Origin of the sequence: Rhodococcus sp. NPDC059968, assembly GCF_042738615.1 — a bacterium.
In the GTDB taxonomy this organism is placed as follows: domain Bacteria; phylum Actinomycetota; class Actinomycetes; order Mycobacteriales; family Mycobacteriaceae; genus Rhodococcus_F.
The window spans coordinates 57,672-105,627 of sequence record NZ_JBHWUE010000030.1; the positions used below are offsets into that span (position 1 = coordinate 57,672).

Sequence of the window (47,956 nt, forward strand, 5' to 3'; positions counted from 1 at the left end):
CTGTACGCGGAGTTCGCCGAGCCGCACTACGCTCCCCCGACGCTGCTCAAGCGCAAGGTGGACGCCGGACACCTCGGCAAGAAGAGCGGCAAGGGCTTCTACGACTACAGCTAGCCACGCCCCTCCGGAAGCCCGTCGCGTTGTCGCGGCGGGCTTTCACCATTCTTGACCGCAAATCCCATGTAGGAGATGGCCGTGCTCCTGATCTGCCCGAAGTCGAGCCGGCGGCTCAACTCCCCGTAACTGAGCCGTGTTCCGCCTGCCCGGGCGAGGTCGAGCAGCCGGAGAGGATTCTTCGACCGCGGCCCGAGCCCGACGAACTCGCCGAGCCGCAGACCGTGCCGCTCCATGATCGGCGCCAGCTCCGCGGGACGGATACACATCGACCAGTCGTGGATGGGAGTGTCGAACATCCGGGTCATCCGCCACTCCTGCATGATCTTGATCGCGACGAGCTTGCTGGCGAACGTGCGGTTGATGGTGTCGAACAGGTACAGACCGCCGGGTTTCAGCGCACGGGACGTCTCGGCGATCACCCCGTCCAGATCCGACACGTGCTCGAGGACGTCGCAGCAGTAGACGACGTCGAACGCGGCATCCGGCACCGGCAGGTGCTCGCCCGACCCGATGCGGTACTCGATGTCGAGTGCCGAGCCGGCTGCGTGCCGACGCGCGGTATCGACCGACACCGGGGACGGATCGATGCCCGTCACCCGGAAACCGATGCGGGTGAACTCCTCCGCGAGGAACCCGCCGCCCGAACCGACGTCGAGGGCGCGGAGTCCGCGGTGGTCACGACCGACCGTCTCGCCGAGCACCTTGCGGAAGTAGGCGAATCGTCCCGGCGTCAGGCTTCCGTGCAGCAGGTTGAGTGGGTTGTCTTCCTCCCACCACGACTCCCCCACACGGTTGTAGACATCGTTGTCGATGACCAAGCGGACCACCCCTTCTCTGCCGACGGCACAGCGACGACTCCAGCCTTCTCCTGCGCGTCGGTCACTTCAAGGCCGGTGCCCTTACGCGAGCGCCGCCTCCCGTACGCGCCGCTCGTCGAATCCGAGAGCACGCTGCGGCCGGACTCGTGGGCGTGGACATCGACGGGACTGTCCGTGGTGGCCGTGGTCGCGTGCGGTCTCACCGCTGTCCACCTCGGAAAACGCTCCTCCTGAGCTTATTGCACGATACATATCTTGTGCACCATGCATATGCTGTGTATGGTGCACAAATTGTGTTTCGCAGAGTTGAGGAGATTCGTGTGGACAGTCCGACGCCCGCCGTCCGCCCGGGCGGCCTCGTCGCCGTGCTGGCATTCACCGGCATCGTCGCCGCGCTCATGCAGACCCTCGTGGTGCCGCTGATCGGCGACCTCCCCCGATTGCTCGACACGACCGCCTCCAACGCGTCCTGGGTGATCACCGCGACGCTGCTCGCCGGCGCAGTGGCGACACCGGTCACCGGACGTCTCGGCGACCTGTACGGCAAGCGGCGAATGATGCTGATCTGCACCGTGCCGCTCGTCCTCGGCTCGGTGGTCTGTGCGCTCGCCACATCCCTGGCCCCGATGGTGATCGGCCGAGGGCTGCAGGGCATCGGTGTGGGCATGATTCCGCTGGGCATCAGCGCACTGCGGGACCTCTTGCCGCCCGAGCGCCTGCACTCCTCCATCGCCTTGATGAGCTCGTCCATGGGCATCGGCGGCGCCCTCGGTCTGCCACTCGCGGCAACGGTCGCCGAGAATTCGAGCTGGCGCGTGCTGTTCTGGGGCGCCGCCGGGCTCAGCGCGCTGATCGCCGTGCTGCTCTGGTTCTTCGTGCCTGCCACGCCTGTCCACGGACCCAAGGCCCGCTTCGATCCCATTGGGGCAGTCGGACTGGGTGTCGGACTGGTGTCCCTGCTGCTGGCTGTGTCCAAGGGCGCCGACTGGGGCTGGGCGAGCAGCACCACCCTCGGTCTGTTCGCGACCACGGTCATCGCGTTGACGGCCTGGGGTTGGTGGGAACTCCGCACTCCCGAACCATTGGTCGACCTGCGGGTGATCGCCGGCCGTCAGGTGCTGCTGACCAACGCCGCGTCCGTCGTGGTCGGCTTCGCCATGTACGCCCAGTCCCTGATCGTTCCGCAGCTGCTGCAGCTACCGGCGTCCACGGGATACGGCCTGGGACAGTCGATGCTGGCCATGGGCCTGTGGATGGCTCCCTCGGGCCTGATGATGATGGCGGTCTCCCCCTTCGGCGCCAAGCTGTCGTCCACTCGCGGACCGAAGGTCACCCTGCTCGTCGGAAGCCTCGTCATCGCGCTCGGCTACGGATCGTCGATGTTCCTGATGGGGTCGACGTGGGGCTTGGTCGTCGTGACCTGCATCTGCGGCTCGGGCGTCGGCCTGGCCTACGGCGCGATGCCCGCCCTGGTGATGAGCGCCGTGCCGCAGTCCGCGACCGCCTCCGCCAACAGCGTCAACTCCCTGATGCGCTCGGTCGGTACCGCGGTGTCCGCGGCCGTCGTCGGTGTGGTCCTGGCCCAGATGAGCGTGCAGGTCGCCGGTCACACCCTGCCCACCGAGGGCGGCTTCCGAACCGGTCTGTTGATCGGTTGCGGTGTCGCACTCGTCGCCGCGGCCATCACGCTGGCCATTCCCACCCGCCGCGCCACCCCCGCGGCGCCGAATTCGATTCCCACCGAACCGCTCGCGCCGTCGAAGGTGTAGACCTTTGCCGGTTGCCTACCTGTGGAGGGCGTATCCGGCAACGGGGTTGCCGTTGATGTACACCGTTCCCTCGTAGGTCCCGTCGGGCCTCGGGGTGATCCGGTCGGTCAGGAAGGGAAGCCCGGAGGGGCTGTAGTCGGTGACGATGGATCCGCTCGCTTCCGGGGTGGTCATGCCGAAGATGTACGGGAAGAACACACCGAAGTTGTCCATGACCCACCCCGGTCCGAACGTCTTGCCCTTCCAGATCAGGTCGCCACCGAGAACGTTGGTGGTGCCGAGGTACGTGCCGGCAGGCAACGGGACCGGCATGGGCACGGGTAGCGGCGGTGGCATGGGCGCCGGCACCGGGTCTGCAGCGGCTGTCCCCGCGGCGAAGAATGACAGGCCGGCCACCGCGACGGCCCCGACTGCGACCTTGCGCATGATGTCCATGAGTTCTCCGTATATCGAGGTGCGTGGCGGAAAGTGTCGCACGTGCACAGCCGTCACAGGGCGAGTGTGAAGAAGATGCTGTTCGGATCGTTGCCGTAGTCCCCGAACGGGGGACATTCGGTGAAGCCGTGCTCGGTGTACAGGCGCCGGGCCGGGGCGAAGAAATCCTCGGTGCCGGTCTCGAGGCTGAGCCGGACGTACCCGCGTGCCCGCGCCTCGTCGACCAGGTGCGCGAGGAGCCGGGTGGCCACGCCCCGCCCGCGCGCCTCCGTGGCCGTCCGCATCGACTTGATCTCGCCTTCGGCCGGCGAGAGCTCACGCAGAGCCACGGTTCCCAGCACGGCCTCCTCGTCCCACAGCGTCCACACGGTGACCGAGGGGTCCCGCAGACCGGACAGATCGAGGGCGTGAACACTTTCGGGCGGCGACGTGGCACGCATGTCCGCCAGGTGCTCGGCCAGCAGTCCGTGCACGTCCTCGCGGGACAGGTCGTCGACTTCGATGTACACGTGCGGGCTCTCGACTTTCCGTTTCGACCGGGCAACGATGTCGAGTATGCCGAAGCCGGCGCGAGAAATCGCAACGAGTACCGCACTGTCTGGACCGCAGCGCACCATGGGGAGATGACCGACACGGTTCTGCGCCTGAGCAGCCGTCAGGGGCGGTGGGTGGTCACCGCCACCGTTCTCGGCTCGAGCCTCGCGCTACTGGACGGCACGGTGGTGAACATTGCCCTGCCGCACATCGGCGAGGACCTCGGGTCGGATGTCGCGGGAATGCAGTGGGTACTGAGCGGCTACACCCTCGCGCTGGCGTCGTTGATCCTGCTGGGCGGGGCGCTCGGGGATCGCTGGGGCAGGCGCCGCGTCTTCGTCTGGGGGACGGTCTGGTTCGCGGTGGCGTCACTCCTGTGCGGCATCGCACCCGACATCACGATGCTCGTGATTGCCCGGATTCTGCAGGGTGTCGGCGCTGCGATGCTGACCCCCGGCAGCCTCGCTCTGATCTCGGCGTCGATCCACGAGGACGACCGGGGTGCCGCGATCGGACTGTGGTCGGGGCTCGGCGGGGTGGCCGGGGCGATCGGACCTCTATTGGGCGGCTGGCTGGTGGAGGTGGCCGGCTGGCGGTCGGTGTTCCTGCTCAATCTTCCGCTCGCCGTCGTCGTCGTGTGGGCGTCGATGCGGCACGTCCCCGAGAGCCGGGACCCGCATCCGTCCGATCACCTCGACGTGCTGGGGTCGATGTGCGCGGTGGTCGGTCTCGGCGCGCTCACCTACGGTCTGATCGAGATGAACCTGATCGCCGGGGTGGTCGGAGCCGTCACGCTGGTCGCGTTCGTCGTGGTGGAACGGCGCTCACCGAACGCGCTGGTACCGCCGAGCCTGTTCGCGTCGCGCATGTTCGTGGCGGCGAACCTGGTGACGCTCGCCGTGTACGCCGCACTCGGCGGCGTCTTCTTCCTGCTGGTCCTGCAGTTGCAGTTGGTGGCCGGATACTCGCCGATCGAAGCCGGGGTCGCCACCATCCCGATCACGCTGGCGATGCTGGCCTTCTCCTCGCGCGCCGGCGGCTACGCCCAGACCCACGGCCCCCGGCTGCCGATGACCGTCGGGCCCGCACTCGCAGCGGTCGGCCTGCTGTTGATGACACGGATCGGTCCGGGTGCGAACTATTGGACGGTCGTGCTCCCCGGCGTCGTCGTCTTCGGCCTCGGATTGTCCACCATGGTCGCGCCGCTGACCGCCGCCGTGCTCGGGTCGGTCCCGGTGGAACAGTCCGGCATCGCGTCCGGAGTGAACAACGCCGTCGCGCGCACAAGTCAGCTGCTGGCGGTGGCCGCACTCCCCGGTATCGCCGGGATCGACGCCGAAAGCATGATCGACCCCACCAGCTTCTCGCACGGCTTCCGCATCGCGATGTTCATCTGCATCGCACTGCTGCTGATTGGTGCGACCATCGCCGCAGCCCTGATCCGCGCGCCCGCCCCACCGGCTCCCACCGCGGATTCGGTTGCATGCAAACCACATTGCGACGTCACCGGCCCGGCAGTGCAACCGACCCTCGCCCGGCCTGGCCCTACTCCCCCGAAGGGATGACGCGCAGCGCTGCCCCGTGTTCGCGCACCTCGTCGTGGAGGGCCTCCATCTTGACGTCGAGATTGCGGGCCACGTCGGCAGCATCCTTCAACTCGTCCAGCAGCGCGGCCGGGACCGCCTTGTCGTACTTGTAGTAGATCTTGTGCTCGAGGCTTGCCCAGAAATCCATGGCCACCGTACGGATCTGGATCTCCACCCGCACCGATTCGACGCGGTCGGACATGAACACCGGAACCTCCACGATCAGATGCAGACTCCGGTATCCGTTGGGTTTGGGTTCGGCGATGTAATCCTTGACCTCGACGAGGGTGATGTCCTGCTGGCCCGTCAACAGGTCGCTGATCCGGTACGCGTCCTGAATGAAGCTGCAGGTGATCCGGATTCCGGCGATGTCGTGGATGTTGCCGCGGATGGAGTCGAGAGTGAGCGGAATACCCTTGCGGGCGGCCTTGCCCAGGACGCTGTCGGCCGACTTCAGCCTCGACTTCACGTGCTCGATCGGGGTGTACTCGTGAATGTAGGTGAACTCGTCCTTCAAGATGTTGATCTTGGTCATCATCTCGTCGATGCCGAATTTGTACGACATCAGGAATCGGGTGAAATCCCGTCCCTCGTCGGAGTTTCGGAGACTCAGCAGTCCGGTCACGTCATCGGCCGTTCGCTGCTCCACACGTCACCCCCACCATGGATTCGTACATCGCCGACGGAGTGGGAGCGGGGGGGGCAGCGGCGCGGCACCGTCGGCCGCGAACGCCTGGAGCATGTAGCCCACGAGACGACGCCACGCATCAGGGGCCGCGGCGCCCGTCGCCTCGATGACCCCCGCGTTCGCCATCAGAAGCAACACCAGGTCCTGCGAGGAGAAATCCGCGCGCAGCCGACCGGTGCCCTTGGCGCGTTCGATCAGCCGATCGAAGCCGCGGTAAGCCTCGGCCCTCTTCGCCTCGAATTCGCTCGCGGTGGGAAACGTCATCGTGAGCACGTGAGTGAAGCCGCGATCCTCCGCCTGCATGGCGCACACCCGCTCGACGTAGGCGCAGAAACCGTTCCACGGATCGGGGTCGGCCGCGGCCTCGTCGATGGCGTCGACGTAGGCGCTCATCTTGTCGGCGAAGACGTCGGTGATCAGATCCTCCCTGGTGGGGAAACGGCGATACAACGTCGCGATGCCGACCCCGGCCCGCCGGGCGACCTCGGCCATGGAGGCCGTCAGCCCTTGCTCGGCGAACACCTCCTGCGCCGCGTCGACGACGCGCGAGCGGTTGCGCTCGGCGTCGGTGCGCAACGCGTGCCTGCACGCATCCCGTGCCTCCTTCGGTCCCGACTTCACCATGAACCCGATGCTACCCGAAGTGGAATACGCACTCCGTTTATCGTGCGGAAGGCGGCACCCGCGATCAGCAATTGAGTCGCGCGCTTTCGTATCCTGGTCGGGTGGCGATTTCCGGTACCGACCCCGCGAGCGTCCGGGTCGACAGTTGGACCTGGGCGGTCCGGCTGTTCAAGACGCGCTCCGCGGCGGCGGCCGCCTGCAGGTCGGGGCACGTGCGGGTCAACGGCACCACCGCCAAACCCGCGCAGCCGGTCAAGGTCGGGGACGAGGTCCGCATTCGCGCGGCGGGTGTCGAACGCATCGTCGAGGTCGTCCGGCCCATCACCAAACGGGTCGGCGCGGTGGTGGCGGTCGAGTGCTACGCCGACAACACCCCACCGCCCCCACCGCGCGAAGTCCTCGCGTCGATACCGCAGCGCGACCGCGGCGCCGGCAGGCCCACCAAGCGCGAACGCCGTGAGATGGACCGGTTGCGCGGGTTGTGACCGCTCAGGCCGGGGTGTGGCTGAGGATGCGCAGGGCGGCCGGCACCGCCTCGATGGTGACCGGCAGCGGACCGACCCGGTCGCCGTCCGCGTAGGCCGTGATGCCGTCGCACTGCAGTCGCACCGTCCGCGAACGGTAGGTCTGCACGTCGGGGAGATCCACGTGTGTGCCCTTGTAGACCCGGGGAAACAACCGGACCAGCCTCGACCGGCGACCGTAGTCGACGACCGTCACGTCGAGCAGGCCGTCGGTCTTGTCGGCGCCCGGGCAGATCTGCATGCCGCCGCCGTAGGAGCGTCCGTTGCCCACCGCAACGAGGGTGGCGTCCACCTGGAACGTCTCCTCGTCCAGTTCGATGGTGTAGTGCAGTGGGCGGAGCCGCGTCAGTTCGGCGAGCATCGCGAGGTTGTACCGCATCGGGCCTTTCGGCCAGGACATCCGGTTGGCGCGGTCCGTGACGAGCGAGTCGAATCCGCTCGCGACGATGGTGCCCGCCCACACCACCGCGCCGTCCGTGAGCGTGATCCTGGCTAGGTCGGACTCCTGCACCTCCCCGTCGGCGATCACGTCGGCCGCGGCGACGGGATCGCCGACGGGGATACCGAATTCGCGCGCGTGGTCGTTGCCGGTGCCGGCCGGGATCAGCCCGACCGGGGTTCCGGATTGCGCGGCCGCCTGCAACCCGATGCTGATGGCGCCGTCCCCGCCGACGACGACGAGCGCGTCGGTGCCGTCGTCGATCGCCCGGCGGGCCAGCATGCGCGCGTGATCGGCGTCCGTCCCGATGATCTCGGTGACGGCTACCCCGCGCTCACGCAGGCGGGCCACCCCCTTGCGGCCGGCGACGGGGGCGTGACCGTGTCCGGCGAGCGGGTTGACGAGGACGGTGACCTTCTCGATCACCTGCTGCGTGCTCACGGAATCAGCTTGCCGGGGTTGAGGATTCCCGCCGGATCGACCGTGTCCTTCACTGCCCGCAGAATCGCGACACCCAGGTCGCCGATCTCGTCCCGCATCCACGGGCGGTGGTCGACTCCGACCGCGTGGTGGTGCGTGATGGTTCCGCCGGCGGCGACGATCGCATCACCGGCGGCGGTCTTGGCCTTACGCCACTGTTCGATCGGGTCTTCCGCCTGCGCGGACACGACGGTGAAATACAGCGAGGCGCCGGTCGGGTACGTGTGTGAAATGTGACAGAGAACGAGCGGCGGGGTGCCCTGCCCGGACAGCGACTCCGTCAGCGCGGTGGTCACGGCCGCGCGGAGCGCAGCGAGGTTGCCCCAGGTGGTCGCGGTTTCCAGCGTCTCGCACAGCGCTCCCGCGTCGAGCAGCGCGTCGCGCAGGTACGGCGCATCGAAACGTCCGTGCTCCCAGCCGTTTCCGGGCCCCTCGCCCAGGGACGTGCCGCCGTGCGCCACCAGCACGGCGCGAGCCTCCGCCGTCCGCTCCGCGGTGTGCTCGGCGGTGCCCTCGAACGTCGTGATCGCCAGGCAGCCGCCGGTGACGGTCTCCTCACCGATCTTGTCGGTGGTCGTGAGGTTCACCCCCGTCTCCGCCTCGTCGGACAGTCGCAGCACGGTCGGGACCGCACCTTCCTGCCGCAACGCACGCAGAGCCGCCGCGCCCGTCTCGAAGTCGGGGAAACTCCACCCTTCCCGGACGGTGGCGTCGGGGACCGCGTGCACCCGTACCCGCACCCGGGTGATGACGCCGAGCGTTCCCTCCGACCCGACGAACAGTTCGCCGAGGTCCGGACCCGCCGCGGAGGCCGGGGCGCGCCCCGTGTCGAGAGTCCCGGTGGGGGTCACCACCCGCAGTCCCTGCACCATGTCCTCGAACCGCCCGTACCCCGCGGACGCCTGCCCCGACGACCGGGTGGCCGCGAAGCCGCCGATGGTCGCGAACATGAAGCTCTGCGGGAAGTGCCCGAGCGAGAAGCCGTGGGCGCCGAGCAGTTCCTCGGCGAGCGGACCCGTCACGCCCGCTCCCAGCGTCGCGATGCCGGAGTCGGTGTCGAGGTCGATGAGCGCGTCGAACCGGCGCAGGTCCAGCGAGACGACGGCGTCGAATCGGTCGCGCACGGGGTCGAGCCCGCCGACCACGCTCGTTCCGCCGCCGAACGGCACCACGGCGATGTCGTGGTCTGCGCAGTATCGGAGCACGTCGGCGACCTCGGCGTCCGTGCCGGGAGTGATCACGGCGTCGGGCGCGTTCTGCGGTTCGGTGCTGCGGCGACGCAGCAGGTCGAGCGTGCTCTTGCCGCCGGAACGCAGCAGCCGGTCGGAGTGCGCGGTGCTGCAGAACTGTTCTCCGACGATGCCCGCGAGCGCGGCGACCTGCTGGCCGGACAGTGCGCTCGGAACCAGGACGACGTCGCCGGCCGCACGGTCGGACGGCTCCCTGATCGTGACGCCGAGGGCCTGCTGCAGCAGTCCCTTGATGCCGTCCGAGAGGACCTTGTGCTTCTCCGGCGCGCCCCAGGCGTCCCACTGCATCGGGGGTGCCGTCAGGACGGCATGATCTTCCGATCGCTCATTACTCATGCGTTATAGTGTTACACATCATGTAAGAGTGTAACTAGCCCTTTCAGCGACCGCCCCGCTCCCGCCACACCTGACGGATGGGCCGCAGCACCAACCCCATCTGCTTCCGTGTCTTCCCACGCGTCACCAGAACACCCGTGATCGCCACGACCCAGACCGGGTACTGCACGAGCCAGGCCACCCGGAACGCCTCGAACGAGTACCCGCCCATCGCGTCGAGGATGAGACCCATCGCCTGGATGACCAGCAACGACGCCAGGAAGCCGCCGATGTTGACCATTCCCTGCGCCGTTCCCATGCTGGTGCTGGGGTTGAACATCCGGGCGTAGTCGAAGCCGATCATCGAACCGGGGCCACCCACCGAGATCACCATCACGAGCACGATCAGCAACCAGATCGGCGCCGGACCCGGCAGCGACAGGACGACGGTCCAGATCGCCGCGTTGCTGATCATGATCGCCAGCACCAGATAGGAGCGGCGCATCGGGAAGCGGCCGCTGAGGATGCCGATGATCGGACCGGCCACGATCGCCGAGATCACCGACAGGGTCAGCAGCGAACCGGCCTCCGCCGGCGACAACCCCTGCGCCGACCTCAGGTACGGCACACCCCACAGCAGGGCGAACGTGGTCATCGAGAACTGCGTGCCCATGTGGGTGAAGAACCCGAGTCGGGTGCCGTGACGACCCCACACGGCGCGGATCTGCTTGCCCACCTCCCGCAGTCCGGCGGGCGCGGCCACCACCTCCAGACCGGGAGGGGCATTGCGGATGCAGGAGACGGCCAGCACGAAGGACAGCAAACCGAGCGACGCCGCGCTGCCGTAGGCGAAACTCCAGCCCGGCCCGTTCAGCAACAGCATCAACGGCAGCGCCGACAGGATCTGACCGATCTGACCGAAGATGCCGGTCAGCTGCGACACGAGCGGGACCCGCCTCGGCGCGAACCACTGCGGCACCAGACGCAGCACGGAGATGAACGTCATCGCGTCGCCGACGCCGACGAAAACGCGCGCGGCGACCGCCAGGGGCAGCGATTCGGTGAGCGCGAGGAGCATCTGCGCCGACGCCATGATGAGGGCGCCCGCGGAAATCATGATCCGCGACCCGTACCGGTCGAGGAGCACACCGGCCGGGATCTGCATCCCCGCGTACACCACGATCTGGAGTACGACGAAACCCGACAACACACTCGGACTGATCGAAAATCGTTCCGTCGCCGCGAGGCCCGACACACCGAACGAGGTTCGATGCAGGACGGCGACGATATATGCGACAACCCCGACGCCCCACACCAACCACACTCTGCTCATCGCAGATCAAACTACCCCCCAGCAGGTATTACCCGCTGGCTGAAGTCACTCGCGGCCCAGTGACACCCAGGTCGGATCGGCCGTGCGCTCGCCGACGGTGAGGTCCGCCAGCAGGTCCAGGCGGGCGATCTGCCCCTCGGTCAGCGTGAGTGCGACCGCGCCTGCGTTCTCCGTCACACGGGCCGCGAACCGGGTGCCGGGAATCGACACGGACGGCAACCCGAACTCGCGGCCTTTCGCGTCCAGCCACGCCAGCGACACCTGGGCGGGCGTCGCGTCGAGTTCGGCAGCGACCTCGCGGACGACGTCGAGCACCTTCAGGTTCGCCGGCAGCGCATCGTCGCCGAAACGCGGGAACCGGCGACGCAGATCCTTGTCGCCCAGCGTGGCCGGGTCGTACGTTCCGGTGAGGAAGCCCCGGCCCACCGGCGAGTACGGCACGAAGCCGATGCCCAGTTCCGCCGCCGCGGGAACCACGTGCTTCTCGACGTCGCGGCTCCAGATGCTCCACTCGCTCTGGATCGCGGCGATGGGGTGCACGCGCGACGCGCGACGCAACTCGTCGCCGGTCGCCTCCGACAGTCCGATGTTGCGGACCTTCCCGGCCTTCACCTGTTCCGCGATCGCACCGACGGTGTCCTCGATGGGCACCTCGGGGTCGACGCGGTGCAGGTAGTAGAGATCGACGGTGTCGACGCCGAGCCGGGACAGCGATTCGTCGAGGGCCTGCGCCACGTACTCGGGCTTGCCGTTGATGCTGCGCCGGCCGTTCGCGATGTTGCCGACGAGACCGAACTTGGTGGCCAGCTGCACCTCGTCGCGGCGTTCCTTCAGCACCGTGCCCACCGCGATCTCACTCGCGCCGTCGCCGTACACGTTGGCCGTGTCGATGAACGTCACTCCGATGTCGATGGCGTGGTGGAGGGTCGCGAGCGCCTCCGCGGCATCGACGGGGCCGTACACGGGGGCGACGGACATGGCGCCGTAGCCCTGCGCGCTGACGGTGAGGCCTTCGGACAACTGCACGGTGGGAATGTTGGTCATGCGCCCCATCCTTCCCGAGCACCCCAACAGGTGCATCGTTTGGAATCGCGCTGATCGTGACCCGGCTGCCTCTACCCTGAAGGCATGGCATTCGACTGGTTCGAACTCGCCCGCATCGCCCACCGCGAGTTCGGTGCACGGGTCGCCGCGATCACCGACTGGTCGGCGCCGACCCCGGACCGCGAATGGGACGTCACAGAGCTGGTGCGGCACGTCATCGAGGAACAGCAGTGGGTTCCCCCACTGCTCGCCGGGAAGACGGTCGGCGAAGCAACCCCGGACATCGAGCCCCTGCACGGCGACATGCGGTCGGAATGGCAGCGGTATTCGGACGCGGCCATCCACTCGTGGTCGTCGACCGACCCGCAGACGCAGGTGCACCTGTCCTACGGCACGGTGCCGCTCGAGCCGTATCTGCGGCAGCAGATCGCCGACGTCACCATCCACGCATGGGACCTCGCCAAGGCCACCGGATCCGACGACACACTCGACCCGCAACTCGTCGCCGGCGTCTGGTCGGACCTCGACGGCCAACGCGAGATGCTCTCCGAGAGCGGACTGTTCGCCGACCCCGTCGACGTTCCCGACGACGCACCACTACAGGATCGCCTGATCGCCCTGACCGGGCGCGATCCCCGGCAACGCATTTAACCAACCGCCGCCGAGGGTCCCGCCTACGCTGAGATACATGAGTACCCCGGATCCGAAACCCCGCAGCCGCGACGTCACCGACGGACTGGAGAAGACCGCAGCGCGCGGAATGCTCCGTGCGGTGGGCATGGGCGACGACGACTGGGGGAAATCCCAGATCGGCGTGGCATCGTCGTGGAACGAGATCACCCCCTGCAACCTGTCGCTCGACCGGCTCGCGAAGGCCGTCAAGGACGGCGTCCACGCCGCAGGCGGGTATCCCCTCGAGTTCGGCACCATCTCGGTGTCCGACGGCATCTCGATGGGACACGAGGGCATGCACTTCTCCCTCGTCTCCCGTGAGGTGATCGCCGACAGTGTGGAAACGGTGATGCAGGCCGAACGCCTCGACGGATCGGTGCTGCTCGCCGGTTGCGACAAGTCGCTGCCCGGCATGCTGATGGCCGCGGCCCGCCTCGACCTCGCGAGCGTGTTCCTCTACGCCGGTTCGATCCTGCCGGGTGTCGCCAAACTGTCCGACGGCACCGAACTCGACGTCACCATCATCGACGCGTTCGAGGCGGTCGGCGCCTGTTCGCGCGGACTGATGAGCCGCGAGGACGTCGACGCCATCGAGCGTGCCATCTGTCCCGGCGAGGGCGCGTGCGGCGGGATGTATACCGCGAACACGATGGCCAGTGCCGCCGAGGCACTCGGCATGTCGTTGCCCGGCAGCGCGTCGCCGCCCGCCACCGACCGTCGTCGCGACGGATTCGCGAGGCGCAGCGGTGAAGCCGTCGTCGAACTGCTCCGCCGCGGCATCACCGCCAGGGACATCCTCACCAAGGAGGCGTTCGAGAACGCCATCGCCGTGGTCATGGCGTTCGGCGGCTCCACCAACGCCGTCCTGCACCTTTTGGCGATCGCGAGCGAAGCGGATGTCGAACTGACCCTCGACGATTTCTCCCGCGTCGGCGCCCGCGTCCCGCACCTCGCGGACGTCAAACCGTTCGGCAAGCACGTGATGAAGGACGTCGACCACATCGGCGGCGTCCCCGTCATCATGAAGGCCCTGCTCGACGCCGGGATGCTGCACGGCGACTGTCTCACCGTCACCGGAAAGACGATGGCCGAGAACCTGGCGGCCATCGCACCTCCCGACCCGGACGGCAAGGTGCTCCGCGCGATGAGCTCGCCCATCCACCCGACCGGCGGAATCACGATCCTCAAGGGTTCCCTCGCCCCGGGCGGCGCGGTGGTGAAGTCGGCCGGGTTCGACTCCGACGTCTTCACCGGCACCGCCCGCGTCTTCGAACGGGAACGGGCCGCGATGGACGCCCTCGAGGACGGCACCATCACGAACGGCGACGTCGTGGTCATCCGCTACGAGGGCCCCAAGGGCGGTCCCGGCATGCGCGAGATGCTCGCAATCACCGGCGCGATCAAGGGTGCCGGACTGGGGAAGGACGTCCTCCTCCTCACGGACGGCCGATTCTCCGGCGGCACCACCGGCCTGTGCGTCGGCCACGTGGCACCGGAGGCCGTCGACGGCGGTCCCATCGCGTTCGTCCGCGACGGCGACCAGATCCGATTGAACGTCGGGACGGGCACGCTGGAATTGCTCGTCGACGAAGAGGAACTCGCGGGCCGTAAGAACGGGTGGGAGCCTCTGCCCCCGCGCTACACCCGAGGTGTCCTGGCCAAGTACACGAAGCTCGTCGGTTCCGCCTCGGGCGGCGCCGTCTGCGGCTAGGCGCTCCGCGCCCGTGCGCCTTTCTGGTCGTCCTGGCTACCAAAAAGGCGCACGGGCGCCGGAGGCGCCTAGATGGGCCGGAACCCGGCGCCGGGACCGCCGCTCGCGTTCATGTCGGCGATGATCGAGTTGAGGTTGGTGCCGATTTCCGGGCCGATGCACGGCGCCGCGAGATAGGCGTTGACCATGGCCACCAGAGTGGTGCCGACGACCATCGGTGCGCCCGAGTCACCCTCGATCACGCAGGCCTGGGTCCATGTTTCGCCCGTCTGCATCAGGTCGCCGTAGACGATGCCGCAGGTGTTTCCCGTGGTACGGCCTTCCTTGCATGCCACCTGCGGGAAGGCTGCCGGTGCGCCGATCTGTGTGATGGTGACACCGCCGACCCGGTTCACCGGGACGACCTTCTTGGGGTCGAACTGGATCACCGCGTAGTCGAGAGCGGGATTCGAGACGACGAACTCGCCGACGATGCCACTGTCCTGACTGGCCTCGGGCACCACGTAGGAGCCCGCTTCACCGCAGTGGCCCGCCGTGAGGCCGACGAGCCGGCCCGCGTTGTCGTGCCCGATGGTGGTGAGTGAGCAGACGAGTTCGTCGTTCACCACGATCCCCGAACCGCCCCCCAAGACGGCGGCCGGAGCTGCTGTTGCGGACCCCGCCGCAACGAATCCCAGAATTCCCGCTGTCGCCGCAACAACCGCCGCGAATCGTTTCAACATTTTTCGAACCTTCCCGGATGAGCCCCGACGGCCGCGTGTCTCCCCATAAGAATCCCACCCGCACAAGCCCTGCGTGCGGGAATGCCGATGTAGAGACCGCGACCGTTGCTCACCCGGGCGCTACTCGACGGCGCCGAGCGCCTCCAGTGCTTTGCGGGCGTCCTCGAGTTGCCGGCTCAGCTCGTCGACCCGGGCCGCCGCAAGGTTGCGTGCCGCCACGATGATCGACTCGACGGCCTCGATCGCCGTCTCCTCCCCGAGTTCCCGGACAGCGCGCTCGACGGCGTCCGGAGAGACGGGGACGGCCCTGCCGGGACGTTTGGCTCCGTGCGCGACGGTGACGCTCCAGTCGTTGTCGGCGCCGGCGTGGATGGTGACGCTGACTCCCGCGGGCACCTTCTTGCCGGTGCGTTTGGCCGGTGCCGTGGCGGGTTTCGGGACCGCGGTGGCGGCGGGCTGTGGCGTCGCGACGGTCTTGGCGGCGGGTGCCTTGGGGGCAGGGGGCGGACCGGGTTCGATCTCCTGGTGCACGACCGGCGCCGCGGGGGCGGTGCGTGCGGGCGCAGGCTTGGGAGCGGGAATTCGTCTCATCAGAAGCTCCTCTGCTTCGAAGGGGAGCTCGTCGTCGACACCTTTGGGGCGGATCAAGGCCGTATTGCCTTGCACGGAGATAACTTTCGCCGAGGCTCCGGCCTCGAGCCCGAGGCTGGGCATCGCCTCGCGCAGATACACGGTGGCCCGCTTGCCTTCCGCGATCGCGGCAGCGAGGGTCTCGAGATTCTCCGCGGTCAGGTGATCCGGTGCGGCGGCGCCGGAACGTCTACGGGGCGGCATGCGCTGTCCTTTCTGGTCTGTCTCCTGGTTACGCTCGTGAGCACCGCAACTCTCGCACACGCCACCGACGTTTCCGCATCGGACGGGCTCGCACAGTGGCAGATTGAGGGCGATGGACGCACGAGCGACAGCGCGTGCATCGAACGTATCGAGAGGAACGACGTGACCTCGGAATCATCCGACAACGGCGGAGAGGCCGTAGCGACGACGGAGATCTCGCCGAGCCTGCTCCGGGACGTCCAGGCCGATCTCGAGGAGTCGCTTCTGGGCGGGCCCCGCCGCTTCACGCGGGCCGAGATCGCCGACGTCGCGGGTGTATCACTCGAGCGGGCGGACCGCCTGTGGGTGTCGATGGGTTTCGCGGTCGACATCGACCCGGACAGCGTCATGTTCACCGAGGGCGACGCCGCCGCGCTGCGCACCATGGCGTCGCTCGTCGAACGGGGGATCATCTCACCGGAACGCGAAGTGGCGGCGGCCCGCGCTCTCGGTCAGTCGCTGTCGCGGCTCGCCGAATGGCAGGTGTCGCTGATCAGCACCCACATCGTCGATCAGCTCGCGGACTCGGCGGGCAGCGACGAGCAGGCCATCCGGGAGCAGGTGCGCGAACTCACCGCCGAGATCCTTCCGGCGGTCGAGTCGCTGCAGGCTTATGTGTGGCGGAGGCATGTCGCCTCGACCACCGGACGCAACGTGGGGAACCCCGGTGAGGAGGTCGCGAGCCGGAAACTGGTGGTCGGCTTCGCGGACATCGTCGGGTACACGTCGTTGACCCGTCAGCTCGGCGCCCGGGAGTTGAGCGACCTTCTGGAACGATTCGAGTCGGCGTCGACGTCCGTCATCGGCCGGCATCAGGGATGGGTGGTGAAGACGGTCGGCGACGAGGTGATGTTCGCCGTCGAGTCGCCGGCCGATGCGGCGGAGATCGCCCTGCAGCTGCAGGAGCAGGTTCTGCCGGACGAGACGGACCCCGAACTGCGGGTCGGTCTCGCGATGGGTCCGGTTCTCGTCCGGTTCGGCGACCTCTACGGCTCCGTGGTCAACACCGCGGCGCGACTCACCGGTTCGGCGCGTCCCGGCACGGTGCTGATCGACGAGGAGCTCGCCCACGAACTCGCCGACGCTCCCGGCTACTACCTCAAGCAGCTACGCCCACGACGCGTTCGAGGGATACGTAGGCTCGAACAGTTCGTGCTGCGCCGTAACCGGGACGCCTGACGACCGTCAGCTTCCGAAGGGAAGGGTTCCGGGCGGGATGGAGTATCCGCTGCTGCCGGCGGCGACGCCGCCCCACGCACCGAGGAGCCAGTTGAGTGCATCAGTGATCATCGAGAAACCTTCCCACACCATTCATACGACATGCGCGGCATCGGGTGCCGCGCGCACCGCCACGGTAGTGACGACTCGCTGAACTGTCGACGTCATAACGCCTGAGCAGGCGGTATCTCGAGCAGCGTCGGCGTGCCGGCACCGGCTTCGACCTGGGCTGCGCGTGCGGCGAGGAAGTCGTCGACGATCTGCTCACACGCGGCGCGTCCCAGCGGGGTGAGGGTGGCGAGCCGGGTGAAGACGAGCGGTCCTATGAGTTGCGCGAGAGCGAGGTCGTAGTCGAATTCGCCGAGGCGTTCGGCCGCCTGGGGTGTTCCGAAGACCTGGTCGAACGCCGCCCGATACTGCTCGACGATGGTCTGCCTCAGGGTCCGCAGTTCCGGTTTGTCCGACTCGGCAGCGGCCGCGCTCGAGTAGTCGTCCAACGCGGGGCCCATTCCGAGCCAGCACATGGCCGTCACGTTCATGGGCGCACTCTCGATGAGTTTCGCCTGACTGACCATCAACTCGACCAGCCGGTCGCGGAGGTCGCCTTCGGCGGGCACTGTCGGCGCGGGTGGGATCAGCCGCCCGAAGGCCGCGGCGACCAGTTCGGTGCCGTTGTCGAAATGCCGGTAGAGCGTGGCCCGAGCCACATTCGCCAGCTTGGTGACGGCGTCGATCGTGACGGCGTCGGTGCCACCCTTCGCGAGAAGAGTTGTCGCGGCGTCGAGAAGTCTCGCGCGAGAGCGCTGCCTGCGGGGATCCTGCTCGGTCATCTGCACCGCCCGTTCCTGCCACTGCCCGACCTCTTGTGAACTGTCAGTCTACCAACGATACTGACAGTCTCGTTACTTCCATGGAGGGACTACATCGTGCGCTCTCGGGACTCCGCACCACCGCAGGACACCGAACAGAGCAACACCACCGGCTGGACCCTTCGACAGCTCTGGATGCTGACGGTCTCGTGCTGCGCTGTCGCCCTCGTCGTCGCGGCAATGGCGGCACTCAACACCGCGCTCCCCGACCTCGCGCGCGACACCGGTGCCAGCCAGAGCCAGCTCACGTGGATCGTCGACGGCTACACCCTGACCCTGGCCGCCCTGCTGCTTCCGGCGGGCGCGCTCGGCGACCGGTACGGCCGGCGTGGGCTGCTCATGGCCGGGCTGTTGATCTTCGGCGTTGCCACCGCGATTCCCATCATCAACGACACACCCGAGTGGATCATCGGTTCCCGGGCGATAGCGGGCGTCGGTGCCGCCCTCGTGATGCCCGCGACATTGTCGCTGCTCACCGCCGGTTTTCCGCCCGCACACCGGGGTCGGGCCGTGGGCATCTGGTCGGGCGTCGCGGGGTCCGGCGCAATCGCGGGCCTGCTCGTCTCCGGACTCCTGCTCGAGAAGTGGTCGTGGCACGCCATCTTCATCAGTCTCACCGTGGTGTCCGCCCTGATCTTCGTCACGGGCTTCACCATCTCCTCGTCCCGGGAGACGGAACGACCACCACTCGACCTGCCCGGCACCGGGCTGATCGCCGCCGCGGTCGGGTTGTTCGTCCTGGGAACCATCGAAGCGCCGCAGCGCGGCTGGCTGGATCCCGTGGTGCTCGGACTGCTCGTCGGCGGGCTCGTCGCCGCGGCCGCGTTCGCCCTCGTGGAACTGCACAGAAAGCGTCCGCTGCTCGACGTCCGGCTGTTCGCCAACCGCGCCTTCGGCTCGGGGTCGATGTCGCTCCTTCTGCAGTTCCTGGCCTCTCTCGGCCTGTTCTTCCTCGTCGTCCAGTACCTGCAGCTCGTGCTGAACTACTCCCCTCTGCAGTCCGCGCTGGCGCTCGCCCCCATCGCCGTGCCGGTCGTGGCGATGTCCGCGGTCATGCCGATGCTCATCCCGCACGTCGGGCTCCGGCCGCTGCTCGCGTCCGGCTCCGCACTGCTCGGCCTGGGCATCCTCCTGCTGGTCCGGCTCGATGCGCATTCGAGCTACGCGGAGGTGTGCGGCCCGCTGCTCGTGGCCGCCTTCGGTATCGGACTGTGCACGGCGCCCGCGACAGCGGCCATTGTGCAGAACACCCCCGACGCGAAGCAGGGTGTCGCGTCGGCCGTCAACGACACGGCGCGCGAGATCGGTTCGGCCATCGGGGTCGCCTTGGCGGGCAGCGTCCTCGCCGCGGGGTACGGCACACATGTGCAGCCGGCGGTCGACGCCGTGCCGGAGGCCGCGAAGGAGCCGGTGTCCAGTTCGCTGGCGGCGGCGCTGCAGGTCGCCGAAGTTGCCGGCCCCCAGGGCGAGCAGCTGGCGACGTTCGCTCGGGATTCGTTCCTGAAGGGTTTCGACGAGGCATCCATCGTGCTGGCCTGCGTGTTGTTCGCCGCGTCGCTGCTTCTCGCGGTATGGGCTCCCGGGCGGAAGGGCTCCGCGCCGAAGGCCGAATCGCCGAAAGAACTGGCCGACGTCGACTGAGCGGACGTTGCCCCTGTGACCGTCGTCGCTGTAAGGTTCGGTATCAGTTACTGAATGTCACAGTTACTTGACCGCCTAGTCACAGATCAAGGGGTAGTGATGACCGCATCGATCGTCGTCTCCGACCGCGAAGAGACCGCCCAGCGCCTGCTGGCGTCGTCGGCACGCAAGTCCTACGACCCGATGGTCGAGGTCGACTGGGAAGCACCGATTCCCGACGACAAGTTCGGTCTCACCCCCGAATGGAGCACGCTCTACGGCACGGCCCTCTGGGACGAGATGCCCCAAGAGCAGAAGATCGAGCTCACCAAACACGAGGCCGCCAGCGTCTCCAGCGTCGGACTGTGGTTCGAGATCCTGCTCATGCAGATGCTGCTGCGCGACGTGTACGGCCGCGACAAGCACTCGCGCCACGTCCAGTTCGCACTCACCGAGGTGGCCGACGAGTGCCGCCACTCGGTGATGTTCGCCCGCGCCGGTGAGCGCTTCGGGATGCCGAGCTACGGCCCGCACCCCGTGATCCACAAGCTCGGACGCATCTGGGGCGGATTCTTCAAGGGCGCCAACGCGTACGCCAGCGTGATGGCCGCCGAGGAGATCCTCGACATGATGCAGCGCGACTTCATGAAGGACGAGCGGGTGCAGCCCGTCACCCGCACGGTGAGCAAGATCCACGTCCTCGAAGAGGCCCGCCACATCCGCTTCGCCCGCGAAGAGGTCGGACGCCGCATCGAGGGTGCCAGCTGGGCACGCCTCCAGATCGAGCGCCTCAACACCGCCGCGGTCGTGTACTTCGTGATGAAGAGCATGATCCGCAAGGAGGTCTACGAGAACGCCGGTCTCGACCCGAAGCGGGCCGCCGCCGAGGCCAAGAACAACCAGCACTACAAGGACACCGTCCGTACGTCCGGTTCCAAGTTGATGCAGTTCCTCGATAGCGTCGGCCTCGTCGGCGGCCCGTCGAAGCGCCTCTACAAGGGGGTCCATCTCCTCTGAATCATGTGGGGACCTGGTCCAGGTAGGACACACCGGTCGAGGTGATCTCGAGTACGCGCGCTGACGGAATGTCGAAGAACATTCCCGCGACGCGTACTCGACCCTCGGCCGCCGCCGCGCCGACGAGGGGATGGCGCCCGAGGGTCTGTACCTGGACCGCCACATTCACCATGCCCAGCTGATCGACCTCGTCGAATCCGAGTTCGGCCGCTGACCGCGCTACCGGATGTCCGCTGAGGAACGCGTTCCGGCTCGGCTGCGCGAACGTCAGCCACTGCTCGACGGCGTCGCGGTCGGACCCGTCGGTTGCGGGCGGCGCACTCGCGAGCACGGCCTTCATCGCGCCGCAGCCGGAGTGGCCGCACACGATCACCGAGCTGACCTCGAGTTCATCGAGGGCGAAGGCAAGGCCTGCCTCGACGGACACGTCCTGTTTGCCGGTCGGAACGAGGTTGCCCACGTTGCGCACGGTGAACAGGTCGCCGGGCCCGCTGCTGGTGATGACGTTCGGCACGATGCGTGAATCGGAGCAGGTGAGGAACAGCGAGTCGGGGCGCTGCCCGTCGTGCAGGTCGTCGAGGTGCGGTTGCAGCTGAGCCGCGTTCCGCCGGTGGTACTCCGACACTCCCGCGAGGACCGGTCGGAGTGCCGCCGGTGTGGTGTTCTCGTCGGTGTCGGTGTGCCGCGGCTGCCAGCTCTTCCACGGGGCGAAGCCGCGGGGGCTTGCCACGCCGATGCCGCGCCGGGGCGGCGATGCACCGACGGCGTCCATGTCGACGGGACCGAGCGCGTCGATCACGACCGTTCCGCCGTTTCGCTCGTGGTGACGCTTCCAGTCGTCGATCGCTTCGAACATGGCGTGGTCGAGGAAGTCGACCGCCAGTTCCACGGTGACGTGCGCGCCCTCGGGCACCTTCGCGAGGAGCCCCGTCAATGCCGGCATGGACAGGAAGCTGCACGACCCCTCGACGGTCACGCGCCACCGCCCGGAGTCCTCGGCGCTGATGGGTTCGGCCTTCATCTTGGGGTGGATGACCCGCCACAGCAGCAGAACCACTGCGAGTGCGAGACCGATGATCACGCCCTCGAGCAGGTTCAGGAAGACCACGCCGGCCACGGTCACGCCGTACACCCACAGGTCGCCGGTGCGTCGCGCGGTACGCAGGTGGGCCAGTTTGACGAGCTGGATGCCGATCACGATGAGGAGGCCGGCGAGCGCTGCCATCGGAATCTGCTGGACCAGTGCAGTCAGCAGCGCGGCGAAGACGAGGATCCACACGCCGTGCAGCACGGCGGACGCCCGGGTTCGTGCCCCGGCAGCGACGTTGGTGGAGCTACGCACGATCACACCCGTGACCGGCAGGCCGCCGATGAGACCCGAGATGATGTTGGCCGAGCCCTGACCGACGAGTTCACGGTTGAATTCCGACCGCGTCCCGCCGTGCATTTTGTCGACGGCGACCGCGGACAGCAGGCTCTCGACGCTCGCGATCAGCGCGACCGTGAGTACGCCGGTGGCCACCGCCAGCCACGGGCCGTCCGGCATCGAGGGCAGCGCCACGGCATCGAACAGGGAGCCGTCCAACGCAATTCGATCGACGTCGAGCGGGAAGACCAGGGACAGAACGGTGGCGGCGACGACCGCGACCAGCGGGCCGGGGAGCACCCGGAGCTTGCCGGGGATCTTCTTCCAGAACAGCAGGACGGCGATGACCACCGATCCCACGAGGACGTCGCCGTACCGGGCGGACGTCAGCTGTCCGGGGAGCTGAGTGATGTTCTCGACGGTCGAGCTGTGTGAGCTGCCACCGAGGAGGACGTGAATCTGCTGGAGGGCGATCGTGATTCCGATACCCGCCAGCATGGCGTGGACGACGACCGGAGCGATGGCCAGGGCAGCACGGGCAATTCTACTGATTCCGAAGATGATTTGAAGGAATCCGGCCGCGACGGTGATCGCGCACGTGGCCTTCCAGCCGAACGTGGCGACCAATTCCGCTACCACCACGGTCAATCCGGCGGCAGGACCGCTGACCTGGAGCGGTGAGCCACCGATGGAACCCGCAACCACACCGCCGACGATCGCCGCGATGAGCCCCGCCATGATGGGGGCGTCGGACGCGATTGCGATGCCGAGCGACAGCGGTAGTGCGACAAGGAAGACGACGAGCGACGCGGGTAGGTCGTATCGCGCGTTATTTCGAAACCTTTCGCCGAGGGTCGGTCCGGGGGCGGGGGCACCGGATGGGGGTGCTTTCTCGTTCTCGAGGATCGACATGTCGTCACCTTACGGGCGGAGAACGACGAAACGCCCGAAACGGACCTGATCTTGTGGCATGTGTCACTGTGACAGTGCTTTTCGCCCAGTTGAATCGAAACCTATTGGACAACAGTCCATTACATGAAGATTAAAGTACACAAAGTTCACCGCGGCCGCCACCACACCGTGAGACGTGCCGGTCAGCATTGGACAGGCGTCGGCACGATCGCGATGCGTACCGCCCCGGCCGAGTGAGCACCTGCTCGGTGTGGCGGTTCCGAGGGTGTCGAACGGAAAGGCGAACGCGGTCGAGCACCTCCGAGAAAACTCCGTTCCGGGTACGTCTGCACCGCCACGGCCACGTCGGTAGCAGTCACAATTGGCAATGCCCGGAGTCCGCGCCACACGACAATGGACTACAGGACGCTGCGCAGTGCAGCAGGAATCCGCTCTCGACAGGAGGAGAACACGGTGAGAGAACCACACGTCGTTGCGATCAATGGAAGTTCGCCGCGCGCGGAGAAGACCACCTGGGTCGCGCCCACCGCCGCGGTGATCGGCGCCGCGACCCTCGGCGCGGAGGCCAGCGTCTGGTACGGCGCCGTGCTGCGTGCCGATTGCGATTCCATCACCCTTGGCGAGGGAAGCAACATCCAGGACGGAGTGGCTGTTCACGTCGACCCGGGCTTCCCCGTCGTAGTCGGCAGGGACGTGAGCGTGGGGCACAATGCCGTCCTGCACGGCTGCACGGTGGAGGACGGCGCCCTCGTCGGTATGGGTGCCACGATCCTCAACGGCGCGGTGATCGGCGGCCAGTCGCTGATCGCGGCCGGCGCACTGGTACTCGAAGGAACCCGAATTCCGCCGCGATCACTCGTCGCCGGCGTGCCCGCGAAGGTTCGCCGAGAACTCACCGACGACGAGGTGGCCCACAACGCCGCCAATGCCGCGGTCTACCGTCAACTGGCGCAGCAACATCGATCGGCGCAGGTCGTCGCCCTCGACATCGCCTGAGCGACTCAGTCGCGCGGAACGGACTTCTCGATCTGCCGCGCAGCAGCGACGACTGCGTGGCCCGTCGGGGTCCCCCGGTTCGCTCCCATGCGCCAGCTGGATGTTCGGGAGGCGGTTGCACGACCGTGTCCGGCAGAAAACTCCTGAGCGGACGTCAGACGAAGGACGATTCGCTCTGCAGGGATGCACCGAGCGCGTCGAGCAGGGCGTTCGTTTCCGCCTCCCAGGATTCGACCGAGTCATGTCCGTCGAGGAACGCTCCCTGCTCGGCAGGGCCCGTGAACCACGAGGCCTTCGGCTCGCGCTCAGCGCACCCGCGGGGTCTTCCGTGTGCTCACGGCGATGCGATTCCACGCGTTGATCGTGAGCACCAGCGAGATGAGCTGCGCCAGTTCCGTCTCCTCGAAGTACTCTTCCGCCTCCTCGTACACCGAGTCGGGGACGAAGCCGTCGGTCAGCACGGTGATCGCCTCGGCGAGCGCGAACGCGGCGCGCTCCTTGTCGGTGTACAGCCCGTGTGCCTCCTCCCACGCGCCCAGCAGGTACAGCTTCTGTTCGCTGATGCCGATCTTGCGGGCATCGGCGGTGTGCATGTCGATGCACCAGGCACAGTGATTGATCTGGGAGCAGCGGGTGACTACCAGCTCGACCAGCTCCGGGTCGAGGCCCTGCCGTGCGGCGGCGTCGAGGGCGATCATCGCCTTGTAGACGGCGGGGGCCTTGCGGGCGAGATCGACTCGGGTCTTGCGCTCTGTTGTGGTCATCCGAGAACAGTAGGCGCGGAATAGCCCATCTGTATGGTTCAATATGAGCATGGAAACTTGGGCCAATTCGGGTCTGGGCCGCGACCTCCATCTCGACCTCACCGCGTCCGGTGGTGGACGGACGCCGGGGGTGCGCGCAAACCTGGTTTCCGCTCTGCGCGAGTCGATTCGGTCGGGACGGCTCGTCGCCGGCACCACCCTCCCGCCGTCCCGCACGCTGGCCTTCGACCTCGGCATCGCCCGCAACACCGTCGCCGAGGCGTACTCCGAACTCGTGGCCGAGGGCTGGCTCACCGCCCGGCAGGGGTCGGGGACCCGGGTCGCCGATCGGGCAGGCCGGCCCGACCGACGTCCGCGCTCCCGTTCCACGGCCGCGCCCCGACCGGCGTTGAGCCTGATGCCCGGTTCGCCCGACGTCGGGGAGTTTCCGCGTGCCGCCTGGATGACGTCGGCCCGCCGGGCGATCACCGCGGCACCCAACGACGCCTTCGGTCCGGGTGATCCGCGGGGGCGCCCCGAACTCCGTCGCGCCCTCGCCGAGTACCTTTCTCGCGCAAGGGGAGTGCGCACCGATCCCGACCGCATCGTGGTCAGTGCGAGCTCGGGGCACGGACTGTGGTTGCTCGCCCGCGCCGTGAAGGGACCGATCGCCGTCGAAGGGTACAGCCTGCATCTGCATCGTGAACTTCTCCGCGATGCCGGCGTCTCCACCACCCCCCTGCAACTCGACGACCGTGGAGCGCAACCCCCGGACACGACAGGCAGCAGACTCTCCGCGGCATTGCTCACGCCGGCCCACCAATTCCCCACCGGCGGGCCGCTCCATCCGAGCAGGAGAACCGCTTTCGTGGAATGGGCGCGCTCGACGGGGGCGATCGTGATCGAGGACGATTACGACGGGGAGTTCCGGTACGACCGCCAACCCGTCGGCGCCCTGCAGGGTCTGGCCCCGGATGAAGTGGCCTATCTGGGCACGGTGAGCAAGACCCTCGCCCCCGCGATCCGCGTGGGATGGATGGTGCTGCCGGAACGGCTGATCGACCGCGTCCTGGCAGTCAAGGGCGGATACGAGAGATGGGTCAGCGCGACGGACCAGCTGACCCTGGCCGACTTCATCGATCGGGGCGCATTCGACCGGCACGTCCGCAGGATGCGCACCCTCTACCGCCGTCGGCGCGACACCCTCGTCGAAACCCTCGCTGCCCGTGCACCACACGTGCACGTCACCGGCATCGCGGCCGGTTTGCACGCCGTACTCGAACTTCCCGACGGGACCGAGTCGGCCACCGTCGACCGGGCCGCGGCCCTCGGGCTCGCAGTGGAGGGTCTGCGCACGTTCCGTCATCCGGACGGTCCCGCGAACCGGCCCGACGGGCTCGTCGTCGGCTACAGCACGCCGTCGTCCGCGCGTTTCTCGGCCACTCTCGACGCCCTGTGCCGGGCGCTGCCCACTCCGTGAGCAGAATTTCCTATGGGACTGGTCGGAATGCGTGTCGTGCGGTTACAGTCTGATCCGTGACCGAATCCGGCGTGATCGACTCAGGGCAGCTGCTGACGCGGCGTCGCCATGTCGATTTCGCACTGGTGTGTACCTCGAGGTGTCCGATCTCCTGATCGGACCCCTCCCGGCGTGACCTTGTCCACGCCGGGTTCTTCCTGCACACCCTCGTTTTCGAAGGATTCGTACTGTCATGACCACTGCATCCGTTTCGCACCTCACGTCCGTCATCGGCGCCACCCGCGACGCCGTTTCCCAGGATTCCGCGAACGCCCACGTCGTCTTCCGCGCCTCCGCGCAGGCGCACGACGCCGTCGCGAGCACCGTCACGCTCGGCAAGTACAGCGTCGAGGTGGACGAGCCGCCGGCGCTCGGCGGCGACAACTCTGCCGCCAATCCCGTGGAGTACTACCTCGCATCGCTGCTCTCCTGCCAGGTGGTGACGTACCGCTTCTGGGCCGAGAAGCTCGGTGTCCGCGTCGACGACATCTCGGCGCGTGCGGAGGGCGACCTCGACGTGCGCGGGTTCTTCGGCTTCGACGACACCGTCCGTGCAGGGTTCGGCGAGGTGCGCGTCGTCGTGACGCTGACCGGTCCGGAATCGCGCGAGCGCTACCTCGAACTGCAGGAAGCGGTGGATGCGCACTGCCCCGTCCTCGACCTGACCCCCAATCAGACCCCGGTCCACACCGTCGTCGAAACAGCTACCGGCGACAACTGATTCACCACATCCACCCTACCGAATCCGGAGGACACCACTCGTGACCGAGAGCATCGACCCCACCGTCAACTGGTCGTTCGAGACCAAGCAGATCCACGCCGGGCAGACGTCCGACGCGACCACCAAGGCGCGGGCGCTGCCGATCTACCAGACCACCTCGTACACGTTCGACAGCACCGATCACGCTGCCGCACTGTTCGGTCTGGCGGAACCGGGCAACATCTACACCCGCATCATGAACCCCACGCAGGACGCGGTCGAGCAGCGCATCGCCGCCCTCGAAGGCGGCGTCGCCGCACTGCTGCTGTCCTCCGGGCAAGCCGCGGAAACCTTTGCGGTGCTGAACCTCGCGGAGGCGGGCGACCACATCGTCTCCAGCCCGTACCTGTACGGCGGCACCTACAACCTCTTCCACTACACGCTGCCCAAGCTCGGCATCGAGGTCTCGTTCGTCGAGGACCCCGACGACCTCGACCAGTGGCGCAGCGCCGTCCGCCCGAACACCAAGGCGTTCTACGGTGAGACGATCGCCAACCCGAAGAACCACATCCTGGACATCCCGGGAATCTCGAAGGTCGGCCACGACAACGGGATCCCGCTGATCGTCGACAACACGGTGGCCACCCCGTACCTGCTGCAGCCGCTGAAGCACGGCGCCGACATCGTCGTGCACTCGGCCACCAAGTACCTCGGCGGCCACGGCACGGCGATCGCCGGTGTCATCGTCGACGGCGGCACGTTCGACTGGACCCAGGGCCGCCACGGCAACTTCACCACGCCGGACCCGAGCTACCACGGCGTCGTCTTCGCGGACCTCGGCGCCCCGGCCTACGCGCTGAAGGCGCGCGTGCAGTTGCTCCGCGACCTCGGTTCCGCGGTGGCCCCGTTCAACGCATTCCTCATCGCGCAGGGCATCGAGACCCTCAGCCTGCGCGTGGAGCGGCACGTCGCCAACGCCCAGAAGGTGGCCGAGTTCCTCGAGGCCCGCGCGGAGGTCACGTCCGTGGCCTACGCGGGTCTGCCGTCCTCGCAGTGGCACGAGCGCGCACAGGAGCTCACCCCGAAGGGTCCGGGCGCGATCGTGACGTTCGAACTGGCCGGCGGTGTCGATGCCGGCAAGAAGTTCGTCAACGCGCTCACCCTGCACAGCCACGTCGCGAACATCGGCGACGTGCGCTCGCTGGTGATCCACCCCGCGTCCACCACACACTCGCAGCTCACCCCGGAGGAACAGCTCGCCGCCGGTGTGACGCCCGGACTGGTCCGGCTCGCCGTCGGCATCGAAGGGATCGACGACATCCTCGCCGACCTCGAGACCGGATTCGCCGCAGCTGCAGTCTGATCCGATGCCGGGAGGCCGAGGCGTGCGCCTCGGTCTCCCGGCGCTGTCAGATCATTGCGCGCATCATCCCCTGCGGTTCGCCGCCGAGCTGGGTGAGCGCGCTCGCGTGGTTGGTGGATCCGGGAACATGGACCGCGTGCGCCAGACCGGCATGCGCGTCCCGCCAGAACCGTTGCATCGGCGTCTTGTAGTGCAACGCGCCACCGCCGGCGCGCGCGAAGATCTCGTCCACGGCACGCACCGCACGCCAGGCCGCGGCGATCTGGGTGCGGCGTCCCATCGCACGCTCCTCGAACGTGATCTCCTTGCCCGCGTCGACCTTGTCGTAGAACCGGTCGGCGGTCTCGATGAGGGAGACCCGCGACGCATCGATCTCGGCGGCGGACTCTCCTATCGCACTGAGCACGTACGGATCCTCCTTGATCTTCTGGCCCGTGATCGCGACGCGGTCCTTCTGCACCGCGATGTGACAGGCCAGCGCGCCCTCGGTGATGCCGATGACGGCGGCGGTGATGCCGAGCGGAAACATGCAGGAATAGGGCATGTTGAACAGCGGCTCCGGCCTGCCCGCCTCCTTCTGCGCACGCCCGTCCATCACCTTCGACGCGTTCAACGTCCGGTAGCCCGGGACGAACGCACCGTCGACGATCAGGTCCTTGCTTCCCGATCCGCGCAGTCCGATGACGTCCCACGTGTCCTCGACGATCTGATAGTCGGTGCGCGGCAGAATCACGTGCAGAGACGAGGGCGGCATCGCGATGCCGCCCTCGCCGTCGCCGACCATCGCCCCGAGGAAGGCCCACTGGCAGTGGTCGGTGCCGGACGAGAACGACCACCGCCCCTTCAGGACGTACCCGCCGTCGACCGGGGTCGCGACACCCATGGGCGCGTACGGCGACGCCATCCACGTGTCGTTGTCCTCGCCCCAGATCTCCTCCTGCACCTGTGGGTCGGCGAACGCCAGTTCCCACGGGTGCACGCCGACGATCCCGGTGACCCATCCGCTCGCACCGTCGAGTGCGGCAATGGCCATGACGGTCTCGGCGAACTCGCGGGGGTGGACCTCGTAGCCGCCGTAGAGCTTGGGCTGCAGCAACCGGATCGCCCCGGAGTCGCGCAGGAGGCCGGCGGCGGTGTCAGTGAGCCGGCAGGCCGCCTCCGACTGGACGGCCTGCCCGCGAATCTCCTCGGCGACGCCTTCGATTCTGTCGAGAACCTGACCCATCGGGACTCCCTTCCACCGTGAGTAGAACACGTTCTAGTCAATATAGCCCCGGGGTGGCAATTCCGAGCCGATCCGCACCCCACACTTGAAAGTTCGTATCACCTAAATCTATAGTGCGGAGATACGAATCAGCAGGTAGATCCACGCGACCACGATCAGGAGCTCCGTGAGCATCGAGGCCCCCCGCCCTCTCCTCCCGCACCGCGCGCCCCGAAAGGGCAATCTCCGAACGGTCGCGCTCCTCGGGCCCGCCTTCGTGGCGGCCATCGCGTACGTCGACCCCGGAAACGTGGCCGCCAACCTCACCGCGGGCGCGAAGTACGGGTACCTGCTCGTCTGGGTCCTCGTGCTCGCCAACGCCATGGCCGTGCTGGTGCAGTACCTGTCCGCGAAACTCGGGCTGGTCACCGGCAAGTCACTGCCTGAGATGCTGGGGACCCGCCTCCGGACCGGCAACCGCCGCGCGTTCTGGCTGCAGGCGGAGGCGATGGCGATCGCCACCGACCTCGCCGAGGTGATCGGCGGAGCGATCGCACTCAATCTCCTGTTCGGCGTCCCGCTCTTCATCGGAGGCCTGATCACGGGCGTCGTGTCGATGGGCATTCTGTCGATCCAGAGCCGCCGCGGTCAGCGGACGTTCGAGTTCGTAGTGATGGGACTCCTGACGATCATCACCGTCGGGTTCCTCACCGGTCTCGCGTTCACCGACGTGTCGGGCACGGAGGCGCTCACCGGTCTCGTGCCGCGTTTCGAGGGCACCGAGACGGTGCTGCTCGCCGCCAGCATGCTCGGTGCCACCGTGATGCCGCATGCGATCTACCTCCATTCCGCTCTCGCCCGCGACCGGCACGGGAACGACCTGGAAGGTCCCCGCCTCGCGCGACTGCTGCGGGTGACCAAGTGGGACGTGGTCGGTGCGCTGATCGTGGCGGGCGCGGTGAACATCGGCATGCTGCTTCTCGCCGCCTCGGCCCTGCGCGGCATTCCCGGCACCGATTCGATCGACGGCGCACACGCCGCCATTCAGAGTTCGCTCGGCCCCACCGTCGCCGTCGTCTTCGCCGTCGGCCTGCTGGCTTCCGGCCTGGCCTCCACGTCGATCGGCTGCGCCGCCGGCTCCGAGATCATGTACGGCCTGCTGTCGATGCGCATCCCACTGTTGTTGCGCCGGGTGGTCACCCTCATCCCCGCACTGGTCGTGCTGGCGATCGGCGTCGATCCCACCTTCGCGCTCGTCCTCAGTCAGGTGGTTCTCAGCCTGTGCATCCCGTTCGCGGTGATTCCACTCGTACGGATGACGTCGAGCCGCGACCTGATGGGCGTCCACCGCAACGCGACGGCCACCACGGTCGCCGCCTGGGTGGCCGCGTCGCTGATCGTCGTGCTCAACGTGTCGCTGCTGTGGCTGACGTTCACGGGTTCGACCTGATCACTCGTGCCGCGGCGCACCGGACACGACCCGGTGCAGCGCCTGCAGGTCCTCGGACAGCATCCGGAACATCCAGTAGGCCCCGACGAACGCGACGACACTGCCGACGCACAGCACGCGGAGCGCGACGATCACCCGGGGCAGGTCCTCCGGGGGAATGAACGTGGCCCCCGCGATTCCGAGCAGCGGCACGGCGGCGGCCGCGGCGAGGAAGAACGTGCTGCGGCGCCCCAGCCGCTTCAACATCCGGGCGTCGGACGCACTGATCTCGCCGTGCCGCAGAAACACCGGATAGAGGCAGCGGACGGCGTAGAAGTTCACGAAGAAGAACGGGTAGACCACCGCGATCGCTCCGCAGACGAGCTGAGAGGCGGTGAAGTGGACGATCGTGTTCCACGGAACCTGACTGCCGCTCACCTCCAACGTGATCGGCACGACGAGGCCGCTGACGATCCACAGACCGAGGCAGAGCAGTGCGCACCGCTGACCGAGCAGCAGGGTGTCCCGGCGGGCGCGGGCGAGTTGGGCGCCGGTGTACACCCTCCCCCGGCGCAGGCCGCCGGCCACCACCGTCAGGTAGATCACCATCGACACCGTGCCCACGGCTCCGATGAGGAACGCGACCGTGTAGTCGATCCGGGTGATCCGCTCGAAGCTCTCCTGCGCGGCGGGCGGCAGCTTGCTGATGATCAGGGTGCTGTTGTGCTGGTAGCTGTAGAGGATCGCCAGCAGATTGGGAACTGCGATGGCCAGGAACATGATCAGGTGCGTCCACCGCCGCATCCGCAGCCGCCAGCTTCCCGGCGGCGGATCGACCAGGTCGCGGGCGTGCGCGTCGAGGCAGACGTCGAGTTGCTGGGCGAGTTCGGCACCGGAGGAGAACCGATCCTTCGGTTCCGGCGCCAGGGATTTCAGCAACACCCGCCGCAGCGCGTTCGGGCAGTCGGCGGGCAGCGCGTCGGCGGCCGGTTCGTCGGGTCCGCGCCGCCGCGCGAGCATCGCGTCGAGAGTGGTGCGGTCGCCGGGCGGGTGGGAGTGCAGTTCGGCGTCGCTGTCGTCGAAAGGTCTTCTGCCGGTCAGCAATTCCCAGAGAACGACACCGAGCGAATACAGGTCGCTGCGGGTGTCGAGATCGCCGGGTGTGCCCGGCCGGTCCGGGTGGATCGCCTCGAGCTGTTCGGGTGACATGTAGGCCAGCGAGCCGCCGAAGTACGCGACCGGACTCGACCCGGCGACATTGCGGCTGAAACTGATGTTGAAGTCGGCGAGCTTCGGGACGCCCTCGGCCGTCAGCAACACGTTTGCCGGTTTGACGTCGCGGTGGAGGACGCCGTGCCTGCCGGCGTAATCGAGCGCCTGCGCGAGCCGGCGGCCGAGCCAGGCGACCGTCTCGGGCCAGGTCAGCGTCGCGATCTCCTGACGCACGCCGGATTCGCTGGGCCGGATCTCGCCCCGGCCCACCAGGGCCCGGTCGATCGCGTCCAGCAGCACGGCGCCGCTGCGCGATTCCGGCGGAGTCTCACGGACCCGCCCGACCACCTCGAGCAAGGTTCCCCCCGGCACGTACTGCATGTACAGCAGTCGCAGGTCGCGGCCCGCGAGGAGTCGTTGATCGAAGACCCGGACGATGTAGTCGTGATCGAACTGGGCCAGGGTCTGCGGCTCGGTGCCGCGATCCTGCGAGATCTTCACCGCGACCAGTCTCTGCAGCGACCGCTGCCGGGCGAGGAACACCCGCGCGAACGCGCCCCGGCCGAGACCGGTCATCAGGTCGAAGTCGTCGATCCGCCGGCCCACCTCGAGATCGTCGAGGGTGCCTGCGCTTCCCGCAGACACCGTCGGGGTGTTCTCGCCGTGGTGGAGCGAGGTGCTCTGGTACTCGCCGGTGCCGAGCAGTTCGTCGAGCTGACCGGCCTGACCGGGAAAATTCTGCGTGTATTCGCTCGCCTCGACCGACTCCCCGCTGCGCCGCCGGATGTGGAACTCCTCGTACAGCAGGTCCGGCGGCAACGGCCACCGCCGCAGTTCGGGCAACTCCTCACAGTATTCGGTGAGCCGCTTCGGGTGGTCCCCGCGCAGCCAGCGGTTCTCCAGGTCGATCTTCACCAGTTCGATGAGCGTGACGCGGCGGAGCGCGGGAGACGCGGGCAGGTAGGCGACCAGATCGGGCGCGGACGCCGAGGACTCCCAGGCACTGGCGAAGCGCGCGACGGCGTCGCCGACCGCCGTGTCCGACACCCAGGCCTGCTCGGAAGCGGCCGGTGAACCTCGCCGGGAGGGCATGCAAGCCATGGTAGCTGGCCACGCCCAGCGGACTACTGCAGTTCCGACACCGGGGTCGACGGGTCGATTGTGACGCCGATTCGCGCCAGATTGCCGTGCAGCACTTGCCAGATCGACACTTCGAGGAACTCGGCGAACTCGTCGCTGCCGAGCGCCGACTGCGGGTTGCTCAGCCACCGGTTGACGCTGGCATCCACGAGTCCCACCAACCCGAAGGCCAGCGACTCGGCCAGATCCGAATTGCCGGCCACCGTGTCGAGGACCGTCGCGAGTAGACCCGACAGCTGAAGCGCGATCGCGGTCTTCGTTCCCGTCACCACACGCGAGCCGGTCGTGCGCCTGCTCGGCGACCCGGTACCGAGGAACTGGTGGAGCCGTGGATATTCCACGATCCACCGCAGGTACGTCTCGACCGCGCGCGCGATCGCCTCGCCCACGGTCCCCTCCGGCGTCAATGTGGGCGCGAGGTCTGCCATCAGTCGTTCGATGATGCGTCCGCGCAACTGCTCGTCGAGGTCGCCGCGATCGGTGAAGATCCGGTAGACCACCGACCGTGGCACGTCGGCCCGGTTCGCGATCTGCTGGACGCCCACGTCGGGACCGTCCTCGTTGATGGCGTCCATCGCGGCTTCGAGAATCCGGCTTCGGCGTTCCGCCTTGTGGTCCTCCCAGCGCGTGGCGCGGCCGTCGCCCTGGGGCGACGCGGCGGTTTCCACTTTGTCCGGCATCACGCACACGTTACCCATCCGACTGTTGACTGGACACGCTGTCTCACATACTTTGGTGAGACAGGGTGTTACACACACATTTCTCCGGACTCAGGGAGCCGCAATGGGTAACAGGGTGTTCGTCGTCGGCGTCGGGATGACGAAGTTCGAGAAGCCGGGTGCACGCGAGTGGGACTACCCCGACATGGCGCGTGAGGCCGGTGGCAGGGCACTCGAGGACGCCGGGATCGAGTACGGGCTCGTGGAGCACGCGTACGTCGGATACGTGTACGGCGAGTCCACGTCGGGACAGCGGGCCGTCTACGAACTCGGCCTCACCGGCATTCCCATCGTGAACGTCAACAACAACTGTTCGACGGGGTCGACCGCGCTCTTCCTCGCCACGCAGGCCGTCCGGAGCGGTCAGGTCGACTGTGCACTCGCGCTGGGCTTCGAGAAGATGCAGGCCGGTTCGCTCGGGTCCACGTACGACGACCGAGAACAGCCGATGATGCGCCACCTCCTCGCCCTCGCCGAGCTTCAGGAGTTCGCGATGCCGCCGGCCCCGTACATGTTCGGCGCCGCGGGCAAGGAACACATGGAACGCTTCGGGACCACGGCGGAACAGTTCGCCAAGATCGGCGTGAAGAACCACCGCCACTCACAGAACAACCCGTACGCCCAGTTCCAGGACGAGTACACGCTCGACGAGATCCTCGGCTCGAAGCCGATCTACGGGCCCCTCACCAAACTGCAGTGCTCCCCCACCTCGGACGGCTCCGGTGCCGTCGTCGTCGTGAGCGAGGAGTTCGTCGACAAGCACGACCTCGCCGGGCAGGCCGTGGAGATTGTCGGCCAGTCCATGGTCACCGACCTCCCGAGCACGTTCGAGGACCGGAGCGCGATCAGCCTGGTCGGCGCGGACATGACCCGAACCGCCGCGGCCCGCGTGTACGAACAGGCGGGCATCGGACCGGACGACATCGACGTCATCGAACTCCACGACTGCTTCTCCACCAACGAACTGCTGACCTACGAGGCGCTCGGCCTGTGCGGCGAGGGCGAGGGCGGCAAACTCGTCGACAACGACGACACCACGTACGGCGGACGCTGGGTGGTCAACCCGTCCGGCGGTCTCATCTCCAAGGGACACCCGCTCGGCGCCACCGGACTCGCCCAGTGCAGCGAACTCACCTGGCAACTCCGCGGCACGGCCGACAAGCGTCAGGTCGGCGGCGCCGCGGTCGCCCTCCAGCACAACATCGGGCTCGGTGGCGCAGTCGTCGTCACCGCCTACCGCGCACTCTAATTTTCTCTCTCACAATTTCTTTCACCTCGAACACCAGGAGTACATCATGGCTTCCGTTTCCGTCGCAGCGTCCCTGCCCGCCTCCCCCGACAAGGCGTGGGACGCGCTCTCCGACCTGTCCCGCTGGGAAGAGTGGCTCACCATCCACCAGTCGTGGAAGAGCGAGATCCCGGCCGAGGTGGCACTCGGATCGAAGTTCACCGAGGTCGTCTCCGTGATGGGCATGGCCAACAAGATCGAGTGGACCGTCACCGAGGTGCAGGTGCCCGAGATGGTCAAGATCTCCGGCACCGGCATGGCGGGGGTGACCGTCGAATTCACGCTGAAGGTCGAGCCGGACGGCGCCGGATCCAAGGCGATCATCGACGCGAGCTTCACCGGCACGATGATCGTCGGCCCCATCGGCAAGGCCGTCGCCAAGAACGCCAAGGCGGATCTGGAGACGTCCCTGGCCGGGTTCGCCGACATGGTGGGCTGATCTGCATGACCACCCCCACAGTCGAATTCGACACGAGCGGCCTCGGCGAGTGGACCGATCCGCACCGGTTCGAGGTCACCGCCGAGCGCATCGCCGAATACGCCGCGGCCACCAACGATCCCATCGAACGCCACCTCGCAGGCGAGGTCGCGCCCCCGGTGTTCGCGGTGGTCCCCGCGTTCACGTCGATGGCGCCGGCGGCATTGTCCGTCGCCCCGGTCGAACTGCTCATGAAGCTGGTGCACGGGGAGCAGGATTTCCACTTCCACCGTCCGATCCGCCCCGGCGACAACCTCGTGGTCCGCGCGAAGCCGATCGGATTCGAGGGCCGGGACAACGGCTCCACCGTCGTCGTCTACGTCGAAACCACGACGGAAGACGGTGAACTGGTCAACGAGCAGTGGATGACGGCGTTCTTCCGAAAGGTCGATGCGGGGGCCGGTCTCGGTGACCGGGCACCCGCGCACCGGTTCGACGAGTCCCTACGCGGGCAGGCCCCGGCGGCGTCGATCACCCAGCACATCGACGACGACCAGACGTTCCGGTACTCGCCCGCCTCCGGTGATCCGATGCCGATCCACCTGGACGACGAGATCGCCCGGATGTCCGGACTTCCCGGAATCATCAACCACGGCCTGTGCACCATGGCGTTCACGTCGTGGGCGGCGCTCACCGAACTCACCGACGGCAGGGTCGAACGCCTGCGACGACTCGCGGTGCGGTTCGCGAAACCCGTCCTGCCCGGCCAGGACATCGCCACGCAGTTCCGGCAGGTCGCCGAGTCCACGGGCGGGGCAACGTCGTACGCCTACGAGACCACCGTCGGCGACGAGCTGGTCATCAAGGACGGCCTCGCCGTCATCGCGGACACAGAAACCTAGGAGTAGGCACATGGGAACATTCGACGGACGGGTGGCCATCGTCACCGGCGCCGGACGCGGAATCGGCCGGGAGCACGCACTGCTCTTCGCCCGTGAGGGCGCTGCCGTCGTCGTCAACGACCTCGGCGGCGCGAACGACGGCACCGGCGCGGACGCGGGCCCGGCGCAGCAGGTCGTCGACGAGATCGTCGCCGCGGGCGGCAGGGCAGTCGCGAACACCGACAACGTCGCGTCCTGGGACGGCGCCGAAGGACTCGTCAACCAAGCGGTGAGCGAGTTCGGCCGACTCGACGTCCTGGTCAACAACGCGGGCATCCTGCGGGACGCCTTCATCGCGGGCATGACCGAAAGCCAGTGGGACGCCGTCATCGCCGTGCATCTCAAGGGCCACGCCGCCACCCTGCACCACGCGGCGGCGTACTGGAAGGCACAGACCAAGGCCGGCGAGACCGTGAACGCGTCCGTGATCAACACCGCGTCCGCGTCGGGCACGTTCATGCCCAACGCGGGCCAGGGCAACTACGGTGCCGCGAAGGCGGGCATCGCCGCACTCACCCTGGTCGCCGCGGACGAGCTCGAACGCTACGGCGTCCGGGTCAACGCGATCGCCCCGATCGCCCGCACCCGGCTCACGCTGGCCACACCGGGAATGGGCGCGCTGTTCGCCGAGGACGTGCCGGAGGGCGAGTTCGACGCATTCAGCCCCGCCAACATCTCTCCGCTCGTCGCTCGTCTCGCCGACGCGAACTGCAAGATCACCGGCAAGGTGTTCGCCGTGCAGGGCGGGGCCATCTCCGAGCTCGCCGGCTGGCACGACGTCACGACCATCGAGAGTGACGGCCCGTGGACCGTCGCCGACCTCGCCGACCGGCTCGGCTGAAGGGCCCCGACATGGCCAAGAACACGTACGAGCTCGGGCTCGGGCTGACCGGGGAACACCGGGCCCTCGCCGACTCGGTCCGCGCATTCGCCGAACGCACCATCACCTCCGATCACGTCCGGTCCGCGGTCGAGTCCACGAGCGAGGACAAGTTCCCGCCGTTCTGGGATGCACTCGTGAGCCAGGACCTGCTGGGACTGCACATCCCCGAGGACAAGGGCGGTCACGGCGCCGGGCTCCTCACGTTGGCGGTGGCGCTCGAAGCGCTGGGGTGGACGGCCGCTCCGGGCCCGTTCGTCCCGACCGCGCTGTCCGCCGCCCTCGTGGCGGCCGCGGATTCCAAGGTCGGCATCGAACTGATGCCCGGTCTCCTCGACGGATCACACACCGCCGCAGTCGCGTTGGGCCGACCACTCGACGCGTCGGCGCGCGAGGGCGGATACCGCGTCACCGGTGTCGCGGACGCCGTTCTCGGCGGTGAACACGCCGACATTGTGCTACTCCCGATCACCGTCGGCGACGACGTCCGCTGGGCCGTCGTCGATTCCGCGGACGTCACCGTCACGGTGCAGGACAGCATCGACGTGGTCCGCGGTTCGGCACGGATCGCCGCCGACGCCGTCCAGGTGGGCGCCGACCGGATCCTCGACGGGTTGAGCGAGCAGCGCGTCCGGTCCGTCGCCACCGTCGTCCTCGGTGCCGAGGCGATCGGCGTGATGTCGTGGTGCGTGTCCACCGCATCCGAGTACGCGAAGACGCGGGTGCAGTTCGGGCGTCCGATCGGCCAGTTCCAGGGCGTCAAGCACAAATGCGCCCACATGGGCATCGCCCTGGAGAAGGCGCGCGCCGTCTTATGGGATGCCGCCTCCGCCCTCGACAACGGCGACGACACCGCCGATTTCGCCGCGGACATCGCCGCCGTCGTCGTTCCCGATGCCGCGGTGCAGTGCGCACAGGACTGCATCCAGGTCCACGGCGGCATCGGATTCACCTGGGAGCACGACGCGCACCTGTACTACCGCCGGGCGCTGGCCATCCGGGGGCTCCTCGGCACCCGCGAGGAGCGGGCCACTCGGGTGGCCGACCAGTCCCTCGCAGGCACCGCCCGCACCTCCGAACTGGAACTGCCCGGCGATGCCGAAGCGATCCGCACCGAGGTGCGGGTGGAACTCGCCCCGCTGGTCGACCTCGCCGAGGACGACCAGCTGATCGCCCTCGGCGACGGCGGCTGGGTGCAGCCACACCTGCCGAAACCGTACGGGCGCAGCGCGTCCCCGCTCGAGCAGATCGTCATCGCCCAGGAGATCAAGGCAGCCGGCATCCCGATGCCGCAGCTGCTGATGGGCGGCTGGGCGGTGCAGGCCGTCGTCGCCCACGGCACGGACGCGCAGAAGCGGGATCTCGCCGTTCCCACGCTGCGCGGAGATCTGGTGTGGTGCCAGCTGTTCAGCGAACCGGGGGCCGGTTCCGACCTGGCGTCGCTGACGACGAAGGCCGAGAAGGTCGACGGCGGCTGGACGGTGTCCGGCCAGAAGATCTGGACCACGGTGGCACAGTTCTCCGACTGGGCGATGCTGATCGCCCGCACCGACCCGTCCAAGCCGAAACACGAGGGCATCACGTACTTCGTGCTGGACATGTCGACGCCGGGGGTCACCGTCCGGCCGCTGCGCGAGATGACCGGGTCGGCCCTGTTCAACGAGGTCTTCCTCGACGGCGTGTTCATCCCGGACGAGAACGTGGTCGGGACCGTGAACGACGGCTGGAACGTGGCCCGCACGACCCTCGCGGGCGAGCGGGTGGCCCTGAGCCAGAAAATGGAGGCCTACGCCACCGACAAGGATCTGCTGCAGTTCGCCCGCGGCCGGGACCTCGGCCCGCTGGCACGTTTCCGCGTCGGCGAACTGGTGGCCGAGAGCCAGGCAATCGATCTGATCGGCTCACGGATCGTGCTGAAGCAACTGTCGGGGGCGGACGTGAGCACCACGTCGAGCGTCGGGAAGCTGCTGGGCATGGGGCTCGGACAGTCGATCGCCGAATTCGTCGTCGCCGAACTGGGGGCGGCGGGCGCCGTGAGCATTCCCGGGGAGCCGAGCGACAAGGCGATGGAGCAGTTGATCGCCGGCCGCGCCACCACCATCTACGGCGGCACCACCGAGGTGCAGCTCAACGTGATCGGGGAACGCATGCTCGGACTGCCCCGCGACGCGCAGGGGATGTCGTGACCGGCGGACCGCTGAGCGGGCTGACCGTCGTCGAGATCGCGAGCCTCGCGCCCGCCCCGTTCGGGTGCATGATCCTCGCCGACCTCGGCGCGGACGTGATCCGCGTCGAGCGGGCCGGCGACGGCGGCACCGGGCTGATGGCGCCGTCCGGTGTGCTCGACCGCGGACGACGGTCGATCGCCGCGAACCTGCGGACTCCGGAGGGCCTCGAGGCCGTTCTGACACTCGTCGAAGGCGCCGACATCCTCGTCGAAGGCTTCCGTCCCGGCGTCACGGAACGCTTGGGCATCGGCCCCGACGACTGCCTGTCCCGCAACCCCGGTCTGATCTACGGGCGCATGACCGGCTGGGGCCAGGACGGACCCCTCGCACCGCGGGCCGGGCACGACATCAACTACATCGCGCTCGCGGGCGCGCTCGAACCCATCGGGCGCGCCGGCGAGCGGCCGGTGCCGCCACTGAACCTGTTGGGCGACTTCGGCGGTGGCGGCCTGATGTTGACGATGGGAATCCTGGCCGCGCTGCACGAGCGTTCCCGGTCGGGCCGCGGACAGGTGGTGGACGCGTCGATGGTCGACGGCGCGGCGCTGCTGACGGCGTTCGTCCACGGCATGAACGCCGCCGGGCTGTGGCAGGAGGGTCGCGGGCAGAACGTCCTCGACGGGGCCGCCGCGTTCTACGACACCTACGAGTGCGCCGACGGTCTGCACGTGGCGGTCGGGTGCGTCGAACCGCACTTCTACGGTGAACTCCTCGACGTGCTGGGGTTGAGCAGCGAGGAACTGCCGTTGCAGTACGACCTCGATACGGCGCCGGAACTGAAGAAGCGCCTCGCCGAGGTGTTCGCGACCCGACCGCGGGACGAATGGGCGGCACTCTTCGCCGATTCCGACGCGTGCGTGTCGCCCGTCCTCTCGCCGTGGGAGGCGCACGAGCACCCCCACAACAAGGAGCGGGAGACGTTCGTCGAGGTGGGTGGCATCCGCCAGCCCGCACCGGCACCGCGCTTCAGCCGCACCCCGGCGCCCGTTCCCCGGCCGGCCCCGCGGCCCGGGCAGGACACCGATGCGATCCTCGCGCAGGCCGGTTACGACGCGGCGGGCATCGAGCACCTGCGCTCGGCGGGTGCCGTCGAGTAGGTGACGGGGACCTATCCGCGATCGGCGTCCGGCGGGAAGCCACCGGTCGCGATGGGTCCCCACTCCTCGATGGTGATCCGGATCAGGCTCTTGTTCTGCTTCCGCATGGCGTCCCGGTACTCGTCCCAGTCGGGATGCTCGCCGGAGATGCCGCGGAAGTACTCCACCAGCGGCTCGAGTGCGTCGGGCATATCCAGTACCTCGGCCGTGCCGTCGATCTGCACGTAGGCGCCGTTGAACTCGTCGGAGAGCACGCACACGTTCACGGCGGAATCGTGTCGCACGTTCGCGGCCTTGGCGCGCTGCGGGTAGGTGGAGACGACGATCCGGCCTTCCGAGTCGAGTCCCGACGTGACCGGGGAGATCTGCAAACCGCCGGAGCGCTTCCGGGTGATCAGCACGCTGCGATGGCGCGGACGGACGAACTCGAGCAACTCTTCCCGCGTGACACGGTCTGCGGTGGCGATGGCCATGGTGCACCTCTCCTCTGCTGCGTTGGTTCTCTCCGGTTCACCATAGGCTCCACCGCAGTCCTCAGACGTCTGAGGACTGTGCTAGCGTCGCCGAATGGCCGGACGTCACACCCTCCGCAGCGGACCGCTGGTTCCCCAGCTCGAGGAAGTCCTCACCGCGTGGATCCGCGAAGGCCGGTGGACGCTCGGCAGTCGCATCCCCAGCGAGGCCGAACTGGCCACCGAACTCGGCGTCGGCCGCTCCTCCGTGCGCGAGGCCGTCCGGCTGCTCGCCCGCGACGGCCTGCTCGACGTGCGGCACGGCGTCGGCACGTTCGTCGCCGGGCCACCCACGGGCGGTGCGGGACTCGAGAAGCTGCTGCGCCGCGCCCGTCTGCTCGAGGTGTACGAGGTGCGGCGCGCCCTCGAGATCGAGGCCGCCCGGCTCGCCGCGGAACGTGCACGCCCCGAGGATCTTCGGCGACTGCGAGAGCAGCTGTCGGCCCGGCACGACAGCACCACCGAGTCGACCGCCGTGTTCGTCGCGGCCGACCTCGACTTCCACGCCGCGATCCTGGAGATCGCCGGCAACTCGATCCTGTCCGCCCTGTTCGATTCGATCCGGCCGCTCCTCGTCGACGCGCTCGCCGAACTCGTCGACCACGAACCCGGCAGACCCGACACCAGCTGCGCACACGACGACCTGGTTCGCGCGCTGGAAGCAGGCGATGCCGAGGCGGCCGTCGCCGCCACCGCCGCCAACCTCGATCCGACCATGTCGATTCTGCGGAAAGGCGAACATCAGTGACCACCCCGAACTCGGTCGTCAGCACCGACCACGTCGACCTCGTGCGGAGCGGACGGTATCTGCTCAGCGACATCACCCTCCGCATCGAACGCGGACAGCACTGGGTGCTGCTCGGCGCGAACGGTGCGGGCAAGAGCACGCTGCTGAGCATGCTCGGCGCTTTCGCGCACCCGACCCACGGCACCGTCCACGTCCTCGGCCATCAGCTGGGGCGAGTCGACATGCGCGAGTTGCGCGCCCACATCGGGCACGTGAACCCGCGACACCGGATCGACGCGCCGCTGACCGTGCGCGACGTCGTGCTCACCGGCCTCACCAACACACCCGAGTTCGTGCCGAGGTGGTCACCGACCGCCGGCCAGGTCGCCCGGGCCGACGAGCTCATCGCTTCCCTCGGCATGCAGAAGCATGCGGATGCCCTGTGGCCCAACCTGTCCCAGGGCGAACGCGGACGGGCCCTGATCGCGCGGGCCCTCATGGCCGAGCCGCAACTCCTCCTGCTCGACGAGCCCGCCACCGGCCTGGATCTGGCTGCGCGAGAACAACTCCTCACCGCACTCGACGAACTGCGCGAAACGTACCCGAGCCTCGCCAGCATCCTCGTCACCCACCACCTCGAGGAAATCCCCACCACCACCACCCACGCCGTCCTCATCCGCGACGGCCGGGTGATCGCACAGGGCCCCGTCGCGGACGTTCTCACCACCGAGCACATCAGCGAATGCTTCGACCACCCGATCGAGATCACCCGGCAACGCGGCCGGTGGGTCGCGCAGACGCGGGTGCCCGAGGCGGTCGGATAGCCGCCGACGCGGTGCACACTGGTGGGTATGGCACGAGGCGACCACCCTCAGCGCACCCCGTTCTACGGTGTGGTGCTCATCGTCGTCGCACTGGCGGCGGCGATGATCGCGAACCGCACCGCACCCGTCTGGGTGCAGGTACCGGTCTACATCCTGGCCGTGCTCGCCGCAATGGCCGGCTTCGTCATGACGTTCCGCGACCTGTCGTGAGTGGGTAGCCGGCGCATCAGTTGCCGACCCCGAGGCGCGGCCTGTGGAGGACGAGTTTGGTGGTGCGGGCGGTATAGGCGGCCGGGGCGTCGTCCCAGTCGGCGAGCATGGTGGTGACATGCTCGGCGGGAAACCCGGTGCGGGAGACGAAGTCGAGGAGTTCGGGCAGGACGGGCCGGACGTGGGAGACGCCGATCTTCAAGATGGCGTCGTTGGCGTACATGTGCATCAGCGGAACCTTGGTGCCCCGCGGCAGGTAGTACCCGACGGGTGTGCAGATCCCTCCGGGTTCGAGCGCGCGCAACCCGATGTCGACGCCGGCGGCGGTCGACGACGCTTCCACGGTGACGTCGTAGCGGCGCCCGGGAATGTCCGAGGCCCGGAGTGCACCCTTGTGTGTCACGGGATGGACTCGTGCTCCGAGCTTTTCGGCGATCTCGAGGCGTTCCGGCCGTGAGTCGACGTAGTCGACCACCTCCGCGCCGTGCGCGACGGCAAGACCGGCGGCATAGAGGCCGATGCTCTGCCCGGCGCCCCCGAGGACGAGGACGGAGCCGCCGGGCTGCCGGGTGAGGGGTGGGACGATGCAGCGCCAGGCGTCGGCGAGGTTGTCACTGGCCGCGGCGACACGGAGCGGGTCGATATCGCCGGGAACACGGACGAGCATGTGGTCCGCATACGGGATGCGGAGCCGGTCGGCGACCATGCCACCCCACGTGCCACTGGCCGGCCCGAACCCGAACGCGGCCAGCGTGCTGGTGCGGGTGCTCGCACATTTCGCGGTGAGGCCTCGGCGGCATTCGCGACAGCTGCCGCACGAGACCGCCCAGGGCACCACTACGATATCGCCGCGTTGTACATCGCTGACGGCAGATCCGGTGTCGACGACCTCCGCGATGCATTCGTGTCCGATCGCGAACGGCCCCTGGAACGGGACCGGTCCGCAGATGCAGCCGACAACTGGGTCGATGAGCCCGGTGCGCAGCCCAACTTGCATGGCGCGGGAGACCCGGCGGTGAACGGGCAGGGTGTCGCCGTCGCAGCGGCCCGCGACGAACGGACGCACGATCGCGTCGGTGGGGTCCTGCAGGCACGGTTCGGGGCGATCGCGCCATTCCAGGTGTCCGGCGCGGAGAAAGGTCAGTTCCCGCATCAGCCGCGCTGCTCCCGAGCCAGGGCGGCCAGTTCACTGAAGCGGACGACGTGCCCGGCCGCACCCCAGGTTCCTTCGGGTTCCTCGTGGACGAGAACCCACACACGCAGTCCGTCACTCTCGCCCAGCCCGGCCGCCGACAGCACGTCCGCGGGCACCTCGGTGATCAAACCCTGCCTGCGTCGGTCGGACAGTGCGCCGGCAGGCACCGTGACGTCCACCCGGACCCGCGGGAGGTCGTCGTCCAGCTGGATCATCGGCATATCGGACTCCGTTCGTCGCACACACCAACACTATGACGACTGTCATAATCGCAGGACGGTACGCTATGACAGTCGTCATGAGCAAGGGAGAGATGCGGGAATGACCGAAACGGGTCCGGGAGCGCGGGAACGAATGGTGGCCGGTGCGGCCGACATGATCCGCCGCCGTGGGCTGAATGCCACCAGTATGCGGGAACTGGCCAAGCACGCCGGAACACCGTTCGGGTCGACCTACCACTACTTCCCCGGCGGCAAGTCCCAACTCGCCGTCGAGGCCGTGCAGTTCGCCGACGCACTCGCGGCGCGCAAGCTGGCCAAGGAACTCTCTGCCGGACCGGTCGCCGGCCTGCGGGGCTTCGTCGACATGTGGCGGGCAGTGCTGGTGGACAGCGAATTTCGGGCAGGATGTCCGGTACTGGGTGTGTCCGTGCAAGACCCCGCCGACGACGACGCAGCACCCCTACAGGCCGCCGCCGCCGCATTCGGGAACTGGACGGCGCTGCTCACCGAGTCGCTGCGCGCGCACGGCGCCTCCGACACCGCTGCCGAACAGACCGCCACCCTGATCGTGGCCGCCATCGAAGGCACCGTGGCCATGTGCCGCGCCGAACGCAGCACCCGCTCGCTCGACCAGGCCACCGCCAGGCTCGAGTTCCTCATCCGCGCCGTCACCGATTAGTGCGCGCCTTCGTCCGCCCCACAGCCGCACGGACATTGGCCGGATTCCCGCGCAATTGCCTGTGATTCCAGCAAATCCGTCCGCAAACAGCGCGGGAGCCGCTACGACCTCACCTGCTCACACGAGCCGACGGGATGCGCGGCCAGCAACTCCTTCGCGCGGCTGCGTGCCGCGTTGTACTCGTACCACTCCGACTCTCCCCTGACCTGCCGGTCGAGTCGGTACAGGGCGCACGACCGTTCCGGTTCGGGCAGCCGATCGAGAGCGGGGACGGCGTCGACGGACAACGAACCGAGGTAGCTCACGTCGATCCGCCCGGTCTCGGTGAACCGCTCCACGTTCTTCCTGGCCACGTACGCGTCCGGATCGAGCGCGGCGAGGAGGAGCACCCCACCCACCGCGGAGGCCAGGACGGCACGCGGCAACCACCGCCCCGACAACCGCACGCCTGCAGCGATCAGCAACACGAACACCAACCCCAGCCACAGTTCCGTCACCAAGACCGTCACCCGCAACCGCGTGTACCCGTACTGGTTCTCGTACAGCGACATCCGGTGGATCGCCGAGGCCACGACGACGAGCGTCAACACGCAGAGCAGTCCGAGCAGCACCCGCACGAGGACGCGATCCACCACCTCCACTCGCGCCGCCTTCCGGACCGCGACGGCGATCACCACCAGTGTCAGCGCGGTCACCGCCAGCAACTGCCAGAATCCCTGTCGCGCATACTCGGCATACGTCAGGTCTGCCGTGGTCAGCACGTGCGTGCTGCCACCGAACAGCACCGTCAACTGCACCGCGACGAATCCGAGGAACAACAGATCCAGCAGTGCCAGCGGAAACGCCCACTCCCACCGGGCAACCGGGCGCCCCGGCCTGGGTGCGAGTGCATCGACCCGGGGCGTTCGCCTCAGCAGGTACGCGGCCCCCAGGGTGCCCCCGCACACCAGGACGCCGAGCACGAACCGTCCGAACGGATTCGACACGTGGACGGTCGGCACGGCCCTCCCGAGCAAGGCGGCGAAACCCGCGTCCGCGCCGGCGAACAGCGATCCGAAGACCAGGAGCAGCACGGCCGTCACGGCCGCGACACCGAGAGCCCGGCCCACGGGCACCGTCCCGGTCGAACGCCACCGCCTCGCGCCTCGACGGGTCCACCGCGCGACCCGCAGCGGCGTGAACCACAGCGCGAACGACCCGGCTGCCAACCCCGTCCACGTGCGTCCGCCGACGAGGGCGAACGATCCGACCACCCAGCTCAGCGCCACACAGACCGCGGCCAGCCACCCGGCACCGCGCACGCTGAGCACCGCCAGCAGGGCGAGGGCGCCGACGAGTGCGACGGATTGCGCAGCCGTCGGCATCGTCCTGCGTGTCGCGAACACCGCGACCGCCACCGCGGCGCCGGTGACGACGTAGCCGAGACCGACCACCGTGACCTGCAGCGTCAGCGCCGCGACCACGCCTGCTGCCAACGCCGCGAGAACGATCGGGCGTGGAGCCATCGCCGTCCGGTCGCGGCGCCAGGCACGTCTCGGCCAGAAGTCGCCCGACGTGGGTGTGGCGGGTTGTGGGGGTGCGATGGTCATGGTTCCCTCCCTGGTTGTCGCTGCCGGATGAAGGCAGGCGTCATCGCGGGACGTCGCGTCCCGGTTGTGGATCGGTACTCGGGCGGCGGGCAGACTCACCCGGATGCAGCCTTCGGCCGTGTCGACGACCTCGATGCGGCCGTCGTGGAGATCGACCGCCCAGCGGGCGATGGCGAGGCCGAGGCCGGTCCCACCGTCAGTGGAGCCGCCGCGGGTGAACCTCTCGAACACCCGCGACCGCTCGCCTGGCGCGATACCGGGGCCGTCGTCCTCCACCTCGATGATCACGCCATCGGCGTCACCTTGAACGATCGCAGCGGATCGAGAGGTCGGGGCATCCTGTCCAGGATCCGGCCCGCGCTCACCGCTGCACGTCCAGGGCGTAGCCGACTCCGTGCACGGTCCGGATCAGGTCGCCGCCGAGTTTTCGGCGCAGCGCCTTGACGTGACTGTCGACGGTCCGGCTACCCGCCCGTCACCCCACCCCCGCACCTCCGCGAGGAGCGACTCCCGTGCGATCGCCGCGCGCGGTCGGGAGGCGAAATAGGCCAGAAGGTCGAATTCGGTTCGTGCCAGATGAATTTCGTCGGCGCCGCGCCGGACGCGACGCTCCACGAGGTCCACCTCGATGTCGCCGACGGACAGTCCGTCCCGCTCGGCCGGCACGGTCTCGGTGGCACGATCGGCCCGCCGCAGCAGCGCGTGCACCCGCGCCACCAGCACGCGCATGCTGAACGGCTTGCTCAGGTAGTCGTCGGCACCCACGCCGAGACCGATCAGCATGTCCGTTTCGTCGGCGCGCGCGGTGAGCATCAGCACCGGCACGGGCCGCGACGCCTGGACGCGCCGGCACACCTCGAGGCCGTCGAATCCCGGCAGCATCACGTCCAGTACCAGCACGTCGGGTGACGAGGCCTCACACTCCGCGACGGCGGAGGGACCGTCCGATGCCGTCACGACGTCGAAGCCTTCCGCACGCAACCGTGCCGCGACCGCGTCGCAGATCGTCGCCTCGTCGTCGACGACGAGCACTCTTCGCTGGCTCATTCCCCGACTGTATTGCGCGCACGTGCGGATCCCCGTCAGAGCTTATCAACTACCCGGTCCTGAAGGACGCGGGTTTGCTGCTCACGTTCTAACTGGCTGTTAGAGGGGTGGCTGCTTTAGGCACGGTTGATTGGGCGGC

At 68.2% G+C, this 47,956-nt stretch carries 45 protein-coding genes and 2 pseudogenes (1 of these 47 running past the window's edge); 24 read left to right on the forward strand and 23 right to left on the reverse strand.

Annotation, left to right across the window (positions count from 1 at the left end):
* Positions 1–114, forward strand: the end of a protein-coding gene (locus ACFWAY_RS23385) for a 3-hydroxybutyryl-CoA dehydrogenase (protein ID WP_378512348.1). The gene continues 735 nt to the left of window position 1, outside the view; 114 of the gene's 849 nt are visible here — the last part of the coding sequence; the start codon falls outside the window, past its left edge; the stop codon is at positions 112–114.
* Here the strand turns inward: ACFWAY_RS23385 and ubiG are convergent.
* A complete protein-coding gene (ubiG, locus tag ACFWAY_RS23390) occupies positions 111–944 on the reverse strand; it encodes a bifunctional 2-polyprenyl-6-hydroxyphenol methylase/3-demethylubiquinol 3-O-methyltransferase UbiG (RefSeq protein ID WP_378512349.1) in 834 nt (277 codons plus the stop codon). The genes ACFWAY_RS23385 and ubiG overlap by 4 nt on opposite strands.
* 311 nt (positions 945–1,255) lie before the next feature.
* Between ubiG and ACFWAY_RS23395 the strand changes: the two genes are divergently transcribed.
* A complete protein-coding gene (locus ACFWAY_RS23395) occupies positions 1,256–2,704 on the forward strand; it encodes an MFS transporter (protein ID WP_378512350.1) in 1,449 nt (482 codons plus the stop codon).
* 15 nt (positions 2,705–2,719) lie between these two features.
* On the opposite strand, the gene ACFWAY_RS23400 is transcribed toward ACFWAY_RS23395, so the two are convergent.
* Positions 2,720–3,139: a hypothetical protein gene (locus ACFWAY_RS23400; protein ID WP_378453258.1), complete on the reverse strand. Its 420-nt coding sequence runs from the start codon at positions 3,137–3,139 to the stop codon at positions 2,720–2,722.
* Positions 3,140–3,192: 53 nt separating this feature from the next.
* The gene (locus ACFWAY_RS23405) at positions 3,193–3,756 is read right to left on the reverse strand and encodes a GNAT family N-acetyltransferase (protein WP_378512351.1); all 564 of its coding nucleotides are present in this window, start codon (positions 3,754–3,756) and stop codon (positions 3,193–3,195) included.
* Positions 3,757–3,762: 6 nt separating this feature from the next.
* Between ACFWAY_RS23405 and ACFWAY_RS23410 the strand changes: the two genes are divergently transcribed.
* Positions 3,763–5,238, forward strand: a complete 1,476-nt coding sequence (locus ACFWAY_RS23410) for an MFS transporter (protein WP_378512352.1) — start codon at positions 3,763–3,765, stop codon at positions 5,236–5,238.
* Here the strand turns inward: ACFWAY_RS23410 and ACFWAY_RS23415 are convergent.
* Positions 5,219–5,884, reverse strand: coding sequence for a GTP pyrophosphokinase family protein (locus tag ACFWAY_RS23415; RefSeq protein ID WP_378453316.1), 666 nt, complete (start codon positions 5,882–5,884; stop codon positions 5,219–5,221). The genes ACFWAY_RS23410 and ACFWAY_RS23415 overlap by 20 nt on opposite strands.
* A 27-nt stretch (positions 5,885–5,911) precedes the next feature.
* The gene (locus tag ACFWAY_RS23420; protein WP_378512353.1) at positions 5,912–6,571 is read right to left on the reverse strand and encodes a TetR/AcrR family transcriptional regulator; all 660 of its coding nucleotides are present in this window, start codon (positions 6,569–6,571) and stop codon (positions 5,912–5,914) included.
* Between the two features lie 101 nt (positions 6,572–6,672).
* On the opposite strand from ACFWAY_RS23420, the gene ACFWAY_RS23425 reads away from it, so the two are divergent.
* On the forward strand, positions 6,673–7,056 hold the full coding sequence (locus tag ACFWAY_RS23425; protein WP_378512354.1) for an RNA-binding S4 domain-containing protein: 384 nt from the start codon (positions 6,673–6,675) through the stop codon (positions 7,054–7,056).
* A gap of 4 nt (positions 7,057–7,060) precedes the next feature.
* Here the strand turns inward: ACFWAY_RS23425 and ACFWAY_RS23430 are convergent, their stop codons facing one another.
* From ACFWAY_RS23430 to ACFWAY_RS23445, 4 genes are all read right to left on the reverse strand, one after another.
* Positions 7,061–7,975: a diacylglycerol kinase gene (locus ACFWAY_RS23430; protein WP_378453253.1), complete on the reverse strand. Its 915-nt coding sequence runs from the start codon at positions 7,973–7,975 to the stop codon at positions 7,061–7,063.
* Positions 7,972–9,552, reverse strand: a complete 1,581-nt coding sequence (locus ACFWAY_RS23435) for an FAD-binding oxidoreductase (RefSeq protein WP_378512373.1) — start codon at positions 9,550–9,552, stop codon at positions 7,972–7,974. The genes ACFWAY_RS23430 and ACFWAY_RS23435 overlap by 4 nt, the downstream gene beginning before the upstream one ends.
* A 91-nt stretch (positions 9,553–9,643) precedes the next feature.
* Positions 9,644–10,912 carry a nitrate/nitrite transporter gene (locus ACFWAY_RS23440; protein WP_378453252.1) on the reverse strand — a complete coding sequence of 423 codons (1,269 nt, stop codon included), beginning with the start codon at positions 10,910–10,912 and terminating at the stop codon, positions 9,644–9,646.
* Positions 10,913–10,957: 45 nt separating this feature from the next.
* Positions 10,958–11,956, reverse strand: a complete 999-nt coding sequence (locus ACFWAY_RS23445) for an aldo/keto reductase (protein ID WP_378453251.1) — start codon at positions 11,954–11,956, stop codon at positions 10,958–10,960.
* Between the two features lie 84 nt (positions 11,957–12,040).
* Here ACFWAY_RS23445 and ACFWAY_RS23450 point away from each other — a divergent pair, with 84 nt between their 5' ends.
* Positions 12,041–12,607, forward strand: coding sequence for a TIGR03086 family metal-binding protein (locus ACFWAY_RS23450; protein WP_378453250.1), 567 nt, complete (start codon positions 12,041–12,043; stop codon positions 12,605–12,607).
* 37 nt (positions 12,608–12,644) lie between these two features.
* On the forward strand, positions 12,645–14,339 hold the full coding sequence (ilvD, locus tag ACFWAY_RS23455; RefSeq protein WP_378453249.1) for a dihydroxy-acid dehydratase: 1,695 nt from the start codon (positions 12,645–12,647) through the stop codon (positions 14,337–14,339).
* 68 nt (positions 14,340–14,407) lie between these two features.
* Here the strand turns inward: ilvD and ACFWAY_RS23460 are convergent, their stop codons facing one another.
* Positions 14,408–15,061, reverse strand: a complete 654-nt coding sequence (locus ACFWAY_RS23460; RefSeq protein WP_378453248.1) for a S1 family peptidase — start codon at positions 15,059–15,061, stop codon at positions 14,408–14,410.
* Between the two features lie 120 nt (positions 15,062–15,181).
* Positions 15,182–15,895, reverse strand: coding sequence for a DUF6319 family protein (locus ACFWAY_RS23465; RefSeq protein WP_378512355.1), 714 nt, complete (start codon positions 15,893–15,895; stop codon positions 15,182–15,184).
* Positions 15,896–16,057: 162 nt separating this feature from the next.
* Here ACFWAY_RS23465 and ACFWAY_RS23470 point away from each other — a divergent pair, with 162 nt between their 5' ends.
* A complete protein-coding gene (locus ACFWAY_RS23470; RefSeq protein WP_378453246.1) occupies positions 16,058–17,113 on the forward strand; it encodes an adenylate/guanylate cyclase domain-containing protein in 1,056 nt (351 codons plus the stop codon).
* A 203-nt stretch (positions 17,114–17,316) separates the two neighbouring features.
* Here the strand turns inward: ACFWAY_RS23470 and ACFWAY_RS23475 are convergent, their stop codons facing one another.
* A complete protein-coding gene (locus ACFWAY_RS23475; RefSeq protein WP_378453245.1) occupies positions 17,317–17,988 on the reverse strand; it encodes a TetR/AcrR family transcriptional regulator in 672 nt (223 codons plus the stop codon).
* 90 nt (positions 17,989–18,078) lie between these two features.
* Between ACFWAY_RS23475 and ACFWAY_RS23480 the strand changes: the two genes are divergently transcribed.
* Both ACFWAY_RS23480 and ACFWAY_RS23485 read left to right on the forward strand, forming a co-directional pair.
* On the forward strand, positions 18,079–19,662 hold the full coding sequence (locus tag ACFWAY_RS23480; RefSeq protein WP_378453244.1) for an MFS transporter: 1,584 nt from the start codon (positions 18,079–18,081) through the stop codon (positions 19,660–19,662).
* 99 nt (positions 19,663–19,761) lie between these two features.
* A complete protein-coding gene (locus ACFWAY_RS23485) occupies positions 19,762–20,658 on the forward strand; it encodes a diiron oxygenase (RefSeq protein ID WP_378512356.1) in 897 nt (298 codons plus the stop codon).
* A 1-nt stretch (position 20,659) separates the two neighbouring features.
* On the opposite strand, the gene ACFWAY_RS23490 is transcribed toward ACFWAY_RS23485, so the two are convergent.
* Positions 20,660–22,936, reverse strand: coding sequence for a SulP family inorganic anion transporter (locus ACFWAY_RS23490; RefSeq protein ID WP_378512357.1), 2,277 nt, complete (start codon positions 22,934–22,936; stop codon positions 20,660–20,662).
* A gap of 453 nt (positions 22,937–23,389) precedes the next feature.
* Here ACFWAY_RS23490 and ACFWAY_RS23495 point away from each other — a divergent pair, with 453 nt between their 5' ends.
* Positions 23,390–23,932 carry a gamma carbonic anhydrase family protein gene (locus ACFWAY_RS23495; RefSeq protein ID WP_378453241.1) on the forward strand — a complete coding sequence of 181 codons (543 nt, stop codon included), beginning with the start codon at positions 23,390–23,392 and terminating at the stop codon, positions 23,930–23,932.
* A gap of 305 nt (positions 23,933–24,237) precedes the next feature.
* Here ACFWAY_RS23495 and ACFWAY_RS23500 read toward each other — a convergent pair whose 3' ends face one another.
* Positions 24,238–24,696 carry a carboxymuconolactone decarboxylase family protein gene (locus tag ACFWAY_RS23500; protein ID WP_164065663.1) on the reverse strand — a complete coding sequence of 153 codons (459 nt, stop codon included), beginning with the start codon at positions 24,694–24,696 and terminating at the stop codon, positions 24,238–24,240.
* 49 nt (positions 24,697–24,745) lie between these two features.
* Between ACFWAY_RS23500 and ACFWAY_RS23505 the strand changes: the two genes are divergently transcribed.
* The 3 genes from ACFWAY_RS23505 to ACFWAY_RS23515 all read left to right on the forward strand — a co-directional run bounded on the left by ACFWAY_RS23505 (position 24,746) and on the right by ACFWAY_RS23515 (position 28,257).
* Positions 24,746–26,155, forward strand: a complete 1,410-nt coding sequence (locus ACFWAY_RS23505; protein ID WP_378512358.1) for a PLP-dependent aminotransferase family protein — start codon at positions 24,746–24,748, stop codon at positions 26,153–26,155.
* A gap of 232 nt (positions 26,156–26,387) precedes the next feature.
* Entirely contained in the window at positions 26,388–26,915 is a 528-nt protein-coding gene (locus ACFWAY_RS23510; RefSeq protein WP_378512359.1) for an OsmC family protein, read from the forward strand.
* A 40-nt stretch (positions 26,916–26,955) separates the two neighbouring features.
* The gene (locus ACFWAY_RS23515; RefSeq protein ID WP_378512360.1) at positions 26,956–28,257 is read left to right on the forward strand and encodes a bifunctional o-acetylhomoserine/o-acetylserine sulfhydrylase; all 1,302 of its coding nucleotides are present in this window, start codon (positions 26,956–26,958) and stop codon (positions 28,255–28,257) included.
* A 46-nt stretch (positions 28,258–28,303) separates the two neighbouring features.
* On the opposite strand, the gene ACFWAY_RS23520 is transcribed toward ACFWAY_RS23515, so the two are convergent.
* The gene (locus ACFWAY_RS23520; protein WP_378512361.1) at positions 28,304–29,482 is read right to left on the reverse strand and encodes a hydroxylase; all 1,179 of its coding nucleotides are present in this window, start codon (positions 29,480–29,482) and stop codon (positions 28,304–28,306) included.
* Positions 29,483–29,648: 166 nt separating this feature from the next.
* Here ACFWAY_RS23520 and ACFWAY_RS23525 point away from each other — a divergent pair, with 166 nt between their 5' ends.
* A complete protein-coding gene (locus ACFWAY_RS23525; RefSeq protein WP_378512362.1) occupies positions 29,649–30,911 on the forward strand; it encodes an Nramp family divalent metal transporter in 1,263 nt (420 codons plus the stop codon).
* On the opposite strand, the gene ACFWAY_RS23530 is transcribed toward ACFWAY_RS23525, so the two are convergent.
* Together ACFWAY_RS23530 and ACFWAY_RS23535 are read right to left on the reverse strand one after the other, a co-directional pair.
* Positions 30,912–33,203, reverse strand: a complete 2,292-nt coding sequence (locus tag ACFWAY_RS23530) for a serine/threonine-protein kinase (RefSeq protein ID WP_378512363.1) — start codon at positions 33,201–33,203, stop codon at positions 30,912–30,914.
* Between the two features lie 23 nt (positions 33,204–33,226).
* Complete coding sequence (locus ACFWAY_RS23535; RefSeq protein WP_378512364.1) at positions 33,227–33,922, reverse strand: TetR/AcrR family transcriptional regulator; 696 nt, start codon at positions 33,920–33,922, stop codon at positions 33,227–33,229.
* A 103-nt stretch (positions 33,923–34,025) separates the two neighbouring features.
* Here ACFWAY_RS23535 and ACFWAY_RS23540 point away from each other — a divergent pair, with 103 nt between their 5' ends.
* The 6 genes from ACFWAY_RS23540 to ACFWAY_RS23565 are packed head-to-tail and all read left to right on the forward strand — an operon-like array spanning position 34,026 to position 40,813.
* A complete protein-coding gene (locus ACFWAY_RS23540; protein WP_378453235.1) occupies positions 34,026–35,210 on the forward strand; it encodes a lipid-transfer protein in 1,185 nt (394 codons plus the stop codon).
* Between the two features lie 46 nt (positions 35,211–35,256).
* Entirely contained in the window at positions 35,257–35,688 is a 432-nt protein-coding gene (locus ACFWAY_RS23545; protein ID WP_378453234.1) for an SRPBCC family protein, read from the forward strand.
* Positions 35,689–35,693: 5 nt separating this feature from the next.
* On the forward strand, positions 35,694–36,569 hold the full coding sequence (locus ACFWAY_RS23550) for a MaoC/PaaZ C-terminal domain-containing protein (protein WP_378512365.1): 876 nt from the start codon (positions 35,694–35,696) through the stop codon (positions 36,567–36,569).
* Between the two features lie 10 nt (positions 36,570–36,579).
* A complete protein-coding gene (locus ACFWAY_RS23555; RefSeq protein WP_378512366.1) occupies positions 36,580–37,449 on the forward strand; it encodes an SDR family oxidoreductase in 870 nt (289 codons plus the stop codon).
* An 11-nt stretch (positions 37,450–37,460) separates the two neighbouring features.
* Entirely contained in the window at positions 37,461–39,674 is a 2,214-nt protein-coding gene (locus ACFWAY_RS23560; RefSeq protein ID WP_378512367.1) for an acyl-CoA dehydrogenase, read from the forward strand.
* Positions 39,671–40,813 (forward strand): CaiB/BaiF CoA transferase family protein, encoded by a 1,143-nt coding sequence (locus tag ACFWAY_RS23565; protein WP_378512368.1) that lies wholly within the window; start codon positions 39,671–39,673, stop codon positions 40,811–40,813. Before ACFWAY_RS23560 ends, ACFWAY_RS23565 begins: the two co-directional genes overlap by 4 nt.
* A gap of 11 nt (positions 40,814–40,824) precedes the next feature.
* Here ACFWAY_RS23565 and ACFWAY_RS23570 read toward each other — a convergent pair whose 3' ends face one another.
* Positions 40,825–41,286 (reverse strand): PPOX class F420-dependent oxidoreductase, encoded by a 462-nt coding sequence (locus tag ACFWAY_RS23570; protein ID WP_378453229.1) that lies wholly within the window; start codon positions 41,284–41,286, stop codon positions 40,825–40,827.
* Positions 41,287–41,380: 94 nt separating this feature from the next.
* On the opposite strand from ACFWAY_RS23570, the gene ACFWAY_RS23575 reads away from it, so the two are divergent.
* The 3 genes from ACFWAY_RS23575 to ACFWAY_RS23585 are packed head-to-tail and all read left to right on the forward strand — an operon-like array spanning position 41,381 to position 43,086.
* Entirely contained in the window at positions 41,381–42,073 is a 693-nt protein-coding gene (locus ACFWAY_RS23575) for a FadR/GntR family transcriptional regulator (RefSeq protein ID WP_378512369.1), read from the forward strand.
* A complete protein-coding gene (locus ACFWAY_RS23580) occupies positions 42,070–42,876 on the forward strand; it encodes an ABC transporter ATP-binding protein (protein ID WP_378453227.1) in 807 nt (268 codons plus the stop codon). The genes ACFWAY_RS23575 and ACFWAY_RS23580 overlap by 4 nt, the downstream gene beginning before the upstream one ends.
* 27 nt (positions 42,877–42,903) lie before the next feature.
* A complete protein-coding gene (locus ACFWAY_RS23585; protein WP_378453226.1) occupies positions 42,904–43,086 on the forward strand; it encodes a hypothetical protein in 183 nt (60 codons plus the stop codon).
* A gap of 16 nt (positions 43,087–43,102) precedes the next feature.
* Here the strand turns inward: ACFWAY_RS23585 and ACFWAY_RS23590 are convergent, their stop codons facing one another.
* Together ACFWAY_RS23590 and ACFWAY_RS23595 are read right to left on the reverse strand one after the other, a co-directional pair.
* Positions 43,103–44,239 carry a zinc-binding dehydrogenase gene (locus ACFWAY_RS23590; RefSeq protein WP_378512370.1) on the reverse strand — a complete coding sequence of 379 codons (1,137 nt, stop codon included), beginning with the start codon at positions 44,237–44,239 and terminating at the stop codon, positions 43,103–43,105.
* Complete coding sequence (locus ACFWAY_RS23595; RefSeq protein ID WP_378512371.1) at positions 44,239–44,502, reverse strand: 4-oxalocrotonate tautomerase family protein; 264 nt, start codon at positions 44,500–44,502, stop codon at positions 44,239–44,241. The genes ACFWAY_RS23590 and ACFWAY_RS23595 overlap by 1 nt, the downstream gene beginning before the upstream one ends.
* Positions 44,503–44,602: 100 nt before the next feature.
* Here ACFWAY_RS23595 and ACFWAY_RS23600 point away from each other — a divergent pair, with 100 nt between their 5' ends.
* On the forward strand, positions 44,603–45,181 hold the full coding sequence (locus ACFWAY_RS23600) for a TetR/AcrR family transcriptional regulator (RefSeq protein WP_378512372.1): 579 nt from the start codon (positions 44,603–44,605) through the stop codon (positions 45,179–45,181).
* A 101-nt stretch (positions 45,182–45,282) separates the two neighbouring features.
* Here the strand turns inward: ACFWAY_RS23600 and ACFWAY_RS23605 are convergent, their stop codons facing one another.
* The 3 genes and pseudogenes from ACFWAY_RS23605 to ACFWAY_RS23615 form a co-directional block, all read right to left on the reverse strand.
* Complete coding sequence (locus tag ACFWAY_RS23605; RefSeq protein ID WP_378512374.1) at positions 45,283–46,770, reverse strand: DUF4153 domain-containing protein; 1,488 nt, start codon at positions 46,768–46,770, stop codon at positions 45,283–45,285.
* 87 nt (positions 46,771–46,857) lie between these two features.
* A pseudogene (locus ACFWAY_RS23610) lies at positions 46,858–47,067 on the reverse strand (sensor histidine kinase); the annotation flags it as partial.
* Positions 47,068–47,131: 64 nt separating this feature from the next.
* Positions 47,132–47,817, reverse strand: a pseudogene (locus ACFWAY_RS23615) (response regulator transcription factor).
* Between the last annotated feature and the right edge of the window lie 139 nt (positions 47,818–47,956).

What these genes read in the sequence shown, in the direction of transcription:
- ACFWAY_RS23400 (WP_378453258.1), bottom strand. Translation starts at nt 3,139, where the DNA reads ATGGACATCATGCGCAAGGTCGCAGTCGGGGCCGTCGCGGTGGCCGGC.
- ACFWAY_RS23405 (WP_378512351.1), bottom strand. Translation starts at nt 3,756, where the DNA reads ATGGTGCGCTGCGGTCCAGACAGTGCGGTACTCGTTGCGATTTCTCGC.
- ACFWAY_RS23410 (WP_378512352.1), top strand. Translation starts at nt 3,763, where the DNA reads ATGACCGACACGGTTCTGCGCCTGAGCAGCCGTCAGGGGCGGTGGGTG.
- ACFWAY_RS23420 (WP_378512353.1), bottom strand. Translation starts at nt 6,571, where the DNA reads ATGGTGAAGTCGGGACCGAAGGAGGCACGGGATGCGTGCAGGCACGCG.
- ACFWAY_RS23435 (WP_378512373.1), bottom strand. Translation starts at nt 9,552, where the DNA reads ATGCAGTGGGACGCCTGGGGCGCGCCGGAGAAGCACAAGGTCCTCTCG.
- ACFWAY_RS23440 (WP_378453252.1), bottom strand. Translation starts at nt 10,912, where the DNA reads ATGAGCAGAGTGTGGTTGGTGTGGGGCGTCGGGGTTGTCGCATATATC.
- ACFWAY_RS23445 (WP_378453251.1), bottom strand. Translation starts at nt 11,956, where the DNA reads ATGACCAACATTCCCACCGTGCAGTTGTCCGAAGGCCTCACCGTCAGC.
- ACFWAY_RS23450 (WP_378453250.1), top strand. Translation starts at nt 12,041, where the DNA reads ATGGCATTCGACTGGTTCGAACTCGCCCGCATCGCCCACCGCGAGTTC.
- ilvD (WP_378453249.1), top strand. Translation starts at nt 12,645, where the DNA reads ATGAGTACCCCGGATCCGAAACCCCGCAGCCGCGACGTCACCGACGGA.
- ACFWAY_RS23460 (WP_378453248.1), bottom strand. Translation starts at nt 15,061, where the DNA reads ATGTTGAAACGATTCGCGGCGGTTGTTGCGGCGACAGCGGGAATTCTG.
- ACFWAY_RS23465 (WP_378512355.1), bottom strand. Translation starts at nt 15,895, where the DNA reads ATGCCGCCCCGTAGACGTTCCGGCGCCGCCGCACCGGATCACCTGACC.
- ACFWAY_RS23485 (WP_378512356.1), top strand. Translation starts at nt 19,762, where the DNA reads ATGACCGCATCGATCGTCGTCTCCGACCGCGAAGAGACCGCCCAGCGC.
- ACFWAY_RS23490 (WP_378512357.1), bottom strand. Translation starts at nt 22,936, where the DNA reads ATGTCGATCCTCGAGAACGAGAAAGCACCCCCATCCGGTGCCCCCGCC.
- ACFWAY_RS23500 (WP_164065663.1), bottom strand. Translation starts at nt 24,696, where the DNA reads ATGACCACAACAGAGCGCAAGACCCGAGTCGATCTCGCCCGCAAGGCC.
- ACFWAY_RS23505 (WP_378512358.1), top strand. Translation starts at nt 24,746, where the DNA reads ATGGAAACTTGGGCCAATTCGGGTCTGGGCCGCGACCTCCATCTCGAC.
- ACFWAY_RS23510 (WP_378512359.1), top strand. Translation starts at nt 26,388, where the DNA reads ATGACCACTGCATCCGTTTCGCACCTCACGTCCGTCATCGGCGCCACC.
- ACFWAY_RS23520 (WP_378512361.1), bottom strand. Translation starts at nt 29,482, where the DNA reads ATGGGTCAGGTTCTCGACAGAATCGAAGGCGTCGCCGAGGAGATTCGC.
- ACFWAY_RS23530 (WP_378512363.1), bottom strand. Translation starts at nt 33,203, where the DNA reads ATGGCTTGCATGCCCTCCCGGCGAGGTTCACCGGCCGCTTCCGAGCAG.
- ACFWAY_RS23535 (WP_378512364.1), bottom strand. Translation starts at nt 33,922, where the DNA reads ATGCCGGACAAAGTGGAAACCGCCGCGTCGCCCCAGGGCGACGGCCGC.
- ACFWAY_RS23540 (WP_378453235.1), top strand. Translation starts at nt 34,026, where the DNA reads ATGGGTAACAGGGTGTTCGTCGTCGGCGTCGGGATGACGAAGTTCGAG.
- ACFWAY_RS23545 (WP_378453234.1), top strand. Translation starts at nt 35,257, where the DNA reads ATGGCTTCCGTTTCCGTCGCAGCGTCCCTGCCCGCCTCCCCCGACAAG.
- ACFWAY_RS23550 (WP_378512365.1), top strand. Translation starts at nt 35,694, where the DNA reads ATGACCACCCCCACAGTCGAATTCGACACGAGCGGCCTCGGCGAGTGG.
- ACFWAY_RS23555 (WP_378512366.1), top strand. Translation starts at nt 36,580, where the DNA reads ATGGGAACATTCGACGGACGGGTGGCCATCGTCACCGGCGCCGGACGC.
- ACFWAY_RS23560 (WP_378512367.1), top strand. Translation starts at nt 37,461, where the DNA reads ATGGCCAAGAACACGTACGAGCTCGGGCTCGGGCTGACCGGGGAACAC.
- ACFWAY_RS23570 (WP_378453229.1), bottom strand. Translation starts at nt 41,286, where the DNA reads ATGGCCATCGCCACCGCAGACCGTGTCACGCGGGAAGAGTTGCTCGAG.
- ACFWAY_RS23575 (WP_378512369.1), top strand. Translation starts at nt 41,381, where the DNA reads ATGGCCGGACGTCACACCCTCCGCAGCGGACCGCTGGTTCCCCAGCTC.
- ACFWAY_RS23585 (WP_378453226.1), top strand. Translation starts at nt 42,904, where the DNA reads ATGGCACGAGGCGACCACCCTCAGCGCACCCCGTTCTACGGTGTGGTG.
- ACFWAY_RS23590 (WP_378512370.1), bottom strand. Translation starts at nt 44,239, where the DNA reads ATGCGGGAACTGACCTTTCTCCGCGCCGGACACCTGGAATGGCGCGAT.
- ACFWAY_RS23595 (WP_378512371.1), bottom strand. Translation starts at nt 44,502, where the DNA reads ATGCCGATGATCCAGCTGGACGACGACCTCCCGCGGGTCCGGGTGGAC.
- ACFWAY_RS23600 (WP_378512372.1), top strand. Translation starts at nt 44,603, where the DNA reads ATGACCGAAACGGGTCCGGGAGCGCGGGAACGAATGGTGGCCGGTGCG.
- ACFWAY_RS23605 (WP_378512374.1), bottom strand. Translation starts at nt 46,770, where the DNA reads ATGACCATCGCACCCCCACAACCCGCCACACCCACGTCGGGCGACTTC.